Source organism: Veillonella atypica, assembly GCF_041431435.1.
Classification (GTDB): Bacteria; Bacillota; Negativicutes; order Veillonellales; family Veillonellaceae; genus Veillonella; species Veillonella atypica.
The window spans coordinates 1-57671 of the sequence record NZ_JAPVXV010000006.1 but is presented as its reverse complement, the minus strand read 5'-3'; the positions used below and the strand labels follow the sequence as shown (position 1 = coordinate 57671).

52 protein-coding genes, 1 rRNA gene and 1 pseudogene (1 of these 54 running past the window's edge) are annotated in these 57671 nt (G+C 39.0%); 3 read left to right on the top strand and 51 right to left on the bottom strand.

What is annotated here, in order from left to right:
• The 19 genes from O3598_RS08305 to O3598_RS08215 all read right to left on the bottom strand — a co-directional run.
• A protein-coding gene (locus tag O3598_RS08305) for an MlaD family protein (protein WP_371452354.1) crosses the window boundary here: on the bottom strand, positions 1-1242 show its 5' portion. 18 nt of this gene lie to the left of the window's left edge; the window shows 1242 of its 1260 coding nt (coding positions 1-1242); it begins with the start codon at positions 1240-1242; the stop codon falls past the left edge of the window.
• Complete coding sequence (locus tag O3598_RS08300; protein ID WP_009661471.1) at positions 1242-2000, bottom strand: ABC transporter ATP-binding protein; 759 nt, start codon at positions 1998-2000, stop codon at positions 1242-1244. Before O3598_RS08300 ends, O3598_RS08305 begins: the two co-directional genes overlap by 1 nt.
• Before the next feature lie 24 nt (positions 2001-2024).
• Positions 2025-2786 (bottom strand): MlaE family ABC transporter permease, encoded by a 762-nt coding sequence (locus tag O3598_RS08295; protein ID WP_227041446.1) that lies wholly within the window; start codon positions 2784-2786, stop codon positions 2025-2027.
• 36 nt (positions 2787-2822) lie between these two features.
• Positions 2823-4850: a SpoIVB peptidase S55 domain-containing protein gene (locus O3598_RS08290; RefSeq protein ID WP_038125227.1), complete on the bottom strand. Its 2028-nt coding sequence runs from the start codon at positions 4848-4850 to the stop codon at positions 2823-2825.
• An 11-nt stretch (positions 4851-4861) separates the two neighbouring features.
• Entirely contained in the window at positions 4862-5146 is a 285-nt protein-coding gene (locus O3598_RS08285; RefSeq protein WP_009661435.1) for a biotin/lipoyl-containing protein, read from the bottom strand.
• A gap of 85 nt (positions 5147-5231) precedes the next feature.
• Positions 5232-6572, bottom strand: coding sequence for a phosphodiester glycosidase family protein (locus O3598_RS08280; protein WP_371452351.1), 1341 nt, complete (start codon positions 6570-6572; stop codon positions 5232-5234).
• A gap of 200 nt (positions 6573-6772) precedes the next feature.
• Entirely contained in the window at positions 6773-8002 is a 1230-nt protein-coding gene (locus O3598_RS08275; RefSeq protein ID WP_005381741.1) for a rod shape-determining protein, read from the bottom strand.
• 49 nt (positions 8003-8051) lie between these two features.
• Positions 8052-9317, bottom strand: a complete 1266-nt coding sequence (murA, locus tag O3598_RS08270) for a UDP-N-acetylglucosamine 1-carboxyvinyltransferase (RefSeq protein ID WP_009661423.1) — start codon at positions 9315-9317, stop codon at positions 8052-8054.
• Between the two features lie 181 nt (positions 9318-9498).
• The gene (gene glpX / locus O3598_RS08265; protein WP_005376616.1) at positions 9499-10461 is read right to left on the bottom strand and encodes a class II fructose-bisphosphatase; all 963 of its coding nucleotides are present in this window, start codon (positions 10459-10461) and stop codon (positions 9499-9501) included.
• Between the two features lie 33 nt (positions 10462-10494).
• Positions 10495-11139, bottom strand: a complete 645-nt coding sequence (gene fsa, locus O3598_RS08260) for a fructose-6-phosphate aldolase (protein WP_009661456.1) — start codon at positions 11137-11139, stop codon at positions 10495-10497.
• A 9-nt stretch (positions 11140-11148) separates the two neighbouring features.
• Positions 11149-12429 (bottom strand): serine--tRNA ligase, encoded by a 1281-nt coding sequence (gene serS / locus O3598_RS08255; RefSeq protein WP_371452349.1) that lies wholly within the window; start codon positions 12427-12429, stop codon positions 11149-11151.
• Positions 12430-12501: 72 nt separating this feature from the next.
• Entirely contained in the window at positions 12502-13455 is a 954-nt protein-coding gene (locus O3598_RS08250; protein WP_005379813.1) for a cation diffusion facilitator family transporter, read from the bottom strand.
• Positions 13456-13621: 166 nt separating this feature from the next.
• Positions 13622-14941, bottom strand: coding sequence for a putrescine-ornithine antiporter (gene potE, locus O3598_RS08245; RefSeq protein ID WP_005379822.1), 1320 nt, complete (start codon positions 14939-14941; stop codon positions 13622-13624).
• Positions 14942-15004: 63 nt separating this feature from the next.
• The gene (gene speF / locus O3598_RS08240) at positions 15005-17179 is read right to left on the bottom strand and encodes an ornithine decarboxylase SpeF (protein WP_371452347.1); all 2175 of its coding nucleotides are present in this window, start codon (positions 17177-17179) and stop codon (positions 15005-15007) included.
• A 398-nt stretch (positions 17180-17577) separates the two neighbouring features.
• A complete protein-coding gene (gene lysS, locus O3598_RS08235; protein WP_005383100.1) occupies positions 17578-19089 on the bottom strand; it encodes a lysine--tRNA ligase in 1512 nt (503 codons plus the stop codon).
• 29 nt (positions 19090-19118) lie between these two features.
• Entirely contained in the window at positions 19119-19592 is a 474-nt protein-coding gene (greA, locus tag O3598_RS08230) for a transcription elongation factor GreA (protein ID WP_005379802.1), read from the bottom strand.
• Positions 19593-19703: 111 nt separating this feature from the next.
• Positions 19704-20696 carry a tRNA dihydrouridine synthase DusB gene (gene dusB, locus O3598_RS08225; RefSeq protein WP_287502480.1) on the bottom strand — a complete coding sequence of 331 codons (993 nt, stop codon included), beginning with the start codon at positions 20694-20696 and terminating at the stop codon, positions 19704-19706.
• Between the two features lie 91 nt (positions 20697-20787).
• The gene (locus O3598_RS08220) at positions 20788-21555 is read right to left on the bottom strand and encodes a type III pantothenate kinase (protein ID WP_005376623.1); all 768 of its coding nucleotides are present in this window, start codon (positions 21553-21555) and stop codon (positions 20788-20790) included.
• Between the two features lie 9 nt (positions 21556-21564).
• Positions 21565-22539, bottom strand: coding sequence for a biotin--[acetyl-CoA-carboxylase] ligase (locus tag O3598_RS08215; RefSeq protein ID WP_005376606.1), 975 nt, complete (start codon positions 22537-22539; stop codon positions 21565-21567).
• A 215-nt stretch (positions 22540-22754) separates the two neighbouring features.
• Between O3598_RS08215 and O3598_RS08210 the strand changes: the two genes are divergently transcribed.
• The gene (locus O3598_RS08210; RefSeq protein WP_371452345.1) at positions 22755-24098 is read left to right on the top strand and encodes a threonine/serine exporter family protein; all 1344 of its coding nucleotides are present in this window, start codon (positions 22755-22757) and stop codon (positions 24096-24098) included.
• Between the two features lie 306 nt (positions 24099-24404).
• Here the strand turns inward: O3598_RS08210 and ftsH are convergent, their stop codons facing one another.
• From ftsH to O3598_RS08100, 22 genes and pseudogenes are all read right to left on the bottom strand, one after another.
• Positions 24405-26315 (bottom strand): ATP-dependent zinc metalloprotease FtsH, encoded by a 1911-nt coding sequence (ftsH, locus tag O3598_RS08205; protein WP_311532493.1) that lies wholly within the window; start codon positions 26313-26315, stop codon positions 24405-24407.
• A gap of 122 nt (positions 26316-26437) precedes the next feature.
• Positions 26438-26980, bottom strand: coding sequence for a hypoxanthine phosphoribosyltransferase (gene hpt / locus O3598_RS08200; protein WP_005376588.1), 543 nt, complete (start codon positions 26978-26980; stop codon positions 26438-26440).
• A 24-nt stretch (positions 26981-27004) separates the two neighbouring features.
• Positions 27005-28021 carry a tRNA lysidine(34) synthetase TilS gene (tilS, locus tag O3598_RS08195; protein ID WP_503462046.1) on the bottom strand — a complete coding sequence of 339 codons (1017 nt, stop codon included), beginning with the start codon at positions 28019-28021 and terminating at the stop codon, positions 27005-27007.
• Entirely contained in the window at positions 28002-28904 is a 903-nt protein-coding gene (locus tag O3598_RS08190) for a Ppx/GppA phosphatase family protein (RefSeq protein ID WP_371452344.1), read from the bottom strand. The genes tilS and O3598_RS08190 overlap by 20 nt, the downstream gene beginning before the upstream one ends.
• Before the next feature lie 95 nt (positions 28905-28999).
• A complete protein-coding gene (locus O3598_RS08185) occupies positions 29000-29401 on the bottom strand; it encodes a S1 domain-containing RNA-binding protein (protein WP_005379830.1) in 402 nt (133 codons plus the stop codon).
• A gap of 57 nt (positions 29402-29458) precedes the next feature.
• Complete coding sequence (locus O3598_RS08180; RefSeq protein WP_005379832.1) at positions 29459-29785, bottom strand: FtsB family cell division protein; 327 nt, start codon at positions 29783-29785, stop codon at positions 29459-29461.
• Between the two features lie 124 nt (positions 29786-29909).
• Positions 29910-30857 carry an L-lactate dehydrogenase gene (locus O3598_RS08175; RefSeq protein WP_371452342.1) on the bottom strand — a complete coding sequence of 316 codons (948 nt, stop codon included), beginning with the start codon at positions 30855-30857 and terminating at the stop codon, positions 29910-29912.
• Positions 30858-30944: 87 nt separating this feature from the next.
• A pseudogene (locus tag O3598_RS08170) lies at positions 30945-31043 on the bottom strand (GlsB/YeaQ/YmgE family stress response membrane protein); the annotation flags it as partial.
• Positions 31037-31843 (bottom strand): hypothetical protein, encoded by an 807-nt coding sequence (locus O3598_RS08165; RefSeq protein WP_371452341.1) that lies wholly within the window; start codon positions 31841-31843, stop codon positions 31037-31039. The gene O3598_RS08165 and the pseudogene O3598_RS08170, both read right to left, overlap by 7 nt.
• 29 nt (positions 31844-31872) lie before the next feature.
• A complete protein-coding gene (folK, locus tag O3598_RS08160; protein ID WP_371452339.1) occupies positions 31873-32343 on the bottom strand; it encodes a 2-amino-4-hydroxy-6-hydroxymethyldihydropteridine diphosphokinase in 471 nt (156 codons plus the stop codon).
• On the bottom strand, positions 32343-32705 hold the full coding sequence (gene folB, locus O3598_RS08155; protein ID WP_275249324.1) for a dihydroneopterin aldolase: 363 nt from the start codon (positions 32703-32705) through the stop codon (positions 32343-32345). Before folB ends, folK begins: the two co-directional genes overlap by 1 nt.
• Positions 32706-32715: 10 nt before the next feature.
• Complete coding sequence (gene folP / locus O3598_RS08150) at positions 32716-33549, bottom strand: dihydropteroate synthase (RefSeq protein ID WP_371452337.1); 834 nt, start codon at positions 33547-33549, stop codon at positions 32716-32718.
• Positions 33542-34105, bottom strand: coding sequence for a GTP cyclohydrolase I (folE, locus tag O3598_RS08145; protein WP_371452336.1), 564 nt, complete (start codon positions 34103-34105; stop codon positions 33542-33544). The genes folP and folE overlap by 8 nt, the downstream gene beginning before the upstream one ends.
• Positions 34106-34113: 8 nt before the next feature.
• Complete coding sequence (locus tag O3598_RS08140; protein ID WP_371452334.1) at positions 34114-35670, bottom strand: ABC-F family ATP-binding cassette domain-containing protein; 1557 nt, start codon at positions 35668-35670, stop codon at positions 34114-34116.
• 100 nt (positions 35671-35770) lie between these two features.
• On the bottom strand, positions 35771-36919 hold the full coding sequence (locus O3598_RS08135) for an amidohydrolase (RefSeq protein ID WP_371452333.1): 1149 nt from the start codon (positions 36917-36919) through the stop codon (positions 35771-35773).
• A 20-nt stretch (positions 36920-36939) separates the two neighbouring features.
• Positions 36940-37890 carry a S66 peptidase family protein gene (locus O3598_RS08130; RefSeq protein ID WP_371452332.1) on the bottom strand — a complete coding sequence of 317 codons (951 nt, stop codon included), beginning with the start codon at positions 37888-37890 and terminating at the stop codon, positions 36940-36942.
• A 117-nt stretch (positions 37891-38007) separates the two neighbouring features.
• Positions 38008-39609 carry a peptide ABC transporter substrate-binding protein gene (locus O3598_RS08125; RefSeq protein WP_005376587.1) on the bottom strand — a complete coding sequence of 534 codons (1602 nt, stop codon included), beginning with the start codon at positions 39607-39609 and terminating at the stop codon, positions 38008-38010.
• On the bottom strand, positions 39606-40421 hold the full coding sequence (locus O3598_RS08120) for a serine hydrolase (RefSeq protein ID WP_285417975.1): 816 nt from the start codon (positions 40419-40421) through the stop codon (positions 39606-39608). The genes O3598_RS08125 and O3598_RS08120 overlap by 4 nt, the downstream gene beginning before the upstream one ends.
• A gap of 11 nt (positions 40422-40432) precedes the next feature.
• A complete protein-coding gene (locus O3598_RS08115; RefSeq protein WP_005379833.1) occupies positions 40433-41380 on the bottom strand; it encodes an oligopeptide/dipeptide ABC transporter ATP-binding protein in 948 nt (315 codons plus the stop codon).
• Positions 41380-42363 (bottom strand): ABC transporter ATP-binding protein, encoded by a 984-nt coding sequence (locus O3598_RS08110; RefSeq protein WP_005379801.1) that lies wholly within the window; start codon positions 42361-42363, stop codon positions 41380-41382. The genes O3598_RS08115 and O3598_RS08110 overlap by 1 nt, the downstream gene beginning before the upstream one ends.
• Positions 42360-43259, bottom strand: a complete 900-nt coding sequence (locus O3598_RS08105) for an ABC transporter permease (protein WP_275249317.1) — start codon at positions 43257-43259, stop codon at positions 42360-42362. The genes O3598_RS08110 and O3598_RS08105 overlap by 4 nt, the downstream gene beginning before the upstream one ends.
• Positions 43259-44188 carry an ABC transporter permease gene (locus tag O3598_RS08100; protein WP_371452331.1) on the bottom strand — a complete coding sequence of 310 codons (930 nt, stop codon included), beginning with the start codon at positions 44186-44188 and terminating at the stop codon, positions 43259-43261. Before O3598_RS08100 ends, O3598_RS08105 begins: the two co-directional genes overlap by 1 nt.
• 249 nt (positions 44189-44437) lie before the next feature.
• Between O3598_RS08100 and O3598_RS08095 the strand changes: the two genes are divergently transcribed.
• Together O3598_RS08095 and O3598_RS08090 are read left to right on the top strand one after the other, a co-directional pair.
• Positions 44438-45274 carry a pyridoxamine kinase gene (locus tag O3598_RS08095; RefSeq protein WP_118354316.1) on the top strand — a complete coding sequence of 279 codons (837 nt, stop codon included), beginning with the start codon at positions 44438-44440 and terminating at the stop codon, positions 45272-45274.
• Positions 45275-45362: 88 nt separating this feature from the next.
• Positions 45363-45947 (top strand): DUF805 domain-containing protein, encoded by a 585-nt coding sequence (locus tag O3598_RS08090; protein ID WP_371452330.1) that lies wholly within the window; start codon positions 45363-45365, stop codon positions 45945-45947.
• A gap of 63 nt (positions 45948-46010) precedes the next feature.
• Here O3598_RS08090 and O3598_RS08085 read toward each other — a convergent pair whose 3' ends face one another.
• From O3598_RS08085 to rrf, 10 genes are all read right to left on the bottom strand, one after another.
• On the bottom strand, positions 46011-47180 hold the full coding sequence (locus O3598_RS08085) for a hypothetical protein (protein ID WP_005376590.1): 1170 nt from the start codon (positions 47178-47180) through the stop codon (positions 46011-46013).
• Between the two features lie 125 nt (positions 47181-47305).
• Complete coding sequence (gene cydD / locus O3598_RS08080) at positions 47306-50845, bottom strand: thiol reductant ABC exporter subunit CydD (RefSeq protein ID WP_371452329.1); 3540 nt, start codon at positions 50843-50845, stop codon at positions 47306-47308.
• Positions 50846-50969: 124 nt separating this feature from the next.
• On the bottom strand, positions 50970-51989 hold the full coding sequence (gene cydB / locus O3598_RS08075) for a cytochrome d ubiquinol oxidase subunit II (protein WP_371452328.1): 1020 nt from the start codon (positions 51987-51989) through the stop codon (positions 50970-50972).
• On the bottom strand, positions 51980-53368 hold the full coding sequence (locus O3598_RS08070) for a cytochrome ubiquinol oxidase subunit I (protein WP_005375278.1): 1389 nt from the start codon (positions 53366-53368) through the stop codon (positions 51980-51982). The genes cydB and O3598_RS08070 overlap by 10 nt, the downstream gene beginning before the upstream one ends.
• A gap of 57 nt (positions 53369-53425) precedes the next feature.
• Complete coding sequence (locus tag O3598_RS08065) at positions 53426-53878, bottom strand: RrF2 family transcriptional regulator (RefSeq protein ID WP_005375284.1); 453 nt, start codon at positions 53876-53878, stop codon at positions 53426-53428.
• A gap of 162 nt (positions 53879-54040) precedes the next feature.
• Positions 54041-55048, bottom strand: a complete 1008-nt coding sequence (locus O3598_RS08060) for an inorganic phosphate transporter (protein ID WP_105084718.1) — start codon at positions 55046-55048, stop codon at positions 54041-54043.
• Positions 55041-55670, bottom strand: a complete 630-nt coding sequence (locus O3598_RS08055) for a DUF47 domain-containing protein (protein WP_005375274.1) — start codon at positions 55668-55670, stop codon at positions 55041-55043. The genes O3598_RS08060 and O3598_RS08055 overlap by 8 nt, the downstream gene beginning before the upstream one ends.
• Before the next feature lie 82 nt (positions 55671-55752).
• On the bottom strand, positions 55753-56247 hold the full coding sequence (locus O3598_RS08050; protein ID WP_371452327.1) for a MogA/MoaB family molybdenum cofactor biosynthesis protein: 495 nt from the start codon (positions 56245-56247) through the stop codon (positions 55753-55755).
• Positions 56248-56255: 8 nt separating this feature from the next.
• Complete coding sequence (locus O3598_RS08045) at positions 56256-57107, bottom strand: polysaccharide deacetylase family protein (protein ID WP_371452326.1); 852 nt, start codon at positions 57105-57107, stop codon at positions 56256-56258.
• A 377-nt stretch (positions 57108-57484) separates the two neighbouring features.
• Positions 57485-57601, bottom strand: a 5S ribosomal RNA gene (rrf, locus tag O3598_RS08040).
• Positions 57602-57671 lie beyond the last annotated feature (70 nt).

Below are 57671 nucleotides of genomic sequence, written 5' to 3'. Positions count from 1 at the left end.
ACCAAAGTAGGTGCCTCCATTTGAAGAACCAAATGGGCGTGTCATTTGCACAACACCGTACGTATTATTATGTAAGCGTATATCAGAACGTAGTCGATATTTAGGATGATTCAAATCATACATAGCTGCAGAAACACCAAAAGACCCACGTGGATTATAGTCAATGCCAAATCCGAGCTTGCTTTCAAAAATACCACCGCGTACTAACCATTTATTTGCGATAAATTTACCGCCATTCAAATCAAAATCGGTATCATCACCAATATTAGAAAGTCCAAATTCACCCATGCCTTTATCTGTGTAAACGCGAGCACGACCATTGATACGGACCTCTTCTTGATTTGTATTATAAAGTAAATCCACAGAAGGTTCTACTTTAATAGATGACTTTTTTTCAGAACCATTAGCCTCCGAGGAACCATTAACGGTTTCAGATGCATACGGTTTGCCACCTAACAATTTATTGACACGAGCAGAAATTTGTTCCGTATTATGCAATGTTGCTTTAATATTTTCTTGTGCTTTTTGATCCGTTACGGTTCCTTCCATGGAACGCGCCATGTGATCAACACGATCCGTAGTTTGTTTAATATTCGTCAAGATAGCACGCATGTCATTACCAGCATTACCATCGGCATTAAATTGTTGAGCCGCTTGATTTAGTTGAGCCGTCACATCTGCCATATTTTGTGTAACCGCTACCGCATTGTCAGCCATGACAGCCGTAGATTGCAACGAATGTTTTAATGCGTCTTGTGTTTTAGGGTCGCCAATAATATTATTAATGGATTGCAACATTTGTTCTGTACCAGCCATTAATTTTTGAGCACTTTGCATGGCTTTATCCATCGCATCGGCCCCTTCACCTTTAACGGAATCACCATCATGTAAATATACGGTTGATTTGCCAGGTGAAATTTGAATATATTTATCCCCTAAGAATCCATCAGATCCTAAGGTAAATGTTGAATCGCTTGGTATTTGAGTTTTATCATCGACTTTCATCTTCACTAAAACACCAGATGGTGTAATTTCAATATCAGAAACTGTACCAATTGCGACACCAGAAAATTTAACCTGATTACCATTTTTCAACCCATTAACTTGAGCAAAATCACCGGTAATCGTCATCTGAGGTTTTGCAAATACGTCTATACGCCCCACAAATATGATGCCCAGCACGAACAACACAACACCTACAATTGTGAAAGCCCCTACTTTAGCTTCCGTCGTCCACTTCATTATCTGTCTCTCCTTGTTCCGATATCGATAGCCTCCGCCTCACCATGAATAAATTGTTGTACTTTAGGATTAGGTGAGTTTTTAAAATCCTCTGTTTTAGATACTTCTATAAATTTTCCCTTATCAAGTAATGCAATTCTGTCAGCCACATAAAAAGCAGATTGCATATCATGAGTTACTACGATAGATGTACAGCCCAACCGTTCTTGCATACCTCGGATGAGCATGCTAATCGTTCCCGATGTAATGGGGTCTAGACCAGACGAAGGTTCATCGTATAAGATGAGCGTCGGATCAAGAGCGATAGCCCGAGCAAGACTAACCCTTTTCTTCATCCCCCCAGATAACTCATTAGGCATGTAAGACTCATATCCGCTCAACCCAACCCAACCGAGTCGCTCATCAACAATATGTTGAATTTTATCATCACTCAGATTGGTATGTTCCCTTAGTCCAAAGGCGACATTCTCCCCCACTGACATAGAGTCAAATAATGCGGAGTATTGAAATACCATGCCCATCTTTTGACGTACCTTATTAAATTCTTCTTCAGATAATGTAGTAATATCTACACCATCAACAATAATTTGGCCTGATGTGGGGCGTTGTAAACCTATAATCAAGCGTAATAGCGTACTTTTACCACTACCACTACCACCTAAAATAACAAGCGTCTCCCCATCTTCAATGGTCAGATTAACAGAATCTAATATTACACGCGTGTCATAGGCTACAACCACATCACGTAATTCAATCATAAAGTCCTCGTTCGAGATAATCGATTAAAAGAGTAGAGTCGATAAAAAATAATTTAATACAAATACTAAGATAATACTTGTTACTACAGAACTAGTAGTGGAGAAACCAACAGCTTCGGCCCCCATCTTGGTTTGCATTCCCTTATAGCACCCTACAAGAGCGATGACAGCACCAAAAACACTAGATTTAATTAACCCTAATGTAAAATCAGAAATGGTTGAAAACATTTGTATCGAATCTAAATAGGTGGCTGGTGCTAACCCCTTAATAGCAGTAGCTACAAAATAACCACCTGCAATACCAATGGCAACGCCATAAAATGCGAGGATTGGTACCATAATCATGCAGGCTACAACGCGAGGTACAACGAGATAACCGATTGGATTTACAGCCATAACGCGTAATGCATCGATTTGCTCTGTAACCTTCATCGTACCAATTTCAGCTGTAATGGCTGCCCCTACACGGCCTGCTAATACAACGCCTACAAGAATAGGTCCTAATTCACGTCCCATCGCAACGGCCATGAGTCCGCCTACCGTACCTTGTGCACCATAGGTAATTAACACATCTGTTATTTGTAATGTCATTACACCACCTGCAAATAATAGTGTCAGACTAATAATCGGTAGTGAGTCTACGCCAAGATGAGCCATCTGTTGTAGCACATGCCATGCATTGAGCATTTTTAATTGTTTTATGGTCTGCCATAGAAGTAGCATGGCAGTACCCACATTCGATAAGCCGGCCATTACATTGCGACCTATCGCCTCAAGCCAATTCACAACAGTCCCCCTTACTATTTGCTTATATTTCAAATTTTACTCTACTTGATCATTTGAAGGTTTATCATTAGATGGTTTCTCATTCGAAGGTGCATCACCTGCTGGTTTATCCTTGGATGGTTTTTCCTTAGATGGTTTATTAACAGACTTGTCTTTTTTATTTTGAGATGCTTTGGAATCTTTTTTATTACCTTGATCTTCTAATTCCAATTTATGTTCCATCTTAACCTGTTCTTTAGCTTCTTTAGCACGTTTAGCTAATGCTTTGTCACGGTCTTTAACACTCATAACTTGGATTGTAAATTGACCGTCCCCTTGAACAATATACTCTGTGTCGATAGCAGTTTTTTCATTTTTCTTTTCATCATCTTTGCCATCGCTAAGGTCTTCACTACCTTTTTTCTTTTTAAGATCTCCAGGGCTAGGTTTATCTTCTACACCTTGAAGTTTTGCCTTTTTCACAGAACTTGTAGAAGCCTCTTCATTTACAAGACTAACGCCATCTTCTAAAATTTCTACAACAATTTGATTATTCGTATCAGTCTTTTGTAATTCATCAAACAAATCGTTAAAGTCTTTGTAAACTTTTAAACGGCGTAGAACTTCATCAGTCAAATTATATTTTTGTTTTTCCAATACATAAGGCAATGGGATTTCGCCACCACCACGAACCTCTAAGGTGTATTTACCTAAAGGTTGGTCTTTAGGTACTGTGAAGAATACCTCTTTATTAACTTTTTCCCCACGATATGGTTCCAATGTAACGTCAACTACAATCGTATCCCCTGGAGATACAACTGTCGATGATGCAGCTGCATCTACAAGTTTTGCCGTTTTCTTATCTTGTGTTACCTCTGTTTCCACATTGATATCCGCAATTTCATAGTTAATAAAGCGATTGTTCATCAATACATCGATAACATTGTAAAACTCATCAACCGTTTTTTCACTAATAGATTCAGAACTGTAGAACATATTGGTTCGCGTTAATGATTTTTGTTCACCATTACGTGGTGAAATCGTATAGGTAATTTTAGCAGTACCGGCACCACTGCGATCTAATGTCTTATTCAACATATTATACAGTGCTGTAGCCGCCAATGTAGGTGTCATATCCTTATCTTCAATAACCTTTACATTAGACTGCTTGTCACGGCCCATATCGATATCTTTTAAATGAAAGCGAACTGGAATCCCACTAGAAATAGTACCAGAGACACCGGCAATACCTGCGCCACGGTCCTCAGTAACGGTACCGATTTCACGTCCCATAGAACCTAGTTTAAAGGCGGATTCATAACTTTTAACAACCGTAAAAATATTGGCATTATGCATAAAATAATTAGCGGAACCATGTTTCAAGAACGGATGCCCGAAGGCCACCATTTGTTTGCCATCAACATAGGTAACGGTACCAATAGCACCGAGTTTTAAATCGCCATCAACCAATAACGCTGCTACAGAACCACCAGCCTCTAACGGCTTTGCAATATCATCACTACTAGAACTAGCTGTATCATAGGTTTCGTAATTGTATTGTGGTAATTTTGATTTAAAATACTCCATAGATGTACTATCAAATCCATAGGCCATCAAAGGAGTTTTCATTGGAATTAATTGTTTGTCTGACCAAGTATTTGTCAAATTCTTTTCATACGGTATATTCCATAATTTCACCATATCTTCGATAGGCGTTATCATGCCAATCGTGCCATCAGCAAAGCCCCAACCATATGCTACGGCACCTACAAGTTTCCCATTAATATATACAGGACTACCACTCATACCATGCGCAATGCCACCGGTCTGTTCCATAACAGGGCCAGAAAACTTTGCAAGAATTAAATGTCCAGATGGGCCTTTATCCTTCATAACGCCCAATACCTTAACATTAAAATTCGATATCGTATCCCCTACTATTACTGTTTTTGCTATACCTTCCATACCAGTCTGTACATCTTGAACAGGCATAAAATCAACTGCCTGTGCCGATGATAGAGCACTACAGAAGAAAAGCGCCAGTATCGTTTTTCTATACCGACGCCAAGAATGAGAAAACTTCATTCCTATCTCCTTTATTTGCTTTCTACAGTGACAACGACTTGATCACGAGAAATATCTGAACCTACTGTAACATCAACTGCAGTCACAGTGCCATTCACCGTGGATTTAGCTGCCGCCATAGGGCCTGCCAATGTTTCTACAGTCACCAATGTTTGACCTTCTGTAACAGAAGTGCCAACAGCAACAGTAGAAGCAACTTTACCTGTTAATACACTTTGGTATGATACAGGGGCCGCCATTACAGAAGTAATACCTAATGCTGTTAAAGCAGCTAAGGCTAAAAGTGTCTTTTTCATAACGATCCCTCCTTTTACAATAGAATACATAAAGATATTATACTAAATCTCTAGCTTTTTTTCAAACAAAATTGTATGCAACTCATTACTTGATTATAAGTATTTTTTCATAAGTACTAGGCGTTTCATTACCTTTGTGAGTATAATGGCCATCAACCTCTACATCAACACTGCCTTGATTAGATAATTCAAATCCATTGATAGCCCCTAAAGAGGTCAATAGATTAGCCCCTTCTTCTAGTGTAACACCTACAGAAGAAGCATTATGTTTATCTACAGTGGCTACAACGAGCTTTTCATCCTTTGTTGTGCCGATAAAACTTCGACTACGATTCGTAGAATCTTTAGGGCCCACATAACTACCATTATGTAAAACCAGTGTGCCCCCTTCAACCATAGCGCCACCAGCAGTTTCTACCTTCGCAAGTTCCTGACGTGGTTGTAATACAACAGGCGTGCCCACTTTTAAAGATTTTAATGAAGCTATGGCCGCACCATGAGCAGACAATACAAATTGATTGTTCCCTAATGCGGAATTGCCATTTCCCACCTTAAGAACCTTCCCATTACTTACTGTCACTTCATAACCGAATTCATTTGTATTTGTACTTTCACCAAAACTAGATGTATATAGCGTAAGAGCATTATTTCTACGTGGACCATTTACAGTGGTAATCACCAACGTAGATTTAGGTGTCTTAGCCTGCAACAATGGTTTCTTCTCTTCTATAAAATACCCTCTACTTGGCGTATAGCGAAGAACGCCAACGGATTGAATGCGATTTAAATCTACCTCACCAGATGCACTAACCGAATACGGTTTATCAAAGCTCTTTCCCGGAACGGATAAACCGACAGCAGCAATGTGTTGCTGTGAAATCGAGGACAAAGGCTTTCCACCGGGCACACTTGCTACCACCATTGGTGCATCATTGTTAACTGTCATCGCATAAGCGCGAATTAATCCCTCGTTAACTGCTGTTTTTATGTTAGCAGTCTGAATCGATGCACCTACACTTTTCGTTGTCTTCTGACTGTAATCTGAAAACAAATCAACAACCACACAATTGGGATTTGATAGGGTGAAAGCATGGTAATTAATTGATTGATTGGCAGATAGTCTCACTTGTAAACCATCATTAGTAGGTTGAAAAGACATACCTTTCAACACACCGATCTTATGTGTTGTACGATCTGCGGCATTGGAAATTTTATTAGTTGTATTGGCTAAGTTCAAGGTAACCGTATTTTGGTTTGCGTTATATGACTTAGTCCAGGATAAAGGTAATTCAGTCATATCAAAAACAATACGGCTTGCACCATCATAATCGGATACTCGCACGGCTGTCAAATCACCGGCACAAGCAGTAACAGTAGTTGTTACCATAATAGATGTTATTATAGCGGCTGTTTTAAGGCGTATCATCATCGAACTCCTTTACAATATATAGAGTTTATAAATTCTGTATGTTAACGTATTCTGTTATAAATCAGAACTAGATATAACAACTCAAATTAGATTATACTTTATTATTAATTTTATACAATCTATTCACTTGTAGTATACACTATTTCTCGCAATAATACAAAAAGCTGAGACGGTTTCCCACCTCAGCTTTTCTAATTCTATTGTAAGTCTTCTAATGTATCTCGCAATGATGACATTTCATCTAATGTTTTTGCTACCCCTTTAATTACCGCATACCTTGGTAATTCAACTAAATAAGCAGCTATACCAACAGATCGAGAAATAACGCGGTCAAGCCCGCTAATCAACGCCCCACCACCGGTGAGAATGATACCATGATCGCCTATAGCAGCCACCAATTCAGGTGGCGTTTTTTCCAATATAGACTTAATTGCCTCTAGAATACTCATAACTTGAGACTCTAATGCACGCTGTATTTCTAGCGAATGTAATGTAACTATCTTAGGCAAACCGCTAATAACATCACGCCCTCGAATTTCTACCTCTCGCTCTTCGGAACGCCGGTCTACAGTGCCTGCAGATATCTTTATTTCTTCCGCCGTTAGAGGACCAATGACAAGCTTTTTCTTACGCCGTACATATTGAATAATAGCCTCATTAAAAGAATCTCCGCCAATACGCAACGATTCACTCACTACGACACCTGTATCACAAAGAACGGCAATATCCGTAGTGCCACCGCCTATATCTACGACCATAGCACCAACCTTATCCGCTTCATTTAAATTTGTGCCCATAGCCGCTGCTAAAGGCTCTTCAATAAGAACAGTCTTCTTAGCCCCAGTTCGTAGTAATGCTTCAAGAATAGCACGTTTTTCAACGGGAGTAATCCCCGATGGAACACAAACAACGATACGTGTTTTCATGAGACGAGATGCAGGAACAACAGAACGAATAAAATACTTGAGCATAAATTCTGTCATGTCATAATCCGCTATAACACCTGCTTGCACAGGTCGTATGACCTCAATCCCCGTCGGTGTTCGACCTATCATGCGACGTGCGCTTTCACCTACTGCTAATACATCGCCAGTCCGAGTATCTTTCGCTACACAAGCAGGTTCATCTAGAACAAGTCCTTTGCCCTTGACATAGATTAAAACATTGGCTGTACCTAAATCGATACCCAAATCGAATGTAAGGGAACGACCAAATTTAAATACGGTCTCACCTACATTCTGAGGGGATACAATACGCTTCAATGTCATAGCTGGAGTGGTCTTTGCAATCGGTTTCGTCCGTTTTTGACGACGCTCTTTACGGCGTAATTCCGTTACCTTGACCATAGCAGCTCGTGAAGTGCGCTCTACAACCGACTCTTTTTTAGCTTTTGCATCATTATCTTGACTGCGACGCAAAGCCGGCACTTGTTTACGCCGGCTTCGTTTCTTTGTATTCTGTTTTGGCCTTTTGTTCTTATTCGTCAACCCGAACAATATCGGCACCTAACCTTTTCAATTTACCCACTAAATCATCATAACCGCGATCGATATGATGTAAACGACCTATTTCTGTTGTACCTTCCGCAGCTAAGCCTGCACAAACTAAAGCCGCCCCAGCACGTAAATCAGTTGCATTCACAACAGCGCCATGTAAGGATTGCATCCCTTCTACGATAGCTTGTCGATTATCAATATCTATATGAGCCCCCATCTTACGCAATTCAGCAACATGCATAAAACGATTTTCAAATACAGTTTCCGTTACAGTGCTTGTACCTTCCGCAATAGTAGTGAACGCCATAAATTGAGCTTGCATATCTGTAGGGAATCCAGGATATGGTAATGTTTTAATATCTACAGCTTTTAAGCCTTTGCCTGTGCTAATAACACGAATACCGTCAATATCTTCTTCTACGGTAACGCCTGCTTCTTTCAATTTAGCCACTACGGGTTTCAAATGTTCAGGTAATGCATTTTCTACGAATACATCACCGCCAGCCATAGCCGCAGCAATTAAATATGTACCAGCTTCAATACGATCTGGAATAACGGTATGGATAGCACCATGCAGGGATTCTACGCCTTCAATACGAATCACATTCGTACCTGCACCGCGAATATTGGCCCCCATCGCATTCAAGAATGTAGCTAAATCAACGATTTCCGGTTCTTCTGCAGCATTTTCAATAACTGTTTTACCCTTAGCCATAGAAGCAGCCATGATTACATTTTCAGTAGCCCCTACACTTGGGAAATCCAAGTAAATTTGAGTGCCTTGTAAGCCCTCTGGAGCATGTGCATATACATAATCTTCTGTGATTTCAATTTTTGCACCCAACGCTTCAAACGCTTTTAAATGTAAATCGATAGGGCGCGCACCAATAGCACAACCACCAGGCATAGAAATCTTAGCTTCCCCTTTGCGAGCCAATAATGGTCCCATCACAAGGAAGGATGCTCTCATTTTGCGTACCAATTCATAAGGAGCTTCAGTAGCCGTCAACATGGATGCATCGAAGATAATTTCATCATCAGCTTCGTTTCGTGTAATCTTAACGCCCAAAGACTCAATAACTTGGGAGATGGTACCAACATCCTCTAAATTTGGAATTTCCAATAATTTACTCGGTGTTGATGCTAATAAAGTAGCTGCAATAATAGGCAACACCGCATTTTTCGCACTACTAACGCGCACGCGACCATTCAGCTGATTACCGCCTTTAATAACGAGCTTTTCCAAAAGAATTCCTCCTACATTTCTTATATCAAAATGGTTATGTTCATGTATAACCATATTCGTCACACTGTTATATACTAACGATTATTATACTATTTTTTAGGCTTTCTCATCAAGTAAAACCCCTAAGATTATCAATCTAATCTTAGGGGTCTACACAGACTATTTACTGAAAGCAAAGAAATTAACGAGCTTTCAATGTTGTTAATTTTTCATCTCTATGAATAGTATCTAGGAATCGTACAGTGCCTGTTTTAGAGCGCATTACAATAGTATGCGTACGAGCACCGCCTGGGAAGTATTGAATAGGATTCAATAAGTTACCACGTGTAATCGCTGTAGCAGCAAAGATTACATCGTCAGTACGCACTAAATCATCAAGTGTCAATACTTGGTTAACATCTTTGACACCCATTTCATGACAACGACGAATTTCTTCTTCATTTCCTGGTTTCAAACGAGCTTGCATATCGCCACCTGCACATTTAAGTGCTGCTGCGGCTAATACGCCTTCTGGTGCACCACCAGTACCGACAACCATATGTACGCCAGAACCTTCGATACAGCATTCCATTGCAGGGTTAACATCACCATCAGAAATAAGCATAATACGAGCTCCTAAATCACGAGCTTCCTTCATTAAACCATAATGACGTTCACGATCTAGCATTACCAAGTTGATTTCATCAACCTTACGGCCCATCTTTGCAGCTACGTTTTGAATATTTTCTGTCAAAGATTTTGTAATATCAATAGCGCCAGCACCACGAGGACCTACACAAATCTTTTCCATGTACATGTCAGGTGCATGTAACAAGCCACCCTTTTCAGCAATCGCCATAACAGCAATAGCACCATTTTGGCCTTTGGCAATCAAATTCGTTCCTTCGATTGGATCTACTGCAATATCTACTTCTGGACCGCCTGCACCAACATGTTCACCAATATATAACATAGGAGCTTCGTCGATTTCACCTTCACCGATAACAACGGTACCAGAAATACGGACAGAGTCAAATGCTTGACGCATTGCATCAACAGCTAAGCCATCGGCTTCGTCTTTTTGACCACGACCTAACAAACGACCACTACGAAGTGCAGCTGCTTCGACTACACGAGCAAATTCTAAAGATAAAGTACGATCCATTTTAGGGCCTCCTTAAAAAGATGTTTATATTACTTATTGATTAGCTTGTTTCCAATCAGCCATGAATTTTTCTAAACCTGCATCGGTCAATGGATGTTTCATAGCTTGTAACAACACTTTATATGGCACTGTTGCAATATGGGCACCAGCTTTCGCACATTGTAAAATATGCAATGGTGTACGTACGCTAGCAGCGATAATTTCAGTATTAATACCGTGAATAGCGAAGATATCCGCAATGTCTTGAATTAAGGTCAATCCATCCATGCTAATATCGTCAATACGTCCAACAAAAGGACTCACAAATGTAGCACCAGCGCGAGCCGCCAATAATGCTTGATTAGCAGAAAAAATCAATGTTACATTTGTCTTAATACCTTCTTTTGAAAGCACTGCAACGGCTTTTAAGCCTTCTGGAGTCATCGGGATTTTAACAACCACATTAGAGCCTAGTTTTACAAGCTCATGCGCTTCTTCAATCATACCCGGTGCATCACTAGCAATGACCTCTGCACTCACAGGGCCCTCTACAAGATCCGCGATTTCTTTAATTACTTGTTTTAAATCGCGTTTAGCTTTCACAATTAGGGATGGGTTTGTCGTTACCCCGTCGATAAAGCCATAAGAGTACGCATCTTTAATTTCACTAAATTCGGCTGTATCTATAAAGAATTTCATGGGACCTCCTTATTTGGCAGGCGTAATTTTTTCTACGCCGCCCATGTATGGAACCAACACCTTAGGAATCACAACGGAACCATCTGGTTGTTGATTATTTTCCAAAATTGCCGCTACGGTACGACCTACTGCAAGGCCAGAACCATTCAATGTATGAACGAATTCAGGTTTGCCTTTAGGACCACGACGGAATTTAATATTTGCACGACGAGCTTGGAAGTCCGTCATATTGGAGCAAGAAGAAATTTCTCTATATTTATTTTGTGCAGGCATCCATACTTCTACGTCATACGTTTTAGCAGAACCAAAGCCGATATCACCAGTACACAATGTAATAACACGGAATGGCAATTCTAATAGACGTAATACTTCTTCTGCATTATCTGTCAATTTTTCTAATTCATTCCAAGAATCTTCTGGTTTTGAAAGTTTTACCATTTCTACCTTATTAAATTGATGTTGACGAATCAAGCCACGTGTATCACGGCCAGCTGAACCGGCTTCAGCACGGAAACAGGCAGTAAATGCAGTGTAATATTTAGGCAATTCATCTTCACTCAAGATTTCATCGCTGTGATAATTTGTTAATGTAACCTCAGCAGTAGGAATCAAAAAGTATTCTGTATTCTCAACGTGGTACATATCTTCAGCAAATTTAGGCAATTGACCTGTACCTGTCAACGTTTCACGAGTTACCATATATGGTGTCATCATTTCTGTATAGCCTTGCTTATCAACATGAAGATCAACCATGAAGTTAATAAGAGCACGTTCTAAACGAGCACCTAAGCCTTTATATACGGTAAAGCGAGCACCGGACATTTTTACAGCACGGTTAAAATCAAGAATATCTAATTCTTCGCCGATATCCCAATGCGCTTTTGGTTCAAAATTAAATTGACGTGGTTCACCCCATTTGCGTTGTTCTACATTTTCATCTTCATCAGCACCAACAGGAACAGATGCATCACACATATTTGGCAACATCAATGCAGCATTGCGCAAAGATTCTTCTACTTCGCGAATGCGACCATCTAATTCAGAAATTTCATCGCCAACGCGTTTCATTTCTGCAATTTTATCATCTGCATTTTCTTTATTGCGTTTTAATTGGCTGATTTCTTCTGTTACAGAATTACGTAATGCCTTTAATTCTTCAACCTTTTGAATCAATTGTTTTCGTTCATCATACGCAGCAACAAAGGTATCAAGATCACCCTTTGTATGACGATTATCCAAATTTTGTTTTACTAATTCGAGATTTTCTCGGACAAATTTCAAATCTAACATAGTATCAGCCTCTTCTATTATGTCGTACAATTTAGTATTTTAATACATTTAAGTATACCATAAAATATAGCATTATTCATCATCTTCTTCATCGAGAAGATAATCCTTAGCCATCCATTTACGTGTGGCAGTGAAGGAGATAGTGACCCATTTCTCTGTGGGATTACCTCCGATTTCTTCATCTATTTCATTTCGAATACGATCAAGTTCTGCTATTGTTTGATAAGGAAACTTCTTTGGCACTAGAATATCAATCTCTATGATGCGCGAGTTACCATAAGCCTGTACACTCGTCACATAATCCTTAAATGAATATTTTTCCATAAAACGATCCATGATTTCTTGTACCTCATCATGCAAGGATGAAGGCGCCCATCCCAAGATTTGTTTTGTAGAAGGTACAATAATCTTAATAACAGATGGTGTCATTTGCAATGCTAGTACAATCAAAACGATAGGGTCAATATATACCGCCCAATAACTGTATGATGTATCCTCTAACAAGATAGCAGCTATAAAGCTGATGAGGATGGCTGCCTCAAGCCACGCGTCAACAGACCAGCTCACATTATCAAACTTGATTAGATTCGATTGTAAACTTTTATTAATGCGATGTACATAAAAATAATATGCTGTATCGGCTATAGTAAAGAAAATAGCATAGTAAATAGCTATACCGAAATCAACATGGCGACCACCATTTAGTAAATCCCCTATACCACTAATCAATGCGTATAATACAATCAATAGGATAAAAAATCCTTCCACAACGAGCACAAGAGGCTCAAATTGCCAATATCCAAACTGGAACCGTTTACTTGTTTCGCGCGCTACCAATTTGGCCGTCATAAGCATCATAATCTTAATGATTACATCGATGAATGAAAATATACCATCTAATAATACGGCACTAGAACCAGTAATTACACCCATAATAGTACCACTAACGGCCACCAACGACATTAATGCAACGGATTGCTTTAGTAATCGTTGTTCTATGGAACGCCTTGCAGCTAATATATCCATAATTACCCCCTTTTATACCTATATTATTTTATTATACTCTAATATTGAGTATTTTTAAAATCACACAAAATAGCCCCCCACTATTAGAATTCTATACTTCTAATAGCAGAGGGCTATTCAAAGGAGATAGTATCGCCAAAGTTCTTATAACAATAGCTTAATGGTACTATTTACCAATATTATGTTCTAAATCAAAACGATCGGATACGAAACCGTATAATGTCCAACCTGCAAAGGTTACAATAGAACCGTATGTCATAGCTTCAAAACCAGATGCATACAATGCATATAAGCTATATAAGGAACCGATAAAGGCGATGAATGTCGTACCTTTAAGTTCACTACCAGCACGTTTTGCAGCTTTCATCAATACGATAACGGCACCCATGGATAATAGATAAGGAATAATATTCGTTACAACGGCCAAGTTAACCAATGTTTCGAATTGTTCACTTAAGGAAGGACTAATTGTCATCAAACTCATAAAAGATTGCAAGATAGTAATTGTTACCATACCAACTACTGGAGCATCTTTAGATGTAATTTTACTGAACAATTTAGGGAAGTAACCTTCGTCAGCAGCGCCTTTAAATACGTTCGCAATCGTGAACTGCCAACCAAGTAAGGAACCGAAGCAAGACATAACCATAAGGCCCATAACGATTTTACCAACTGTACCATTGAACATGGACGCGAACGCTAGACCGAATGGTGCGTTACTATTAACGAGTTCGCTAGCTGGTACGATACCAAACATCATATTAGTAGAAACGATATAAATCGCAGCAGCGCCTAATGTGCCACCAAGAACGGCTTTTGGTACATTCTTTTCTGGATTATCTACAGCATCAGCATTAGCACATGCGGATTCTAGACCAAGGAAAGCCCACAATGTCATGGCGATGGAGTTTGTAGCCGCTTCGCCAAATGGCATGTTGTTGACATTCCAGTTTGCCACATACATATCTGCGGAGAAATATGCCCAACCTACAGTACTAATTACAAGTACTGGTGCAATAACGCCCCATACAGTAAAGCTAGATACACGACCTGTAATACTAGCACCACCAAAGTTCAATACTGTTGCAAGCCATAACGTGAAAATTGTATAAATACCAGTCATTAATGGTGTTAATGTTGCATCAGCAAAGGTTGCTGCATACCCTACAGCGGAAATAGCAATTGCAATATTAGCAATCAAAAGAGATACACCATAGGTATAGTTTGCCATAAAGTTCCCCGCTTTACCGAAGGAATATTCAGCATAACCACCCATGCCGCCACCTTTGCGTCCATACATACCACATTTAGCAAATGCGTATGCCAAACACATGGAGCCTACGGCTGTAATCAACCAAGATACGATTGAAAGAGCACCTACCTGTGCCAACTTTGTTGGCAACATGATAATACCGGAGCCCATCATATTTACAGCTGTTAAAATTGTCAGCTGCAATACGGACATCTTATTTTTGCCTGTACTCATAGTTTTACCACCTTTTTATTGATTGTGGCGCCGTCAGAGAAACTCTGACGGCACACAATAGTGTTATTTTTCAAATTCTTTTTTCAATACATAACCATATGCTTTTTTAGTTCCATCTGGTTGTGGTGTAATGTATACACCTTGAATTTCAGGAGCAAAGCCAGGTAACTTATTAATGCCTTCTTGTAGTGCTAAGAAGTAATCACAAGCAGTCTTGGACCAACGTTCACCAGGTTGTACGCACAATACTCCAGGAGGATAAGGAAGAGCGCCTTCAAGAGCAATGCGGCCTTCAGCTTCATCTAATGGTACAAGTTCGCCTTTACCACGTTGGAATTCAAAGTTTGCATCTTGAGGATTCAATACATATTCTGGGAAGTAGTCATGTAAGAACAAGCGTTCTTGTAATGTACTAACTTGTCTATCTTTGTAGAAATCATGCATTTCTTGGCATAATTGACGGATATGATAGCCTTTATACTTATCGATATTAGCATAGTAAATCGATGGTAAAACATCTTGCATAGGTGCATCGGCTTCAATTAATTCTTCGAAACGAATCAATTGTGCAACTAAATCATCCATCTTAGTTTTGGATTCTGCTGGTGTCATCAAGAATAGAATTGTGTTCAAGTCACATTTTTCAGGAATGATACCATTTTCACGCAAGTAGTTTGCAAGAATATTGGCAGGAATACCGAAATCTTCGTATTCACCAGTTTCTACATTAATACCAGGTGTAATCAATTGGAATTTGCAAGGATCGATAAAGTATTGGCCTTTACCATAACCTTTGAAGGAATGCCATTTAGCATTAGGTTCGAATGCGAAGTATTCCACATCTTGAGCCATCGCTTTTGTATCCCCATCTTCCCATTTTTTACCATGTACAACAGGAGGTACTAATGGACGAAGGTATTTACAATGTTTCAATACAGATTTACGAGCATCAATAACTGTTTCTACACAGTCAATCCATAACTTCTTACCAGCTTCGCCTTCATGCATCTTCGCATTAACGTCAAGTGCGGCGAATAATGGGTAGAATGGAGATGTAGAAGCATGCATCATAAATGCATTGTTAAGACGTTTATGGTTTACATAACGATCTTGACCTTTAACGTGCTTATCTTTTTTATGGATTTGAGATGTTTGAGAGAAACCAGCTTGTTGTTTATGAACGGATTGAGTTACCAATACGCCTGGGTCATTAGGACCTAATTCCAAAAGTAATGGGCTGCAATCTTTCATCATAGGGATAAATTGTTCGTAACCAACCCATGCGGAGTCAAAGAAGATGTAATCGCAAAGGTGACCAATTTTATCAACAACTTGACGAGCATTGTAAATAGTACCATCGTATGTACCTAATTGAATAACAGCCAAGCGAATAGGACGTTCAGCTTTTGCTTTTTCTGAATCTTTTTCAGCAATCAAATCACGAATATATTTTTCGTCAAAGCAGTGTTCCAAAATACCGCCGATAGAACCGAATGGGTTACGAGCCGTTTCAAGGTATACAGGTGTTGCACCAGCCATAACAAGAGCACCATGGCAAATAGATTTATGGTTATTACGATCATATAAAATGATATCGCCAGGTGTTAATAGAGCATTCAATACAACCTTATTGGATGAAGATGTACCATTTAATACGAAATAAGTTTTATCTGCATTATATACTTGTGCTGCATGTTGTTGAGCTGCACAAGCTGGGCCTTCATGGATTAAAAGGTCGCCCAATGCAACGTCCGCATTACAAAGGTCAGAACGGAACACGTTTTCGCCGTAGAAATCGTAGAATGCACGACCTGCAGGATGTTTACAGTAGAATTGACCACCTTGGTGACCTGGACAGTCAAATTGAGAGTTACCTTCTTCTACATAATCAGCCAACGCTCTAAAGAATGGAGGCAACATAGATTCTTCATATTTGTCAGCAGCAGCTTCGATTTGACGTTTATATAAGTCGAAGTTTGTACTAGAACCATCAATTACACGTTCCACTTTCCCCATGAATTGATCGATATCAACAGAATTATCAAAAACAACTAAGAATACAGGGATGCCAAAAGATTTTACAGTTTCATTATCTAAGATAGCTGTATCACTTTCACTAATAACGATGGCTCCTATATCAGTAAAATCGGTTTGACTTAAATCTACACTTTCATGGCCGTCTAAAGGTCCAAAGTAATATTGTGCCTTATGAGAAAATGCAACCTTCATGTGTTTCATAATACGTTCCTCCTAAAGTAAGAGTTGTAATTAAAATTAATGGAACTTATGTACATAAATATAAGATGTATACCCCTTTAGTAATTGATAGCTATCTCATTTAGTTAGGTGTATTCTTTATCTTTATGTATATTCTAACATTTATACAATTTAATTTATAGCGTTTAATAATACGAATTACACATGCACACATAGCAACTATGAGTTTTATGCAAAATGAATATTATATTAAATTATAGAATATAGTTGTATAAACTTTTTCATATGTTGATAACCATTATTAATATGTAAAGTAATATATACCAACCACTTCATGCATATCTACTTACTGGCACACAAAAAAAGGCTGTAATAGAACACAGTTTCACCGCATTCTATTACAGCCTTTAATTTAAAAATTATTCAGTTATTTCTTCTTGAACTTGAGATGTTTCAGGTTTCATTAATGGGAACAACAATACATCGCGAATAGATGCAGAGTCTGTCAAGAACATAACAAGACGGTCGATACCAACGCCCAAACCTGCTGTTGGTGGTAAACCGTATTCAAGAGCATTGACGAAGTCTTCATCCATACGGTGAGCTTCATCATCACCAGCTTCACGTTCTTTCAATTGATCCAAGAAACGTTGTTTTTGGTCAATTGGGTCATTTAACTCGGAGAAGCCATTTGCCAATTCACGGCCATAGATAAACGCTTCAAAACGTTCTGTAGCCAATGGATTTTCACGACTTGCTTTGGCAAGTGGAGAAATTTCTTTTGGATGACCATACACGATAGTTGGTTGAATCAAGTTTTCTTCTACATAATCTTCGAAGCAAGCATTCAAGATTTTACCAATACCATCATTATTTGTGTATTCTACATTCAAACGATCTGCAATAGCACGCGCTTCTTCTACAGTAGTTACTGCATCAAAGTCTTCGCCAGTGTATTTTTTTACACCTTCTGCCATTGTGATGCGGTTCCAAGGTGGAGTTAAATTGATTTCAGTACCTTGGTATGTAATTTCTTGTGTACCTAGTACTTCTTGAGCACAGTAGGATACAAGATTTTCTGTTAAACGAATTGCATCTTCTACATCACCATATGCTTGGTAGGATTCGATGGTTGTGAATTCTGGGTTATGACGATTATCGATACCTTCATTACGGAAACAACGGTTCATTTCGAATACGCGTTCCATACCGCCAACAATTAAACGTTTTAAGTATAATTCAGGTGCAATACGCATATAGATATCAATATCAAGCGCATTATGATGCGTAATGAATGGACGAGCAGCAGCACCACCTGGAATTGGATGCATCATAGGTGTTTCCACTTCCATGAAGCCATCGTTCATCATGTATTCGCGAATCTTCGCAACGATTTTAGAACGTTTAACAAATGTATCCCGTACTTCTGGATTTACGATTAAATCTACATAACGTTGACGATAACGAAGTTCAGTATCCTTTAAACCATGCCATTTTTCAGGTAATGGACGCAATGCTTTGGATAACAATGTCAATTTGTCGACTTTAATCGTAACTTCACCACTGTGAGTTTTAAATACATGGCCTTCAAGGCCTACAATATCGCCAATATCAAGCATTTTTACATATTTGTAATTATCTTCGCCCAATACATCTTTACGGAAATATACTTGGATATCACCAGACAAATCGCGAATATTGGCAAACGCTGTTTTACCATGGGAACGCATCGTCATCAAACGACCTGCGATGACTACAGGTTGGTCTTCGTAGTTCAAGAAGTCATTTTTAATATCTTTTGCATGATCTTTAACAACAAACCGTTGGCCGAATGGATAAATACCATCAGCTTCGTATTCAGCCAATTTGTCGCGGCGAATTTGCATTTGATCATTTAATTCTTCTTGTAAATTTTTAATTTCTTCACTCATGTTATCGCCTCTTTTGTTAAAATGAAAAATTATTGAATTGCTAACACTTTGAAAGTAACAGGACCATCTGGTGTGGATACCTCTACTTCATCGCCCTTACGTTTACCCAAAATAGCTTTACCTACAGGTGATTCGTTGGAAATACGATTGTTGAAAGGATCTGCTTCGGAAGAACCAACAATAACATATTCCAATTCATCATTGTACATTGTATCTAATACGGTAACCTTGCTACCTACGGATACTACATCACCCTTAATGGATTCATCAATGATTTTTGCTGTATTAATTTTATTTTCTAACTCAGAAATATAACCTTCAATGAAAGCCTGTTCATTTTTAGCATCATCATATTCAGAGTTTTCGCTGATATCGCCGTATTCAATAGCTGTTTTAATACGTTGTGACACCTCAATACGGCGCACAGATTTATAATATGCTAATTCATCCTCAAGTTTTTTCAAACCTTCGGCTGTAAGTAATGTTTCTTTTACGTCTGCCATGGATTCTCCTAATCTTTCTACATATAAATAATAGAAAAAGTGTCATAGTCGATGACACCTTATCTTTCATCTTTAATTTTTAATCAATTATACTAAGAACCCCTGTATTTGTCAATGTGAGCCCCAGTTTTCCAATACATCTCTATAGGTTGAAAGCTCTGTTTTAAAACTTTCAACAGTGTGAATTGTATTCACACGATTACGCCAATAAGCTGCTTCAGGCATTCCCCTCATATACCATCCCGCATGTGTTCGGATTTCTCTTACCCCTAGAGCCGCCCCTTTATACCGACAGAGTAGTTCAAAATGTTTGAGCAACATATCTAGTCGCTCTAAATAGGTAGGTTCTGGTCTTAATTCACCTGTCGTTAAATAGTGATTAGTGCGCTCAAAAATCCATGGATTGCCTTGTGCACCACGACCAATCATAACCGCATCACAACCTGTTTCTTGCATCATACGAAGCGCATCTTCAGGGGTCCATACATCACCATTCCCTATTACGGGGATTGATAAGGAATCTTTAACCGCTTTTATATAGGACCAATCAGCTCGCCCCATATACATCTGTTCCCGTGTGCGCCCATGAACAGCAACAGCTGCAACACCAGTACTTTCGATACGTTTGGCAAAGTCGACCACATTGATATGATCATCGTCCCAACCGATACGCATTTTGACCGTCACCGGCACATCAACAGCTTTTACTGCGGCTTCTGCTACGCGAGCCGCCAAGTCAGGTGTTTTCATCAACGCCGAACCGTCACCGCTAGAGACGACCTTTTTAACAGGGCACCCCATGTTGATATCTACAATATCTGCACCAGCATCTGCTACCACCTTCGCGCCCAATGCTATTGCTTCTGGATTGGAACCAAAAATTTGCATCGATACAGGATGCTCGACCGCTTCCATACGCAATAACTCATGCGTGCGCTCATTTTTATATTTGATACCCATAGCACTGACCATTTCGGTACAAACCATGGAGGCACCATGTTCTTTGGCCAACAGTCGATATGCTATATCGCTAACCCCTGCCATAGGCGCTAAAATAGCCTTACCTTGGATAGGTACATTGCCAATGGTCCATGTTTCTATCATTATAATTCACCTAATAAAACAGGTACAGCCTAAGCCGTACCTGTTGTTATACATTCATACTATAATTACAACCAACTCTATTATAGTACCATTATTTATTTCGTTCGTAAATAAGGCGGAGACCTTCCAATGTAAGCATTGGTTCTACATGGTCGATACAATCGGTAGCACTGCTGATGAGCTGTGCCAAGCCACCTGTTGCCACCACAGTTACATCACCACCCATTTCAGCTTTCATACGTGTCACTAGGCCCTCTACCTGTCCTACATAGCCATAGAACATACCGGATTGCATAGATGATACCGTATTACGATTAATAACCTGACCTGGGTCCTTTACCTCAATACGAGGCAATTTTGCAGCGCGTTGGAACAGAGCCTCTGCTGAAATCGTTACGCCTGGCGTAATAACGCCACCAATATAATCACCATTTCCAAGGACTGCACAATAAGTTGTAGCGGTGCCAAAATCAATGATAATCAACGGCCCCTTATATACAGCATTGGCCGCTACGGCATTGACGATGCGGTCAGCACCTACTTCACGAGGATTATCATATTTAATAGCGATACCTGTTTTTGTGCCAGGGCCTACAATGATAGGATTTACATTAAAGTAACGCAAGCATACACGTTCTAATGTTGGCATCAATGGCGGTACTACAGAGGAAATAATGATAGCCTTGATATCCTTTGCGTTAACCTTGCGATCATGAAAAAACAAATTCATCATCAACATGCCATATTCGTCCGTGGTACGCACACGATCTGTAGAAATTCTCCAGTGTCCTACTAAATTTTTCTTATCGTAAACACCGAGAACAATATTCGTGTTTCCCACATCAATTACTAATAACATGCATTCCTCCTATTTTCGCGGACGTATAGAAACATCGCCTGCAACAATTCGTTTAACTTCTCCATTAGTCGTTTTTACCAATAAATTTCCATCGTCATCGATATCAGTTGCCACACCTTCATAGGTATTCCCCGGTGCTCTAACCTCAATTTCTTGATTCAAAGTAACGCTCAACTTACGCCATTCATTTAGGGTATCCTCAAATCCACTATCTAGCACATCGTAATATTGATGTTCTAATTCTTCTAAGATGATTTTGAAAGCTTCTGTCCGTTCAATATCAACGCCTTCCATTAAGAGAGATGTGGCGATTTGTTTTATTTCTTCCGGTAGCTCTTCTTGTTTCGTCTTAACATTGACCCCTATGCCCATAACGATATAGGAAATTTCCTCCATCGATCCAGACATTTCCGTCAATATACCAACAAGCTTACGACCATTTACCAAAATATCATTCGGCCATTTAATACCTGCATCAGCAAGCCCCATTTTGTGAAACGCCTTGGTAAGCGCCACAGCAGCCATCAACGTACATTTAGGAGCCTCCGCAGGGGGAAAATCAGGTCGGAGAATAAGACTAAACCACAAGCCTTTTCCAAAGGGAGAATACCAACCACGAGACAAGCGACCACGACCAGCAGCCTGTTCCTCTGTAACGACTACGGTGCCTTCCTCAGCGCCTTGTTGCGCCAATCTACGAGCTTCTAAATTCGTTGATTCAGTTGTATCCATATATACATATCGTTTACCAAAAATATCGGTATTCAATATTTGTTTCATTGCTAATGGGCTTAACAAATCCGGTTCCTCCAACAAACGATAACCACGCTTTGTATAGGACTCAATTTTATAGCCCTTTTGTCTTAGTGCTTTTATATGCTTCCAAATGGCAGTTCGTGATACATGACATGCTTCAGACATATCTTGACCTGAAACAAAGTCACCTTGATTCTGTCTTAAGAATTCTAGTACTTCATCACGCATGATAAGGCCCCTTTCTCCTGTCGGTTTACAATTCGATTGTACAAGTGGGCCCTTGAAAAAGCAAGTGTTATTTATCAATTTAATAAATAATCATTCAAAAAAATGCAAAAAATCTAGATTTTTATACCCCATTAGGTAGACAAATAGATTAATGAATGATATTAAAGGCCATTAATAGTATAATGAGTAAAGGATGATGAAATTAAGGAGTATCAATGAAACAATTTACATTAGAAGAAAAAAATGAGGTCCTAGAGACCCCCTTTATCCATATTCATCGAAAATTGGATGTATTATTAAATATCGCTAAACTCCTAATGGAATGTGGTGCTGACACGGTACGTATGGTATCTGAGATTCAACAAGCTGCTACATTTATGGGGATTCCACACAATTATTTAAATATCCACATTAGTTATACAACGATTATGATTAATATTTTTCATGAAGAGCGCTCTATAACAGTTTTCCGAAAAACGCCAACCCACATACCGAATATGGCTATGATTAATGCCGTATCAAAACTAACTTGGAGAGCTTTTGAACGCCATTATTCTTTAACTACCTATGAACGTTTAGTTGGAAAACTACAACAAACGATTCCCGTCTATCCAGTCTGGGCAAAAGGTATTGCTTGCGCATTAGGCTCTGCTGGTTTAGCTTACTTATACAGTGCGGATATTATTGCATTAGTAGTAACATTCATCTGTTCATTATGTGGCTATTTTATGAGGGTCGTATCTCAGCGCCTTGGATTTAATGAATATTTAGGCAACGCTATCTGCGCCTTTACGGCCATGTTTATTGCCTATGGTTTCTATACCTTCATCGAGTTAGGATCACTGGTATATGTCCTCGTCTGTTGTACACTCTTCATGATTCCAGGTGTGCCACTTATCAATTCGGTTATCGATACTATAAACAACCACATTTTATCCGGCATAACACGAGCTATTAGAACCTTACTCATCGTGGGCAGCATGACACTCGGCATGGCGATGGCGCTTTACTTCAGTCCATTGCCGGCATTTAACTTTGTGGATATTAAGCCTCATATTTTTTCTATAGCACAGATTATTGGTTCCTTTGTTTCCGCCGCCTCATTTGCTGTACTATTTAATTCACCAGCTCGACTATTACCCTATATCGGGCTAGGCGGTGTCGTTTGCGTAGCAATTCGTAATCTAATGCTTTTAGAATATGGATTTGCCTTACCCGGTGCTACATTCATTGGTGCAGCCGTAATGAGCGTCATCTTTGTCAAACTCTCCACATGGCTACGAACATCTGGTCCGGTACTAGTCGTACCATCAGCTATCGCACTGATGCCCGGCATTTTTCTCTATCGTTTTCTATTTGATATATTACACATAAACTCACTAAACGAATCAGGTCTATTGTACATGGCACAAAACGGGACGACTGGCATTCTATCTATTGTGGGTATCGCAGTCGGTGTGGCTGTGCCAAATGTACTAGCCCAACGATACCTTCAAAAACGAAAGAATCAACGCACTCAAAAATTGATGGCTACGAGACATGCCTGTGATGGACAATAGCAAGGAAAACAACTATATATACAACAAGGGGCTGTTTTCTTACAGCCCCTTTTATATTGCCTTACATATACATACCTATTTTAAAATAGAACAGGCCTGTTCTATTTTTTAGAAGCACCATACATACCTTTCCTAAATTAGTACACGCCTGTTCTATTTTTTAAGAGCCCATTTATTACATACTAAAAGTGGCCTTCGGGGCCCTTTTTGCTTAGAAATACCAAAAGCTACTAGTTGATTTCATATAACCAACTAATAGCTTTTTAAATTTAAGGGGCTGTTTTGTTACAGCCCCTTAGTTATGTATTAAGATTGTACATCAGATTCTGTAGAGCTTGTCTTAGTTTCTTCAGTAGCATTAGGCATGGAAACCATCGCATCCATATGACTTGCTGTAGGCGCTTCTGTTTCATCAGGAGCCTTAGTAGTACCATATTTATGAAGATTTTCAACAGCCTTAGCATCAATAGTTTCTTCTTCTAATAAAGCCTTTGCCATATTGTGTAAGAAATCCATGTTATCTGTTAAGAGTTGTTCTACATCGCGATATGCTTCATCTACAATATGATGAATTTCAACATCGATCTTACTTGCAACTTCTTCACTATAGTTGCGTTCATGACCAATATTTTTGCCGAGGAATACTTGCTCTTGTTGTTCACCAAATACAATTGGTCCCAATGTATCGCTCATCCCCCAACGAGTAACCATAGAACGTGCAGTATTCGTTACACTTTGTAAATCGCCAGATGCGCCCGTACTGATATCGCCAAGTACAAGAGCCTCTGCAATACGACCACCAAGTGCTACGCGTATGTCCGCCAATAGTTGTGCTTTAGTCTTATAATCATGTTCCTCTTTAGGTAACATCATTGTATAACCACCAGCATAACCGCGTGGAATAATCGTTACTTTATGAACAGGGTTTGCATGTGGCAATAAATGAGCCACGATGGCATGGCCAGATTCATGATAAGCGGTCAATTTGCGATCCTTTTCGCTCACAATATGACTGCGGCGTTCAGGGCCCATGCTAACCTTTTCACTGGCTTCTTCCAATTCAGCCATGGTGATAACCTTTTTATTTAAGCGCGCAGCTAACAATGCAGCTTCGTTTAACAAATTGCTCAAATCAGCACCAGTAAAGCCAGGTGTCTTTTTCGCAATCGTTTTTAAGTCTACATCATCTGCTAAAGGTTTATTACGTGCATGAACCTTAAGGATTGCTTCACGACCATGAAGATCTGGACGTCCAACAACAACTTGTCTATCAAAGCGGCCAGGACGCAATAATGCAGGGTCCAAAATATCTGGTCGGTTAGTCGCTGCAAGGGTAATGATGCCTTCATTGGCACCAAAGCCATCCATTTCAACGAGTAATTGGTTTAGCGTTTGTTCACGTTCATCGTGACCGCCACCAAGACCAGCACCACGTTGACGACCTACCGCATCAATTTCATCGATAAAAATGATACAAGGCGCATTTTTCTTTGCTTGACCAAATAAATCACGTACGCGAGATGCACCGACACCGACAAACATTTCTACGAAATCGGAACCGGAAATGGTAAAGAATGGAACACCAGCTTCACCGGCTACAGCCTTAGCTAATAAGGTTTTACCTGTGCCTGGAGGTCCTGCTAACAAGACACCTTTCGGAATGGTTGCACCAATACTTGTAAATTTACCTGGGTCCTTCAAGAATTCTACAACCTCTGTCAATTCTTGTTTTGCCTCTTCGGCACCAGCTACATCGCTAAATTTAACCTTTACATTACCATCGCCCATCATCTTAGCACGACTTTTGCCAAAGTTCATTACGCGACCGCCACCACCTTGGGTTTGTTGCATAATGAAGAAGAACACAACCACAAGGATAATAATAGGAATCGCGGAGCCTAATAAACTAACCCACCAAGAAGGTTGTTCAGGTGGTGCAGCAGTAATCTCAACACCATTATCTGTCAACGTTTTAATCAACGTATCATCAGATGGAGCATAGGACACAAAATCTGTACCATTTTTTAATTTCCCTTTGATTCCATGGTCATTTGTAATCGTTACAGATTCAACCTTTTTTTGTTGTACCTGTTGAACAAAACCGGTATAACTCATTTCGGCCTTATTAGTATTCTGCCCTGCAAGAGAATCTATAGCGAAAACGGCAATTGCAATGATAAGTAAGTAAAGGACGAGTTTTTTACTAAATTGACTCAAAAAATTACTCCTTTCACATGTAATGTATAACCTAATAATGCATAATGATATGCATTATTATATTATACCATATAAGGCGAACAAATACTCGCCATTATTTTAGTTATAAATATATTACACCCTTATTGGTAAACAGATTCTTTCAAAATACCAATATATGGTAATTGACGATATTGTTCAGCATAATCAAGGCCATAACCAACAACAAAATAATCTGGAACTGTAAAGCCTACATAATCGACATCTACATCCATTTTACGGCGTTCTGGTTTATTAAGAAGGGCAACAAGTCGAACACTCTTAGCGCCGCGAGCCTTCAAATTATCCAATAAATAATGAAGGGTTGTGCCCGTATCTACGATATCTTCTACAACGAGTACATTTTTATCTTCTACGGAACGATCTAAATCTTTTAAAATACGGACCACACCAGTACTTGTTGTACCATCACCATAACTAGAGCAAGAAATAAAATCGAATGATACATCTACTGAATCATCGATGGTGCGAGCTAAATCGGTATAGAAAACTATAGCGCCTTTCAAAACGCCGACTAATACAACAGATTCATTAGCATAATCTTTGCTAATCTCAGCACCTAACTCACGAATGCGAGTTGCTAATTGTTCTTGAGAATATAAAATTTCTTTTACATCTTGATGCATATATAAGACCTCCCGGATCTATATCTAATGTTTGCAATATACAAGTATTGTATCACATTGCGCGTTAATTGTAACTTTTTGTATGGTGAAAGTTTTAGCTTCCCCCGTACGTATGATATGGGCCAATTGTTCTTGATGCGCTAGGGATAATGAAACACTGGGTATCATCAATTGCCACAATCGTCGCTGCATAGCGAGCGGTAGTGCCCGCATACGACGCCTGGATACCTGAAATCCATTATCTACAGATTGTATTAATTGTATAAACAAGCGCTGGCTTTCACCATTAAGATACGCCTCATCAACTTGAGCAATATCACCCAATCTACATAAGGCATCTACTACATTGGGATTAATGGTTTGTAGCATAGGAATTACCTCATGACGAATGCGGTTTCTATTATATTTCACATCTTCATTAGATGCATCCACGCAATATTCAATATCCTGTAAACGAGCATATTCTAGTATTTCATCTTTTGTAACCGCCAATAGAGGTCTAACTATAGGAACAGTGTAATCATGATTAATCACAGACATGCCGGTAATACCTTTGATACCAGACCCTCGCAATATGTGGGCTAAAATGGTTTCCCCTTGATCATCCTTATGATGAGCAGTGACAATATAATCATAATGTTCACGCTCAGCTAATTCATTGAACCACTTATAGCGCTCGCATCGACCAACAGTCTCTAACGATTCCTTTCGCTCCCCGGCCATAGTGGGAATATCCTTTTTAATGCCCCAAAACGGCAAATTTCTCTTGTTGCAATACGATTCAACCATTTGCAATTCACTTAGACTTTCTCTACGAATCGAGTGATCCATTGTAGTAACGCCAATAGTCCACCGTGCTTTTCTATGTACCTTTACATATTGTAAAACATCTAATAAGACCATAGAATCTGGGCCGCCCGAACAAGCAACTAAAACTCGTGCCTCATGAGGAAATAAACTAAAATCTTTTAAGGTCTTATTAACCATTCTATGGAGTTGTTTGATTTGTTTAGGAGTCGATTTACTGTGCTGTCTCATCATAACTTGTAATCAATTCTTGTTGTAATGCTTCCATACCATCTTGTTCACTTACAAAAATATGAGGCACCTCATAAGCATCCATAAATGATGTTAGTATTTCAGCACCACTTACAATAATATCTGCACGCCCAGGCTGCAATCCTGGTACATGTAAACGCTCATCACGGCTCATATAGCGCAATTGTAAAATAATACCTTCTATACATTCTCTAGAAAGCTTATGACCTTGAATTTTATGTCCATCATATTCTGTCATTTTTAAATCAATAGCCGCTAAGGTTGTAATAGTACCTCCGATACCAATAAAATCACCAAATGTACCCTCTATCATCATGGGGTCCCATAAAAACCGTGTTTCATCCCATACTCGTTGAGGGCCTTCATCCGAAAGAGGTCTAAGGCGTACCGCACCAACCGGATAGGAGCGACTCCAATAGATGCTATCTTTAGAACCGAGCGCCAACTCAGTACTACCACCGCCAATATCAATGGTTGCATAATGTAATCCGTCAGCTAAACGATCTTGTAAAGCGCCTTTAAATCCATAAACTGCTTCTTCATCACCACTTAAGATACGATACGTCATGGAGCAATATGTCATGGCTTGCTCCATAAACGCAATGCCATTTGATGCTTCTCGAACGGCACTCGTTGCAAATGCAAGACAATGGTCTACGCCATAATCTTTCGCTAGAGTGGCTATTTCAGAAAACGCTTTATAAGATGCATCCATCGATTCTGTCGTTAACGATCCATCTTCATTTCGTTTGCCTAATCGCGTTGTCCATAACCGCTTTGGTTCGTTATACCATTGACCATCTGTATAAGTTCCTAGTAATAATCGAATAGAATTAGAACCTACATCGATAATAGCAGCTTTCATAGTCGCCCCTCCTTATTATCCCTCTATTAATTACCCACTATAATTGCAATTTTAAAGTATATGCACAAAGAGATGGCCGAAACCATCTCTTTATTTTAATCGCGACGACCGCCACGGCCACCACGTTTACCTTCTGTATTGCGTTTTAAATCATGTAATCGCTCGTTGCTATCACGCAAGAATGATTTCATCTTTGCCTCAAAAGACTCTGCACTTTGTCGACTTTGTACACGTCGCTCTGGACGGCGTTCCTCTACTTGTGGTTTTTCTTGAGTTTGACGAATGGAAAGACCAATTTTACTACCATCTACAGATAAGACCTTTACCTTCACTGCATCTTGTACTTTTAGTACATCGTTAATATCCTCTACATAGCCATGAGCTACTTCTGAAATATGAACTAAACCTGTTTGTTTATCACCTAAATCGATAAAAGCACCAAACTTTGTAATACCGGAAACTGTACCGTTTAAAACGCTACCAACTTCGATTGCCATGCAACCTCCTAATAAAACCTCAAAATATAAACTAAAACTACACCAATGATGACAAGATCATTTTACATATGGCACTTCACCTGGTTTAACGAGGCCTAATTGCTCACGTGCTACATTTTCAATATTCTTAGGATCTTGTAGCTTTGCTTTTTCTTGTTCTAATTCATCATTTCTTTGTTGCAATTCTTGCAATTGTTGTTCAATATGTTGTTTTTCTTGATATATAGCTACTAAGCGATATGCTTGTCCAAGTAAAAGCATAACCATTACTGCAACTGCAATACGTTTCACCCACATAATGACAATCTTACGATCTTCAGCGCGTCGATTTCGTTGCACCCGTCTACGCTTTATCGGTTTTTCACGATGTTCAGATTGTTTCATGTAGCGCCCCCAAAAATAGTATTAACTATATACATAATAACAAATTATACCACAGAACCCCTAGGAAATTATAGGTAGAAAATTGTATAAAAGTAGATTTATTTTAAAATATATTTAAGGTACATTACATAGTTTCTGCTTTTTTTGCATATTCTCTAATAACCGCACAGGATTTCTTAAATAAAGCCAATTCATCCTCTGTCATTTGTAATTCAAGAACATCTTCTATGCCATCCTTGCCAATGACAGCAGGTGTGGATGCAAAAACGCCTGTTTCCCCGTATTTCCCATCTAAATAACAAGAACATGGCAATACTTTTTTCTCATCATGGAATACAGAGCGAATTAACTCTGTGGTGGCACTTGCTATACCAAATTCCGTAGAGCCTTTGCCTGCCAACACATGATATCCACCGATTTTAACATCATCTAAAACTTGTTTATGATCTAGTTCTGGAAATCTATGAGGCAATTCTTTTTGCAATTCTACTAACGGCTTGCCTTGTACATACACATGGGACCATGGCACCATAGCACTTGCGCCATGCTCACCCATGCAATAAGCAGTAATAGTTCGATTGCTAATATCAAATATATGAGCTAACTCTTTTTGCAATCTTGCAGAATCTAGCGCTGTACCTGACGAAATAATGCGCTTTGGATTCCAATCTAAATGTTTACATAAATACGTAGCCACTACATCTGCTGGATTAGATATAGAAATAATAAAGCCCTTAAATCCAGATGCTTTAATGCGAGGAATAACATCCTTTAGTACTGCGATTGTATCACCAAGGCTTTCTAGGCGATCTTGATATAAATTAGGTAGTGGACCCGCACTAAAAACAAGAATATCACAATCACCACATTCTTCAATCGGACCAGATGTAGCCGTTACACGATGAGGGATATAACTAACCGCATCATTAACATCCATAGCCTGTGCTTTAGCTTTCTTTTCATCAATATCCATCATATATAACTCATCAACTTCGCCTTGCAAAGCTAAAGAAAAGGCTACATGCGAGCCTACATGTCCAGTTCCGATAATACCTACTTTACGTAATTTCATAAGGGCCTCCTCAATACCATTGTTTTATAAATAATTGAAAGGACTATTATAGCCACTTACTATAATAGTCCTTTTTTAAATATATTGTTAGTCCCTTCCAAAAAAGAAACTCACTACAGCAATAACGATAACTGCACCTACAATGGATGGAATTAAGGCCATACCCGCAAGACTTTGAGCTAATGTACGTCAGATAATTCTAAAGGAAATAAATTCTCGCCTTGTACATCAATTTTATTTTTCTCTACATATTGTTTACGCATATTCCATAAAATAGTCAAATCATCTGAATCTATTTTATTTAATGCATAGATTCGTATAAATCGAGATCCATAATAACCTTTCAAGCTATCTGGAATCCCTTTTGTTCCTTCTCCTAGAATACGAGTATTAAAATATCCCTGAATTTCTTGTTTCGATTGATCAATAATGATAAATCCTGAACCATCCAATATATATATTTTAGTAGCTCTTTGTTTAAGCGACTTTACATTATTCGTGATAAAAAACGATGTATCCAAATCGATGAGAGATGATTCATAACCTGATTGATAATAAGGCTCTATATAATGAGCTCCCTTATCCGTAGCATTTAGCATATCGGTAAAGTTATGCTGTTCTTCAGCTGTAAAATCCCGAAAACTACTTATATTCTCAACATGGCGCACGCCCTTTTGATAGTTTTTTAGTTGTCCTGGATCAATATGTGTTCCCTTAAATTGAACTGCATTAAGGCGAATGGTATTATCCCTTACATTATAAATACCATAACCTTCATAGCCTAAAAAATATACGTTGTCACCGATTTGCTTCATCGCCAACAGTCGCTTCGATATAATAGCATCATTCGATGTAACCATCAATGTATGCTGTTCTGGATCAACTTTCACAGACTTTACATCATCATTAACCATTGACATTGCCCAGTAAGACAATCCCATTAAAAGAATGGCAACAATGATAAAGCCCAGTCGTTTTGCATTCATCTTAACCCCTTATGAATACACATCTCATATTATGTCTTTAGTGTTTGAATCCTATCACCTATGGATTCCCCATTATACGTAAACTCTTTATCTAGCTCCATCAAGGGCGCTAAAACAAATAGCCTATCCCAAAAATAAGGATGAGGAATCACTAATCGCTCATCATTAATCGACATACACGCACCACCATCTGATAGAGCATATACAATATCTAGATCAAGTGTTCTTGGTCCCCAATGAATATCCCTCTTACGTTGAGCTTCACACTCTAATGACTGTAAGACATCGAGCAACTTATGAGGTTCTAAGGAGCTAGATACACGCCAAACGGCATTTAAGAATACATCTTGCTCTGTATAGCCCCAAGGCTCTGTCTCCATAATGGAGGAACTAGTAATGTTATGAATTTGAGGATGTATTGAAAGCGAATCATATGCGCCCATAATAAACTGACGGCGATTTCCTATATTAGAACCTACACTAATATAGTATGTATACATTAAATTTGACCTCGAGTTGTTACAACCTCTACATAATCTAATACACCTGCTATTGGCACAGATGGTTTTCGCACGGCTACACTTAGACCGATAATGCCTTGAAAGTGTTGATACAATGTATCCGCAATCAATGCTCCTATATGTTCTAAGAGATTACAACTTTCACCAGTCATAATGGAAGCTACCATGTCATAAACCTCAACATAGTTGATAGAATCCTCTAACATATCTGTTTGACCTGGTTTTGTTAAATCAGTCTTGATTTCAACATCTACGTAGAATCGTTGACCTTGTGATTTTTCAGAATCTAAATTACCATGATACCCATAAAAAGCCATATTCTTTAATATGATTTTATCCATAGTAAACTCCTTATTCGCCCCGCAATAATCCGTCTGCTACAGCTAGAGCTCGTTTATGCATCAATACATTATGCACGCGAACCATATCAATCCCTTGGAATACCCCGGTAATACAAGCAGCAACAGTGCCTTCATCGCGTTCTTCTGGAGGTAGACCACCGAGCATTGAGCCTATAAAGCGTTTGCGACTAGGTGCCAATAACACCGGATATTCATAAGCTGTAATTTCGCCTAATCGTTGTAATACCTCAATGTTTTGTTCCTCGGTTTTACCAAATCCAATACCTGGGTCGAGCCAAATATTTTGTGGTTGTACACCTTCTTTTAACGCTTTATCAACAGCCGAGAAAAAATAGGCTTTCATATCTTCAATGATGTCATCATAATTTGTATCATTGCTATTATGCATAATGATAACTGGCACTCGATATTTTGCTGCTACAGCAGCCATATCAGGATCATAATGCAATCCCCATATATCATTTAGAATATGCGCCCCTTTAGAGAATGCATAATCTGCCGTTTTTGCATGGTATGTATCAATAGAAACAGGAACAGAGGATGCTTCTAATACAGGATCCAATAGTACACTAAGGCGTTCAATTTCTTCATCCGCATTCAATGGAGTGCATCCAGGGCGTGTAGATTCAACACCTAAATCGATAACATCAGCCCCATCTTGAATCATTTGTTTAGTCCATGTAACGGCTGTTTCTGGTGTATTATGCAATCCGCCATCAGAAAAGGAATCTGGTGTACCATTTAAGATTCCCATAATTAATGTATGGTCAAATAAGCGTAATGATTTTCCATCACTCCAAGTATATTGTCTACGTTTATACATTTGTGCCTCCTAACATAGCCAATGCTTCGTCTCGCAAAGAGCCAGCCTCTCGTAATAGGCCTCTACTTTCTATAGTAACAACTTGCGAACCTTGTTGCAAAGTCCCCTTCATCAACATACATAATTGTGTTGCTTTAAGACGTACAAAAACACCGTCTGCTGATAAATCACGTTCTATAGCGTCAGCGATTTCTCGAGTTAAGCGTTCTTGTAATTGTGGCTTTCTACTTAACACCGTAATTACATCATTAAACTTACTTAAGCCAGCTACACAACCACTATGTGGTTGATATATCACATCTACGGTACCAAAAAATGGCAATAAATGATGTTCACACATTGAATAAAATGGAATGTCTGTAACGGCTACCAAACCATTGTAATCCGTAGAAAACAGTTCACCCCATAGTTTCTTTGTTTCCTTCCCGACACCAGAAAACAGCTCTTCATACAATTCTGTTACACGGGTCGGCGTTTTTTCTAACTCCGGCGCCTTTGTATCAACGGATAGAGCACGTAAAAACTGTTCTATACCTTCTTTTGCAAGTTGATTCATAGGCCCTCCTAAACAATTTTCGTTGTCCAATCCTCTATATTCCAAATATCAGTGACCCAACCTTCATAGAATTCTGGTTCATGACTAACGAGAACAATGGTTCCCTTAAATTCACGCAACGCCTGTGCCAATTCTTCCTTAGCATAGATATCCAAATGATTTGTCGGTTCATCAAGAACAAGAACATTATATTTCTTCTGCATCAATTTGCAGAGTCGCACCTTTGCATTTTCTCCACCGGATAGGACACGCATTTGAGATGTAATATGTTCGTTCGTCAATCCGCATCGCGCTAGTGCTGCACGAACCTCAGCATTCGTCATAGCCGGATATTCATTCCAAATATAATCTAACGCAGTTTCCGAGTTAGATGGTGCATCTTCTTGAGCAAAATAACCTACTTCGAGGAAATCACCCTTCACCAATTCGCCACTGACAGGTTTTAACAATCCTAAAATGGTCTTTAACAATGTAGTCTTACCTAAACCATTGACACCGCGAATAGCGATTTTTTTGTTTCGTTCAATTTGAAAGTCTACAGGTCTTGTAAGCGGTTCGTCATAACCAATCTCAAGGCCAAAGGCTTCAACAATAAAACGACTAGGTGTACGACCTTCTTTAAAGCCAAAGGATGGTTTGATATATTCCTTCGGTTTTTCAAGGATTTCCATTTTTTCTAACCGTTTAGCACGGGAATTTGCCATACCGCGCGTAGCCACACGTGCCTTATTGCGTTGAATGAAATCCTCCATACGCTCAATTTCTTGTTGTTGTCGTTCATAAGCCTTACGCGCTTGTGCCTTTTGAACTTCATAAGCCGCTTGGAACTGATGATAATCTCCCGTATATCGAGTAAGGACAGCTTGCTCAATGTGATAGATGACATTGACTACGGAGTTTAAAAATTCCATATCATGAGAGATTAGAATGAATGCATTCTCGTAATTTTGCAAATAGTTTTGCAACCAATGAATATGTTCTACATCTAAATAGTTTGTTGGTTCATCTAACAGCAATATGGTCGGCTTTTCTAATAATAGTTTCGTCAACAAAACCTTCGTACGTTGACCGCCACTTAACTCAGATACATCACACTCTAAACCAATATCCATAAGCCCTAAACCTTGTGCAGTTCGTTCAATGACCGCATCAATCTCGTAGAACCCACGTTGTTCTAAGATTTCTTGCCATTCACCGACTTGTTCTAAGAGACGGTGCATTTCATCTTCTGATACATCACCCATTTTATTGTATGCATCATTGATCTTTGACTCCATAACATACAAATCATCAAAGGCACGTTGTAATACATCGCGAATTGTCATGCCCTTTTCGAGTACTGCATGCTGGTCCAAGTAACCTACTGTTACTTGATTAGACCACTCTATTTTGCCTTCATCTGGTGGTAGTTTGCCGGTAATGATGTTTAAGAAGGTAGATTTACCTTCTCCATTAGCACCTATTAAACCTACATGTTCCCCCTTTAACAGTCGAAACGATGCATCATCTAATATTTGTCGTGCCCCAAAGCCATGAGTCACATGGGATACTGTTAATACACTCATTATCTATCTCCATCGGAATAAAAGCCGTCTAAATAAGACGGCTTAGTTCACACTAATTAATATATTTATTGTACCTTGATTACACTAGATATGTCAAAATTTACACTTCTAATGATTCCGCATAACGCAAGGCAACAACGGCCATAATCTTAGCACCTTTAATAGCTTGGTCCAATCCATAAGGAGACCCTGCAGCACAAGCAAACTCAGGAGTATGTGCTTCTAACTGATTCCCTATATTCAAAGTAGGCTGCGCCGTAGGCACTTCATAGGATACATTTCCTACATCGGTACTGCCATCGGCCTCATCGGGTGGTAATTTTCGTGGGCTTTCACCAAACTCAGTCATCACCTCATCAAACAAGGATACTAAACGTTCATCTTGCCTCATATCCTTAAATAAAGGTTCATAGTGATGCATATCCACGGTAGCACCATAGCTTGTAGCAATGCGATTAGCCTCTGCTTTAATAGCTGGTAAAATAATAGTTTCTAAATCAGATACAGTAGCGCCACGTACTGTCATTCGTAATGTAGCCTTATCGGTTACCACATTGGGTGCAGTACCAGCCTGAGTAAATATGACACCTACGATGGCCCCTTTGGGAAAGATATCTTGTTTCATCATTTTAATAGATTGATATAAATCAACAGCACAATCTAACGCATTAATTCCAGAGTCAGTCAAAGATGCAATATGACATGACCGTCCATGAAAGGTTACCTCTAGAGGATGGGTAGCCAGCGAGGTACCGCCCACCTCATTCTCTCCGCCTGGATGAATGATGAGAGCCCCATCATAGCCATTAAAAAGTCCTTCATTAGCCATAAACACCTTGCCACCAATGGTCTCCTCGGCTGGGCATCCAAAAAAAGTTGTTCCCCATGTATCGCGAGCGGTTTGACTAAACGCTATAGCGGCACCCATGCTCATGATGGCGATTAAGTTATGTCCACACCCATGACCTAATTCAGGCAGTGCATCATATTCACCTAAAAAAGCCATTTTATGCAAACGCTCTAATCCTATATCACTTCGCATAGCGGTACGCAATTCAGGGCATTTCGTTAGCCCTACGGTCGTATCAAAGCCATGTTGCTCCATATAACGGCTAATTGTTTGTACAGCACGCACCTCCTGTTGACCTAATTCAGGGTTGTTATGTAAAAATAATGAAATCGATTTCAACTCATCTTGTATACCATCAATTATGGTACACGCTTGAATTTCTCGGTTCTTTAAATTCATATATCCATCCTCATGCCGCCTTATAATGTACGTTGTTCTGTATAAGGCGATAATACGATTGTATTAGAAATATATCGAAAATGAACATGCCCACCTAATGGCAATGTCTGATGCGGTGTACCATGTCCCGTCGGCACATAGCATACAAAGGGATCGGATAGATGTACCGCTCTATTTTCTTCCATATATCGAAGAGCTTCATAACCTATGTCGTAATCAGATTCGTCCTCATCCCCTTCGCAATCGGTAAAGGTGCCAATCATCATCCCCTTTATCCGACTTAACAAGCCGGATAATCTCCATTGTTGTAACATACGATCTAGTTTATATGGTGCCTCACCAACATCCTCTATAAATAAAATCGTATCCTCTATGCTATCATCCTCTAAGAAATAAGGTGTGCCACACAGCATAGAAAGCATAGTCATATTGCCACCGCGCAATATGCCGTCCCCTAGTTCTGTACCAATAGCCCCTCGAGGCGGCTCAGGTAAAGGCTCAATAACACGAAGTTTACCTTCTAATCCCTCAAATAAATGGTGTATATCCTCATTTCGTGATTTAGTAAAATCTACGCCCATTGGCCCATGATACGTAACAAGACGACTATATCGATTGATAGCCATGTGTAACGCTGTACAATCACTATAGCCAATAAATGGCTTTCCATATTCACGTATAGCGGTGTAGTCAAGACGATCAATATAGCGCATCGTACCATACCCGCCACGTAACGCTAACACCGCATCACATGGGGCAGCAGTCATCATCCATTCAAACTCTTGTGCCTGCTCCTCAGGACTACCCCCATACAAACCAGTGCGATAACAAGATTCACCAAATATAATCTGATAACCATGTTCCTCGCATATTTGTTGTATCGTGTCTAAAGACTCATCACTACTACTTGCAGGTGCTATACACCCAATAGTCATACCTTTTTTTAAACACCTTGGATACTTCCACTCCATAATTCCTCACATATATAGCATTGTTTACAAGGTCATGTACTAATAGTAACTATAAACGACCATACATAAATCGTAAAACACAAAAAAGACGTACAATTTGTACGTCTTTAGTGTATCTTATTTATATGCTTTTTTAAAGTCTACTTGACCAAGTACAGTCCAGAAATAGTTTTGAATAGTTCCATTAGATACATATGGTTGTGTCGTAAAGTACAATGGCATAACTAAGGATTCATCAAAAATCATGCGTTCTGCTTTATGCATCAATGCATCACGTTCTGCACTATCTGGGGTACTGCGAATACGAGCGATAAGCTCATTATATTCTTCACTATGATATTGGCTGTCATTATCTTCAGCAGAAAATACTTCTAAGAAGTTTTGTGGGTCCCCATAGTCAGCAACCCAGGATGCACGAGCCACTTGATATTTGCCAGCCTCGCGATTGGCAAGGAACACCTTAGTCTCTTGATTCTGCAATCGTACATCAGCGCCAAATGCTTTATGCCATGTTGCTTGAATGGCTTCTGCTATCGCTTTATGCATTTCACTCGTATTATACAAAATCGTAATCGGTGGCAATGGATGATTTTCATCATAGCCAGCCTCTTTTATCAATTCCTTAGCTTGCTCTACATCTTCATATACAAGATAACTACCGGCTTCACGGAAATCATCAGTTCCATTGCTTTCAAGCATACCATATGGAACAAATGCATAAGCTTCTTCCTTACCACCTTTTACGATGTTCTTTACAATTTCCTTACGATTAATAACCATGGAAAAGGCTTTACGTACATCAGGATTGGTAAAAGGTTCTGCTTTCACATTAAATAGGTAATAATAGTTACCAAGCATAGGGCCTATGTGCAATAAACCAGCTTCTTCTAACCGTTGTTGATCTGCTACAGGAGGTTCTACCATCATGTCCGCTTCGCCACCTTCAACGAGAGTGAGGCGTGTACTTTGAGATTCACTAATCGGCCAATTCATCGTTTTTGTTACAACTTCATCAGCATCCCAATAGTTTTCATTTTTGACAAAATTGAGCTCTCCATTATGTTGCCAACTCAACAATTTATAAGGCCCATTAGAAACAATTGTTTCCGCATTATTGCCCCAATTTTCATTATTTTCTACAGTTTTTTTATTCACCGGATAATAGCCATGAGAGGCCAATAATTTTAAGAAATATGCTGTTGGATGTTCTAAGGTAACAACTAATGTATCGTCATCAATTGCTTCTACACCAACATCATTGCGATCGGCTTTGCCATTATTGAAAGCTTCGCCATTCTTAATCACATATAACATATAAGCGTTATCAGCACCTGTATCCGGATCCAAGGTTCTTTTCCAAGCATACTCAAAATCATGAGCTGTTAACGGTTCTCCATTAGACCATTTCAAATTAGGTCTCAAATGGAATGTATATGTTGTACCATCATCTGACATAGTCCAACTCTTTGCTATGGCAGCCTCTGGTTCGCCTTTATCATCTAAACGAACCAAACCATCAAATAGCTGTAATTGAACGGTCGCCTCAGGTGATGTACTAGACTTAGCCGGATCTAGTGTTGATGGTTCTTGTTCCAATACATATCGTATCGTATGCTCATCAACAATCTTAGGCCCGTTAGTATACCCAAAGACGAGTAGCAATATACTTACGCCAAAGGCTAGTACCACGAGCTTAAGCAATTTACGTTTATCCATCATGGTAATGCATCCTCTACAAATTCTTTCATAATGAGCCCCATCTGAGCTCCTAGTTGTTTTGCTTTATCATTACATAAATGACTCATTAATAAAACAAAACAAAAATCTCCATTCATCGTTTCTATAATGCCCGCATCATGCTCAACACAATCTAACGAACCTGTTTTATGATGGAATATTACATCCTCGCCCCAATGAAATGGCAATATATCTCTGAACTGTTGACGCCCTAAAATATTCCACATCTCATGGCCATATATGGTATGACGCAATTCATATATATGATGTAACAATACAGCCATATCCATGGCAGTAATATAATTTTCTCGGTTTTCTTTTACCGCTGTAAAATCCATCATCATACGATTGATTTCAAAATGTTCAAGCCCTAGTTGTTCAGCTCTGGCATTAATATTTTCCATGCCCAAGGCTTGTATCAATAGATTAGTCGCCCAATTATCACTGAGTACCATCATCAATCGACATAGCTCTAAATAACTAAAACTATGATTACCCACCAATTCCATCAAGGCGCCAGCCCCTTCAACACGAGGGCTCCGACTCAATGCAATCGTATCGTTAAGATCGAGTTGTTCTTGTGCTGCTAGATGAAATACATATTCCAAAATCAGCGTTTTTACCATACTAGCACCAGTATGGACAATCGTTTCCTTAGAAGAAGCTACTATGGTAGCCTCCTCCCCTTCATTCAGACGCGTTACCATATAGGATACAGTGGCATCTGAAGGCAACGTATCAAGCAAAGCTGCCAATTGTATTTCTAAGGATTTCCCTACGATTAACTGTTCCATTATTTACCCCATTAAATATGCCAACATGCAATTCTTCTATCCGCCCATTCACGGAGAGGTGGTCGTTCTTCTAAACATCTACGTTCAACATCTGGACAACGATCACTAAACAAACATCCCTTAGGCGGATGCAACGGACTCGCCGGTTCTCCTTTCAATGGAGCGCCAATTGGAGCCCGCGGAACCACTTCGCCAACCATCTTCGTAAGAGCCTTTGAATATGGATGTTGAGGAAACTCATAAATATCAAGAGCAGGCCCCTCTTCCATAACAGCCCCTAAATACATGACCACCATGCGATGGCTAATGTAACGAACCATAGGCAAATCATGTGAAATAAAGAGATAGGAAATGCCATGTAAAGCTTGTAAGCGCTCTAACAACGTCATAATCTGAACCTGTATAGACACATCTAGTGCCGAAATAGGTTCATCAAGAATAATGCATTTAGGCTCCATAATAAGTGCCCGAGCAATGCCAATTCTTTGTCGTTGCCCACCAGATAATTCATGAGCATATCGCTCACCAAAAGACATATCTAAACCTACCTGTTCTAACACCTCTTTAACACGAATGACACGATCTCGAGGCGTATAATTAGGGTTTAACTCTAATGGCTCTTCTAATATTGTATTAATCTTTAATCTCGGATTAAGAGATGCATATGGATTTTGGAATACCATTTGCATCATATCCCTCGTTATATCTTTATGAATATATGGATTTACTTCAATTCCATTCATATAAATAGAACCTGATGTGGCTTGATGTACGCCCATCAAGGTATACCCAAACGTAGATTTACCACATCCTGACTCACCAACAATACCTAGTGTTTCGCCTTCCTCTTGGTAAAGACTAACACCTTGTAATGCATGTACCGTTTGTTTTGGTCTAAACAATCCGCCAGAAAGGGTAAAATTTTTAACGAGATTGTCTGTTTCCCAAATATATCCCATTAAAGTCCCTCCAACTTTGCTAACCAACATGTATACTCATGATTATTCCCAACATTGGATATCATAGGTATACGTTTTCCACATATGCGCATCGCCCATTTACAACGCGGATTAAAGGCACATCCACGAGGTAATTCATACAAATCTGGCGGTTGTCCTTCAATGGCCTTTAATTCACCATGCCATTTTCCCTGCGGCAAAGACATTAACAGACCAATTGTATAAGGATGACGTGGATCATTAAACAAATCCTCTACCGTAGCAGACTCAACACATTTACCAGCATACATAACCATAACGCGGTCACATAATTGTGCAATAACACGTAAATTATGGGAAATAAATATAATGCCTATTCCCGCTTCTACAGCTAAGGTCTGCATAAGGCGTAAAATTTGTGCCTCTGTTGTTGTATCCAGTGCAGTTGTCGGTTCATCACAGATTAAGATTTTAGGACGGCCCGCTACAGCCATGGCAATACAAACCCGCTGACGCATACCGCCACTCAATTCATGAGGATATTGGTTTAACCGCTTTTCTGGTGTGGATAGACCCATTTTTTTCAACAAATCGAGAGCTATCGCCTTTTCATCATAATCATCACCATAGGCATTGCTACGATGAATCACCTCATAAATTTGCTCACCAATTGTCAATATCGGATTCAATGCGGTCATCGGATCCTGAAATACCATGGCTACCGTAGTACCCCGCAATTCATTCCAATCTTCTTCCACATAGTCTTGACAATCTTCACCATCAATTTCAAATTTTTCTGATTTTATTTTAGTACGACCTTCCGGTAGTAGGCCCATCAAAGAATTAACCATGACCGATTTACCGCATCCGGATTCACCAACAACGCCTAAAATTTCACCTTTTCTAAGCATGATGTCCTGATTGCGAATAATGCGCAAAGGGCCTCTAAATGTATCGATGGTAATGGATAGATTTCGTACATCTACTAATATATCATTCATCATCTATCCCCTTCCTTTGGATCAAACACATTGCGCAATCCATCCCCTAAGAATACGAACCCAAGCATAGTAACACTAATTGCTAATGCAGGGAATATCAATTGGAATGGATACGATCTCATACTACTAATCCCATCAGATGCCAAAACACCCCAGCTTGCCATCGGTGCATTAACACCAAGACCAATAAAGCTCAAAAAGGCTTCTGTAAAGATGGCATCTGGAATCGCCAATGTCAACGTGATAATGATAGGACCTACACAGTTTGGCAAAATGTGGCGCCATAGAATACGCCATTTAGGAATCCCCATTGTTTCTGCTGCAATAATATATTCCTCTTCACGAACTTTCACAATTTGACTGCGTACAATACGTGCCATATTAAGCCAATATGCAATCCCCAAAGCGATAAAGATTGATGTAAGGCCTGGGCCAATAACAACCATTAACAAAATAACGTATAACAATAATGGAATACCATATAATACATCGACGATAGCCATCATAATTCTATCTGTTTTACCACCAAAGTAACCTGCGATTCCGCCATAAATAACGCCGATTACAAGATTTAATAAGGCAGCTACAATACCAATGGTTAAAGAAATACGCGCACCATACATAACGCGAGTATAAATATCACGGCCTAATGTATCCGTACCAAACCAATGTGCTAAGCTAGGACTTTGGTTAGCATCTACCAAGGATTGATCTGCATAAGTATATGGTGAAATCATAGGGCCAAAGATTGCCAACACAATCATAACAGCTATGATGCCTGCACCAACTACGGCCAATCGATTTAACTTAAATCGTTGCCACCAGTTAGGACGCACTATAAAGGAGGATTCTCGAATATTCGTATCGCGTTCAATAGGTAAAAAATCGTTTCTATCCATTACGCACGCTCCTTCTCTGTTGTTACCCGAGGGTCGATAATCGGATAAATCATATCAACAATAATATTCAAGACTACAATCAAAGTACTATAAAACACAGTAACACCAAGAATAACCGTATAGTCACGATTATAAATAGATGTTACAAAATATTGACCTAAACCAGGAATGGCAAAAATTGTTTCCACAATAAAGCTACCGGTTAACAAACTAGCAGCTAATGGGCCAATGTAGGTAATAACAGGTAAAATAGCATTACCTAAAGCATGACGGATTAAGATATTCCATGCACCAAGTCCTTTGGCTCGAGCTGTGCGAATATATTCTTGTTGATATACATCAAGCAGTCCACTACGAGTCAAGCGTGCAATAAATGCCATAGGCTGTGCGGCCAATGTAAGTACCGGTAAAATCATATACGACGGACCACGCCACATCGCTACTGGCAACCAACCCAGCTCAAAACCTACCACATATACTAGAACTGCACCAATAATAAAGGTAGGAACAGAAATACCTAATGTGGAAACAAATGTAATAGCATAATCTATTATGCCATTAGGACGCATGGCACTAATAGCACCTGCTGCAATACCTCCTACAACGGCAACACAAAGAGCCAATAGGCCCAATTGCGCAGATACAGAAAATGATTCACCTATAATATCATTAACAGAGCGTCCTTCATATTTATAGGATGGCCCTAAATCCCCTGTAACAACACCACCAATATAATCAGCATATTGCTTCCATAAAGGATCATCTAAATGATATTTCGCCTCTATGCTAGCTTTAACTTGAGGTGGTAATTTTTTCTCACTTGTAAAAGGTCCACCAGGTATAGCATGCATTAAAACGAAGGTAATACTAATAATTACCCACAGTATAACAAGTGCGCTACCTATGCGCCGTAAAACATACCTTGCCATTCTATTCTCCTCCATACAATAAAATTTCTATATTATTATACTATATTATGACTCTAAATTTAAAGGTATAGATTTAATATTGTAATAAATATTTTATTTTTTATTTATTTCTTTTAAACTACATCTATTAAAAACTCATCTATTCTTCATATTATATCATGCATTACAGGGGCTTTCTATTATTCCACTCGTTTTACAGGTTTTAACGAATACAGTACAATACATATATACTATATTGAGGAGGTCTCTATGACTACAGTACCAAGAATACTTACTATACAAGATATGAGTTCCATCGGACGTTGCTCTCTAACGGTTATGCTACCAATCATCAGCGCTCTTGGGTGCCAAGCAGTACCATTAGCAACAGCTGTATTGAGTAACCATTTAGAGTATCCATATTTTGAAATCGTTGATTTATCTGATCATTTAACAGCATTTATGGATTGTTGGGAAAAGAATGAAATTGATTTTAATGCCATCGTCAGTGGATTCTTGGCCTCACCAGAGCAAATCCATCTCGTAGAGGAAGCAATTAATCGCTTCGGTAAGGATAAAATGGTCATTGTCGACCCTGCCATGGCCGATGATGGACGCCTCTATTCTATATATACACCAGATATGGTAAAAGCCATGCGCCATCTTATTTCTAGAGCTCATATTGTAAAACCCAATTACACAGAAGCTTGTTTTTTATTAGATAAACCATTCTCTACCGATTCCATTTCAAATGCTGAATTGCACGACATGTGTAAAAAACTACACCAATTGGGACCTGAACTCGTTATTATGACTAGCGTACCTTCCGACACAGATGCAACGATTGCCGTATACGAAGGTTCAACTGATACAGTAATAACATACTCTGTTCCTCTTATTCCTGTGAAAGCTACTGGAACTGGCGATATTTTTACATCGGTTTTATCTGGTGCCATCATGCGTGGTTTTACCGTTCATGAAGCTGCTCAACTGGCGATGAATTTTACTACAAAATCAATCCAAGCTACTGTAGATAACGTAAAATCCATGAAACATGGTATCGCCTTTGAACTTGTATTGCCAGAATTAACTAATCTATCCAAATAATCCGTTTAAATTGTCCAAATAGCCTGTTCATGATATACTTAAACACATAGAAAATATACGTTATGTTTATTTTTATAAAGGGGACTTCATGGATTTATTATATCCAGTTCTACGAACTGTACTAATCTGCTTAGTAGGTTTTGGTATAGCATATCAGGGACGACGTAAGGGCTATACCATATTCAACCTTTCGGGGCGCTTTAACAGACTACAATTTATCATACTCTTCATAGCTTTGATGATACTCTTCTATATCGTAGATATCATCGAGGAACGTTTAATCGACTACATCGTAACGTTGCCTGCATATTGGGCTACACGTATTTTTGTAGGCGCATTACAGGCCATGTTATTCCCACTAGCCTGTGGCTTATTCACTAGACGGATACATGATATTGGATTTAATGGTTGGGCTGGTATTTTATGGGCTACCATTATTATTTTCATCAATACCTATTCGGCGGTAACACCGTTAAATTATTTATTAGATTTATTCGTCTGGATAATTGGCTTCCTATTTTGGGTCTTACCGGGTCAACCAGAGCCAAATAAGTATGGCTATCCTCCATTTATGAGTCAAGAGCCAGTACAATCACAACCAATTCCAGAACCACCGACACAAGAGGAACAAGAGGTTCGAAAAAAAGTACGAAAACGACGTAAAAAAAGATAATAAACCTAGTCTAACAACAAAAGGCTGAGCCAGGAGGCTCAGCCTTTTTGTTATGCTATGTAGTTAATTCATCAACAACATTAATTCTATTAATGTACACCCAATATAAGCAATGATAAATTTAACCTTTTGTTTTCTAGCACGATCATCATCTGCTATTTTCAATCGATTAGCTAAGAACCGTTTGTCTCGAATCTGTAATAATAATTGCTTAATCCGCTCTTGACTTTGAGAGGCTACACATTCGTCACAATCTGTAGACAACGAAGCTTGCTGCATGAAAATGCGTCGATGCAACTTACGCAATTGAATTTTTATATTATTATGTACAAATGCACTTTGCCACTGTTTTCGAGAGTCTACATACATATATACATACCGTGGAATATTCATTACTAAGAAGGATATAATAAAAATCCCTAATGAAATTAAAAAGTATGTAGAAAAAGAAAACTCTAAAGTCTCAGTTGGTAAATAGTGATGAAGAATTATAAATGTAATCCATACACCGATTGGTAACAGTAATACAGCGGCAATATCAATGGATCTAACCCAACTCGTTCTCGTTGGCACGTCAGGAACTGTAAATGTATCTACTGGATCATGAAATGCATAATAGTCTAATTGCAATACAGACTGTCCAGTTTTAGGATTTCCCAATAAAACAGGACCTGTACTACCTACATGACGTTCTGGCAAAGGAATAAATTTTTTGATTCTAGAATTGGGTACTAAATCAAATTGAAGAATTCCCTTCTTTTCAAATCGCACAGTAGAGCCTAATCGGCCAATAGCAATAGGATTAAAAAATATGCCAAATAGGCTAAGGCACCAGTTGCCTAGGAGGTGGAGAATCGAGTTCAAAATAAACCCACCGGTATCTATATTAGCAGTATCTAACTTAATAGCAAAGGAAGATGAATAGTCATCGAACCACACATCTTCGATGGTAAATTCCACATTAATCACATTCCCCCATTTAGTAATAATGGAGAGAAATACTTGGTTATTCGGCTCAAATTCAAAGGTTACAGAATAGATTAACCAATGATTTCGAAACGCAGCACGGAGCATCCGATTGACCATATCCTCTTCAATATAGAGAATTCTATGATCAAATAGTTCTCGCTCCACAGGTGCAGCCATAAGTGTCGTATCCTGTTCAATAATAGGAGAACGTTCATTTAATGCGTCATCCACCAAAGATCGTAATTTGGTGAAGATTTTTGTCATAGTCGCTCCAATATATGCACACTACACAAGATTTTTATACCTCAAACATTACAATTATACCATAATTTACCTGTTTTATCGAGGTATATACAGAGATTCACTAAGGCCTTTTCATCAGATACTACTTATACACTGGCCATCGTAAGTCGACAATATGCATAGAATCGGCCTTTCTTAGCAATTAACTCACTAAAGGTTCCATCTTCTACAATACGACCTTTTTCCATAAAGAGGATACGATCCATCAATTCTAAACCTTCTAACTGATGTGTAATATATAAAACAGTTTTTTCTTTTGTGAAAGCTAGAATATCATTATGCAATTTTCGTCTTGTTACTTGATCTAACCCCTCCAAAGGTTCATCGAGAAGTATAAGTTCAGGATTTCGCAAGAATAGTCGAGCTAAAGCAACACGTTGACGTTCACCGCCGCTAAGACCTACCCCTCCGCTGCCTACAATCGTTCGTAAGCCTTTTGGCAACCGGGTAACTACATCAGATAAAACAGCTTGTTCTACAGCACGTTGTACCTCATCCGCACTTGCATGCGGCTTGGCAAGGCGAATATTGTCCTCCAGTGTGGCATGAAAAATATAAGTGTCTTGTGTGATAGATCCCATTAAATTTCGCCAAGAATCAATCGTAACACTCTTTAATTCATTGTGACCTACCGAAATATAGCCAGAGTAATCATATAGCCTTTCTAACAAGGAAAACAATGTGGTTTTACCAGACCCACTAGCACCAACAATAGCAACAGCCTGTCCTTTTGGTATATCTAATGTTAAATCTTTATATATAAGTGATGAGTGATCATACCCAAAATTAACATGTTTCAATGATATCGTATCCATAGAATCTAAATCTACACAACCTGTATCCTTGATTGGCAGAGGTGCATGCTTAATTTGTAACAATCGACGAATCGCTACTAAACTTTCATAACCATGATGAACGGATACAATCATAGGCTGCAGCGCTTCAAACCAAGCTTGAATACCAATGGCACATACTACGACCATAACACTTGCCCAAGGGCCAGTTAATACATTACTTGCTAATAGGGCCGCTAACACAACTATAATCTGTACAATAGCAATAAACATCGTATTTCCTAAATTCATACCTTTAGAAATACGCCCCTTATGGTACTCTACATCATCTATAGATTGCATCATACGTTCCATAACTAGATTTTCATTATGGTAACTAATGATGTCTTCTAAACTTTCTAATGTATCAGTCAATGTTGACTTGAAGTGACCTTGTACCTGACTGATCATATTTAAGGATGTACGATGATAACGATATATGCCATACGGTAGTACAACACCTGTCGTCAGTGCAGCACACCACACAAGCGTTGATAAATGCGCATCTATAGTACCGACACCAAAGGATACCAATATAGTTAATACAATGGCTGCTACAGGAGGAATTAAGGTGCGTAAATAAAAGAATTGCAGTACTTCAATATCCGCCATAATTCGATTGAGCATATCCCCTGCGCCCCATCGTTTAAATATAGCTGGTGCCAATGGTTCTAGATAGGTATAAAACCATACACGCAACCCATACAAACCTTGAAATGCCATTTTATGAGATGTATACCGCTCAAAATAACGACATACAGCACGGCTAATACCAAAGAAGCGCACACCTACGATAGCGAGACTCAAGTAAGTGATACCAGGTTGTAATGCAGCCGATGCCAGTAACCAAGAAGATACGCTCAAAAGCCCTACATTCATGAATACGGTCAGAGAAGTGAAAACTAAGGCAAGTACTAAGGACCAACGAGCAGGTTTTAATACGGAAAATAACAATTTCCAACCTTCAATATCACTATACTTAGTTTTATCGGCTTCATATGGGACTTTACTATTACTTAATGCCTCTTGTTGTTGTGTCAATGGAACCTCAAGCTTAGAAACATATGACACATCCTCATCATCCATTACAAACGAACCAGTCCCAGCATCTACTAGCGCCTTAAAATAACCATTCTGTGCCAACAAGGATTCATAAGTTCCCTGCTCAATTATTTCACCTTGACGCAACACATATAACTGAGAGGCCCACTGCATCGTTTGAATACGGTGCCCTACAAGAATAACAATTTTATCCTTCATCAAGCGCTGTAATGCACAACTGATTTGAGCCTCTGTATTCACATCCAAATGGGATGTAACTTCGTCTAAAATAAGAACTTGTCCACCATGTAAAAAAGCACGTGCCAAGGCAATACGTTGTAATTCGCCACCACTAAGTCCCATGCCTCCTTCACCAACGACAAAATCCAAGCCCTTTTCACAAATTACATCATGTAGCTCCGCTAGTTTGGCTGCTTCTAAAAGCTCGTCATCACTTACATCTTGTCCAAAGGCAATATTATCTCGTAGCGTACCATGCATAACATGAGGTTTTTGAGACACATACGTAACCTGTGTACGCCACCAATCCATAGAACAAGTTGATAAATCTATATCATTAACATATACACTGTTCGAAGGAGCCTCTAAAAAGGCACCTAATATTCGTGCAATCGTCGATTTACCAGCCCCACTTTCACCAACAAGCATAATCGGTTTATTGCGACATGCCTGCAATGTAATATTCTTTATACCATTGCTTGTTTCTGGATAGGTATAATTTAAATTATCTAGGCGTATGGATTCAATTGTCCCTTGAATACGACAATTGCCACCTCGAGGTAATGCAATAGGTGTATTCATAAAAGCATCAAATTTAGCAAGTGCAGTTTTACCAGACATACCGGTGTGAAAAGCAGCTCCTAATTGTCTAAAAGGTGTATAAAACTCTGGAGCCAACAATAATATAAAGAAGGCTGGAAGAAAATCCAAACCGCCATCTAATAGTGTAAGGCCTAAATACACCGCAATGATAGCTGTACTTATTGTGCTAACTAATTCCAAGACGAGGGCAGATAGAAAAGCCACACGCAATACGCGTAAGGTAGAGTCTTTAAATTCATTAGACAGTCGACTGATGACTTGTATTTGTTCCTTTGCACGACCAAACACCTTTAATGTGGTAATGCCTCGCAATACATCTAAAAAATGACCTGATAAGAGACTCATCCGATCCCATTGCTCTTGATTCATCTTTTCCGCTTGTTTACCAATCAAAATCATAAACAATGGAATTAATGGTACTGTACCTATTAAAATAGCCCCGATAATAGGCATTGTATCCATTATGGCAATCCCCATTACTAGTGGGATGATAATCGCATATATCATTTGAGGTATATAGCTCGAAACATAGGCCTCTACTTGTTCTAATCCATCAGTAATGAGATGTATCGTATCACCTTGAGATTCTCCTCGTTGTATACCTAATCTAAATAGATGCGCAAGAGCTTCTTTACGCAAAATAGATTTAACAGAATGGCCCAAACTAGACGATATATGTTCCTGTATATAAGAAAAAGCCAAACGTAATATGATGAGTATAGCAAGCCAAGTAATTGTATTAATTTCATCTACCACAGTATGATCAAGAAAAATCAAATTATATATTAATGTGGCAAAAAACCAAGCTTGTCCCACTATGGAAAGACTTTGTAAGATACTAGAAATAATTAATGCTAACAATACGAGTTTTTTACTTTTAATGACGCGAAGCGCCGTTTTCTGTATCATATCTAACCCCCTTTAAATCTAATTTTATCAATATTACTTTCATCTTACCATAAAAATGAGGCGTGCCGCTACAGCACGCCTCACAAAAGGGATCAAACTTTCACAATCGGTGAAAGTACCTATATTAATAATGTAAGTCTTTTTCTGTTACACGATGACGGAATGTCCAGTATACCCAGATTTGATATGCCAATACGATTGGTACAAATACCAATGCAACAGCAGTCATCAATGCCAATGTATATTCAGAAGAAGATGCATTTGTAATGGTCAAGCTCCACGCTGGATTTAAAGAAGAAACCATGATGCGTGGGAATAGACCTGCAAAATATGTAGCCGTAATCAAAATAACGGAAAGAGAGCTAAATACAAAGCCCCATTTTGTATTGCGCGTACGTGCTGCAGCCCAAGAAATAAGGAAGCAAACAACAGCTAAGGCACAGAAAATAGTAGCTAAGATAGAGCTGTACAAATCAGTGTATACATAGGATGCAATAATCAACGCAATCACACCGATTGCAGTAGGTACACCTGTAACGAGAGATGCTGCACGTGCACGTTCAGAGATAGGACCTGCTGTTTTAATAGATGTAAACAAACCACCATGGTATGTAAACACTAAAACGAAAGCAACACCACATAATACAGTGTAAGGGCTAAGTAAATCCCAGAATGTACCAACATATGTCATCGTTTCATCAATAGGTGTACCTTGGATCAAGTTACCTACTGTTACACCCCACAATAATGCAGGAACGATAGAACCGATGAAAATACAATAGTCAAATACTTTACGCCATGTGCGATTTGCACTTTTGGAACGGAATTCAAAAGCAACGCCACGCATGATAAGTACAGCAAGCATTAAGAACAATGCCATGTAGAAACCACTAAACAATGTAGCATATACATGAGGGAAGGATGCGAATAACGCACCACCAGCAGTGATCATCCATACTTCATTACCATCCCAAATAGGACCTAACGCATTAATCATTTGACGACGTTCAACGTCAGTTTTACCAATGACTGGTAGAAGAATACCTGTGCCATAGTCGAAGCCTTCTAAGAAGAAGAAACCTGCAAACAATACACAAAGCAAGATGAACCAGATCACATTAAGGTTATTCATAATTAGTTCCATAATCTTGCCTCCTCTTTTTCTTCTACATGGTAAATTGTTTGCCCATCAGGGCCTTTTTTAATGTGTTCTACAGCTAAATACAATGCAGCAATAGCAGCTAAGATATAAATAACTGTAAAACCAATGATAGTAGTCATGATTTCAGGAGCTGTAACGGATTTAGAAGCACCATTAGCAGTCAATTGAAGGCCATATACAAGCCATGGTTGACGACCTGCTTCTGCAACAAACCAACCAGTGGATTGAGCGATGTAAGGTAATGGTAACATCCAGAAAATAATTTTCAAGAATGTTTTATTCTCTACGAGTTTACCTTTAGCATTTAATACCAAGCCGATGAAAGCAACTAATAACATAATGGAGCCAGCAGCTACCATGATGCGGAATGTCCAGAAAATACCAGGAACATCTGGAATGTAATTACCAGGGCCATATTGAGCTTCAGATTTAGCTTGTAAATCTTTAATACCTTCTACCTTACCAGATGTAAAGGAGTTTTGTGTTAAGAAGGATAAGCCGCCAGGGATTTCAATGGCACCTGTATTTTGTTGTGCTTTTGTATCGATATTAGCTACCAAAGAGAATGGAGCTGGATCTTGAGTTTCCCAAAGAGCTTCCATAGCTGCCATTTTCATAGGCTGTTCTTTAGTAATATATTGGCCTTGATGATGACCTGCAAAAGCACCTAATGTACCAGCAATTAAGGTAATTACCATACCCCATTTTACAGAGGTTTTATAGAAATCAACATTGCTCTTACGAATCAAGTGCCATGCGCTGATAGCCATAATGATGACACCTGCTGTCATGGAACCATTTAATACAATATGAGCAAATTGGCCAGGTACATAACCATTAGATACGATGGTTGCGAAGTTTTCCATTTCCGCACGGCCATTGCGAATTACATAGCCTACAGGATGTTGCATAAAAGAGTTTGCTACAAGGATCCAGAATGCGGATAAATTGGTACCTAATGCAACTAATGTTGCCACAGCAGCATGCGCTTTATTAGATAAGCGACCCCAACCAAAGATCCAAACGCCCATAAATGTAGATTCCAAGAAAAATGCCATTAATGCTTCAAGGGCAAGCGGGGCACCAAAAATATCACCCATAAAACGAGAATATTCAGCCCAGTTCATACCGAAATGGAACTCTTGAACGATACCTGTTACAACACCCATGGCAAAGTTAATTAAGAATAATTTACCCCAGAATTTTGCCATTTTTTGGTAAACTTCTTTACCGGTGCTTACAAAGGTCCATTCTAAAATGGCTACGATAACCGTCATTCCCAATGTGAACGGTACAAATAGCCAGTGATAGATAGATGTTAGCGCGAACTGTAAACGTGCTAAATCCAGTGCTTCAAACATGTCTTTTCCTCCTTAGAATTGACTCAAAAATACACACTTGATGAATGTCTTACATCGTTACGCATGAGATACACAAGGATTCATGGTCTCTAAAATCTCTTTTTCGCGCACAGCTAATTTATCGAAAGTCACACTTTCCATCTGTCTTACAAGTTCAGCTTGTACAACAGACATAGCTTCATTAACTGCACATTGGCCCATACATGCTTTTGAGCAAGAACCGACATCATACAAACAACGCTGTAAATACGTATCCCCCTCAACGGCTCTAATCACATCGAGCATGGAAATATCTTTGGGCTCACGATTTAATGCAAATCCACCATCCACCCCGCGGAAGGATTTCATGATTCCTGCTGCAATAAGGCTGCGCATTATCTTAAGCAAAAAACGTTCTGGAATCATCTCTTGCTCAGCCAATACACCGCCTGTTACCTTCTGACCAGATGGTAACATCGCCATGTGCAAAATCATGCGAAACGCATAGTCCGTGGCTTGATTTAATTTCATAAGCACTCCTTTTCCAATAACAACGTCTACGTATTACTACATTTAGTATAAACGATATAAAACAATACTGCAATGGTATTGTTTTATAAAACTGTAATTAATATCACAAAAAAGGACTATTAGTAAGATACTAATAGTCCTTCTCATTTATTATATGCAGTTCTAAAAGAATGAGCCAAATAGAAGATGTCCTATTTCATAAGCAATGGCGGCTACTATACCAGATAGTGGAATTGTTACGAACCACGCCATGACCATAGAACGCGCTACGCCCCAATTTACTGCTTTAATACGCTTAGAAGCACCTACCCCCAACAAAGAACCACTCACAACATGTGTGGTACTTACAGGTAAATGCAAGAATGTAGCAGTAAAAATAGTAATAGCAGAGTTTAAATCCGCTGCAAAACCATTAATGGTTTCTAATTTAAAGATTTTTGTCCCCATGGTGGAAATAATTTTCCAACCACCAACAGCCGTACCAAAAGCCATCGCAGTCGCACAGCACAACTTAACCCACAATGGAACATCTAAGGTATCAATATAACCACCGCTAAGTAAGGTCAATGTAATAATCCCCATCGCCTTTTGTGCGTCATTAGAACCATGTGAAAAAGCCATCATAACGGCCGATACGATTTGCATGGATCTAAATCTATCATTTAAAACAATAGGAGAAAATCTACCAAAGATGAGTAGCAACAATTTCATGATGATATAGCCACCAACCATTGCTACTAGTGGTGATAAGATGAGAGAAAAGAAAATCTTTAAAATCCCTGATTCATTTAAAGCATCAAAACCTACTGACCAGCCTACGGCACCAATGATGCCACCAATTAGTGCATGGGATGATGAACTAGGGATCCCCCAGTACCAAGTCAGTAAATTCCATGCGATGGCCCCGATAAGGGCTGCTGAAATGATACCACTATTGATAAGAGATGGGGACATAACAATATCACCACCGATTGTCTTCGCAACCCCTGTACTCACCATAGCACCCAAAAAATTAAGTGCCGCCGTCATCATGATTGCTTTTTTAGGTTCAATAGCACGGGTTGAAACAGATGTGGCAATCGCATTAGCCGTATCGTGGAAGCCATTGATGTAGTCAAATGCTATGGCTAGAAATACGACTAGCCAAACTAAGTAATGTGACTCAAGCATACTTCAATACTACCCGGCGGAATGTACCAACCAAATCTTCGCAACCATCGATTACATCCTCCATGGAGCTTAAGATTTCCTTCCATTTGATAATTTCAATTGGATCTGTACATTCTGTAAATAATTTCGCCATTTCTTCATGGTAAATATTATCTGCTTCAGATTCAAGTTTCAACACTTGATGTACACGACCTTCTACCTTCACATGATCCTTTTTAAGGCTACCCATGTAACCGATAGATTTATTGATATGTTTAACACATTTTACGACGATTTCACTCATGCGAATGGCACCATCACTAGGTTTACCTACATGATACATAACCATTTTATCCATGATTTCTTTGATATTATCAAGTGTTGTATCTAATTGATCAATCAACAATTGGATATCCTCACGGTCCATCGGTGTAATGAATGTTTTACGCAAGCGATCAACTGTTTCATTAACTAATTCATCCGCAGCTTTTTCCTTTGTATCAATTTCCAAGAATGCTTCTTCTTTAGAAACTTCGCCTTTGAAAACGCGTTCCATCATTTCCGCACTTTCATAGGTAAGTTCAGCATGATTTTCTAAAATACTAAAAAATTTTTCTTCTTTTCCTTTTAATTTAAAAGCCATGGAGATCCTCCTGATACAGTACTGTTAGCTTCTATAATTACAATACAATTATAGCATAGTAAATCAGTGCATGCCTATCTATTTATTTATTGATTTCTCGCACCAAATGAGGCATTTCCGGAATAATTAATTTTCTCATGCCAAGGGTAACGGCACCCACCGAACCAGGAATAGAAAAAATTAATGTATTCGAATTTACACCTGCCTCTGCACGAGATGCAATAGCTTTGGTACCAATATCCTCCGTAAAAGATAGATATCTAAAAATTTCACCAAATCCAGGTATAGCCTTTTCAATAATAGAATCCACGGCTTCAATGGTCACATCACGCATGGCAATACCGGTGCCACCTGTAGAAATGACCACATCTATTGATTCATCATTACACCAAGGAATAATGGCATTACGGATTTCATCGTAATCATCGATGACAATCTTTCGAGCTACTACATTATGATTAGCAGCTTCTAATAATTCTTGAACCTTATTTCCGCCTTTATCAGTTTCCATAGTCCGTGTATCAGAAACTGTTAGGACAGCGACATTGAGAGGTCGATGTAAAACTTCTTGAGACATATATCCTCCTAAAATAATGGTATTAAACCAGCCAATTTTGTAAATCCATTATCCCGTAATGTATCTCGTAATTGCCATGTATAAGTAATAAATGGCGCGCAGTGCAAACGCATCCAGAATGATAAATACGGTGTATCACCTTGGAATATGGCCAATCTTGGCAACGCATATAAATTTTGACCTGGCTTAACCGTCCCCGGTGTGACTGTGAAAGCCATCTTATACCCGCTTTCACTAGTAATGCGTTGAATTTCGGCATTATTGAAACCACCAGGATACGCTAAGTAATCGATAGGTTTTCCCATGAAAGCCTGTAATGTATCCTTACCACCTTTGATTTCATCATCAAGTTTAGAAGGATCAATGCGCGTTAAAATACTATGATGATTAGTATGACCTTCTACAATAAACTTATGAGCGTCCATAGTTTTTAATTCATTGATAGACATAAACCGTTTTGTATTAACAGCATCGCTAATCATAAATATGGTTGCTTGCATATCATAGGATTCTAAGATAGGCAAAACATCCTCATAGTTGTCGATATAACCATCATCGAAGGTAAGAACAATCGGTTTATCGGGGAGTTCCTTGCCTTCTGTCACATACGCATATAAATCATCGAGGCTAATCGTATGATACCCTTCGTTATGTAAGTACTCCATCTGTTTCTTAAACTGTGCCACATCAAGTGTCAGTGCAGAATGATACTTATCATTAACTTGATGATAATTTAAAACGGGAACACCATAAAGCTTATAATGCGATGATAAACACCACATACTTCCTAACGCTATGAATAGTAATGCAACACAAATAATGATCGCATATACTATACGTTTACCTATTGTTATTAACATTATTAAGAACCTTCTTACAATATAAAATTATAACTTCATACTATTCGAGGATAACATAACCGCTCTTTTGTTTCAATGAAAAACCCCTCATAGGTCATTCTAAATTCATATAAATAACCTATGAGGGATAACAAAAAAGGCTAACCATTCGGTTAGCCTTTTAGCTTAATCAGCGACTTCCTATCACTCCTCACTGTGGATTTCTCATCGCTGCTTTGCAGCTGGAGAAATCTTACGTTCGGATGAAGGTGATGTGTGGCTCCCATGCGTCGCTACGCTCCTCTGTTAGCTCACACCCTACCTTTCCCAGGTTCCCTGGTCGGATAGGAAGTCGCACATGCAAAAAAAAGACACACCCTTAGGTGTGCCTTTAGCTTAATCAGCGACTTCCTATCCTCCCAGGCCGTCTCCAGCCAAGTACTTTCGGCGTTTACGAGCTTAACTACTGTGTTCGAGATGGGAACAGGTGGACCCTCGTAGCTATCGCCACTGAATCTGTCAGAGTTTGTACTCTGAAAACCACATAGAAGTTATATATATTTGTTGCACATGTCTGCTTATTGT

Excerpts from the sequence above, each read along its gene's own strand:
- O3598_RS08085 (WP_005376590.1), bottom strand. The coding sequence starts at position 47,180 with ATGACAAAAATCTTCACCAAATTACGATCTTTGGTGGATGACGCATTA.
- O3598_RS08180 (WP_005379832.1), bottom strand. The coding sequence starts at position 29,785 with ATGAAACAATCTGAACATCGTGAAAAACCGATAAAGCGTAGACGGGTG.
- O3598_RS08100 (WP_371452331.1), bottom strand. The coding sequence starts at position 44,188 with ATGGCAAGGTATGTTTTACGGCGCATAGGTAGCGCACTTGTTATACTG.
- fsa (WP_009661456.1), bottom strand. The coding sequence starts at position 11,139 with ATGAAATTCTTTATAGATACAGCCGAATTTAGTGAAATTAAAGATGCG.
- folP (WP_371452337.1), bottom strand. The coding sequence starts at position 33,549 with ATGTATAAACGTAGACAATATACTTGGAGTGATGGAAAATCATTACGC.
- O3598_RS08095 (WP_118354316.1), top strand. The coding sequence starts at position 44,438 with ATGACTACAGTACCAAGAATACTTACTATACAAGATATGAGTTCCATC.
- O3598_RS08140 (WP_371452334.1), bottom strand. The coding sequence starts at position 35,670 with ATGAGTGTATTAACAGTATCCCATGTGACTCATGGCTTTGGGGCACGA.
- hpt (WP_005376588.1), bottom strand. The coding sequence starts at position 26,980 with ATGCATCAAGATGTAAAAGAAATTTTATATTCTCAAGAACAATTAGCA.
- folB (WP_275249324.1), bottom strand. The coding sequence starts at position 32,705 with ATGGATAAAATCATATTAAAGAATATGGCTTTTTATGGGTATCATGGT.
- O3598_RS08055 (WP_005375274.1), bottom strand. The coding sequence starts at position 55,670 with ATGGCTTTTAAATTAAAAGGAAAAGAAGAAAAATTTTTTAGTATTTTA.
- O3598_RS08210 (WP_371452345.1), top strand. The coding sequence starts at position 22,755 with ATGAAACAATTTACATTAGAAGAAAAAAATGAGGTCCTAGAGACCCCC.
- O3598_RS08090 (WP_371452330.1), top strand. The coding sequence starts at position 45,363 with ATGGATTTATTATATCCAGTTCTACGAACTGTACTAATCTGCTTAGTA.
- O3598_RS08120 (WP_285417975.1), bottom strand. The coding sequence starts at position 40,421 with ATGGAACAGTTAATCGTAGGGAAATCCTTAGAAATACAATTGGCAGCT.
- folK (WP_371452339.1), bottom strand. The coding sequence starts at position 32,343 with ATGTATACATACTATATTAGTGTAGGTTCTAATATAGGAAATCGCCGT.
- O3598_RS08250 (WP_005379813.1), bottom strand. The coding sequence starts at position 13,455 with ATGGATATATTAGCTGCAAGGCGTTCCATAGAACAACGATTACTAAAG.
- O3598_RS08190 (WP_371452344.1), bottom strand. The coding sequence starts at position 28,904 with ATGAAAGCTGCTATTATCGATGTAGGTTCTAATTCTATTCGATTATTA.
- O3598_RS08045 (WP_371452326.1), bottom strand. The coding sequence starts at position 57,107 with ATGTTAATAACAATAGGTAAACGTATAGTATATGCGATCATTATTTGT.
- lysS (WP_005383100.1), bottom strand. The coding sequence starts at position 19,089 with ATGAGTGAAGAAATTAAAAATTTACAAGAAGAATTAAATGATCAAATG.
- O3598_RS08215 (WP_005376606.1), bottom strand. The coding sequence starts at position 22,539 with ATGCGTGATGAAGTACTAGAATTCTTAAGACAGAATCAAGGTGACTTT.
- O3598_RS08050 (WP_371452327.1), bottom strand. The coding sequence starts at position 56,247 with ATGTCTCAAGAAGTTTTACATCGACCTCTCAATGTCGCTGTCCTAACA.
- O3598_RS08165 (WP_371452341.1), bottom strand. The coding sequence starts at position 31,843 with ATGAATGCAAAACGACTGGGCTTTATCATTGTTGCCATTCTTTTAATG.
- speF (WP_371452347.1), bottom strand. The coding sequence starts at position 17,179 with ATGAAACACATGAAGGTTGCATTTTCTCATAAGGCACAATATTACTTT.
- cydB (WP_371452328.1), bottom strand. The coding sequence starts at position 51,989 with ATGGAACTAATTATGAATAACCTTAATGTGATCTGGTTCATCTTGCTT.
- O3598_RS08185 (WP_005379830.1), bottom strand. The coding sequence starts at position 29,401 with ATGGCAATCGAAGTTGGTAGCGTTTTAAACGGTACAGTTTCCGGTATT.
- O3598_RS08135 (WP_371452333.1), bottom strand. The coding sequence starts at position 36,919 with ATGAATTTAAAGAACCGAGAAATTCAAGCGTGTACCATAATTGATGGT.
- dusB (WP_287502480.1), bottom strand. The coding sequence starts at position 20,696 with ATGATAGAAACATGGACCATTGGCAATGTACCTATCCAAGGTAAGGCT.
- cydD (WP_371452329.1), bottom strand. The coding sequence starts at position 50,845 with ATGATACAGAAAACGGCGCTTCGCGTCATTAAAAGTAAAAAACTCGTA.
- O3598_RS08060 (WP_105084718.1), bottom strand. The coding sequence starts at position 55,048 with ATGCTTGAGTCACATTACTTAGTTTGGCTAGTCGTATTTCTAGCCATA.
- glpX (WP_005376616.1), bottom strand. The coding sequence starts at position 10,461 with ATGGATCGTACTTTATCTTTAGAATTTGCTCGTGTAGTCGAAGCAGCT.
- O3598_RS08175 (WP_371452342.1), bottom strand. The coding sequence starts at position 30,857 with ATGAAATTACGTAAAGTAGGTATTATCGGAACTGGACATGTAGGCTCG.
- O3598_RS08220 (WP_005376623.1), bottom strand. The coding sequence starts at position 21,555 with ATGTTATTAGTAATTGATGTGGGAAACACGAATATTGTTCTCGGTGTT.
- O3598_RS08280 (WP_371452351.1), bottom strand. The coding sequence starts at position 6,572 with ATGATACGCCTTAAAACAGCCGCTATAATAACATCTATTATGGTAACA.
- O3598_RS08125 (WP_005376587.1), bottom strand. The coding sequence starts at position 39,609 with ATGATGGATAAACGTAAATTGCTTAAGCTCGTGGTACTAGCCTTTGGC.
- O3598_RS08110 (WP_005379801.1), bottom strand. The coding sequence starts at position 42,363 with ATGATGAATGATATATTAGTAGATGTACGAAATCTATCCATTACCATC.
- serS (WP_371452349.1), bottom strand. The coding sequence starts at position 12,429 with ATGTTAGATTTGAAATTTGTCCGAGAAAATCTCGAATTAGTAAAACAA.
- tilS (WP_503462046.1), bottom strand. The coding sequence starts at position 28,021 with ATGATGAGACAGCACAGTAAATCGACTCCTAAACAAATCAAACAACTC.
- O3598_RS08300 (WP_009661471.1), bottom strand. The coding sequence starts at position 2,000 with ATGATTGAATTACGTGATGTGGTTGTAGCCTATGACACGCGTGTAATA.
- O3598_RS08285 (WP_009661435.1), bottom strand. The coding sequence starts at position 5,146 with ATGAAAAAGACACTTTTAGCCTTAGCTGCTTTAACAGCATTAGGTATT.
- O3598_RS08065 (WP_005375284.1), bottom strand. The coding sequence starts at position 53,878 with ATGAAATTAAATCAAGCCACGGACTATGCGTTTCGCATGATTTTGCAC.
- potE (WP_005379822.1), bottom strand. The coding sequence starts at position 14,941 with ATGAGTACAGGCAAAAATAAGATGTCCGTATTGCAGCTGACAATTTTA.
- O3598_RS08105 (WP_275249317.1), bottom strand. The coding sequence starts at position 43,259 with ATGGATAGAAACGATTTTTTACCTATTGAACGCGATACGAATATTCGA.
- greA (WP_005379802.1), bottom strand. The coding sequence starts at position 19,592 with ATGGCAGACGTAAAAGAAACATTACTTACAGCCGAAGGTTTGAAAAAA.
- O3598_RS08115 (WP_005379833.1), bottom strand. The coding sequence starts at position 41,380 with ATGGGATATATTTGGGAAACAGACAATCTCGTTAAAAATTTTACCCTT.
- O3598_RS08290 (WP_038125227.1), bottom strand. The coding sequence starts at position 4,850 with ATGAAGTTTTCTCATTCTTGGCGTCGGTATAGAAAAACGATACTGGCG.
- O3598_RS08070 (WP_005375278.1), bottom strand. The coding sequence starts at position 53,368 with ATGTTTGAAGCACTGGATTTAGCACGTTTACAGTTCGCGCTAACATCT.
- O3598_RS08130 (WP_371452332.1), bottom strand. The coding sequence starts at position 37,890 with ATGGAGTGGAAGTATCCAAGGTGTTTAAAAAAAGGTATGACTATTGGG.
- folE (WP_371452336.1), bottom strand. The coding sequence starts at position 34,105 with ATGAATCAACTTGCAAAAGAAGGTATAGAACAGTTTTTACGTGCTCTA.